This is a genomic window from Citrobacter sp. MGH100 (genome assembly GCF_001034465.1).
GTDB classification, from domain to species: Bacteria; Pseudomonadota; Gammaproteobacteria; order Enterobacterales; family Enterobacteriaceae; genus Citrobacter; species Citrobacter youngae.
In genome coordinates this window covers 2,327,053-2,384,723 of sequence record NZ_KQ089800.1, presented here as the reverse complement: position 1 = coordinate 2,384,723, position 57,671 = coordinate 2,327,053, and the positions used below count along the sequence as shown (strand labels likewise).

The window sequence follows — 57,671 nt, the reverse complement described above, 5'->3', positions numbered from 1 at the left end:
AGCTGCGCCAGCAGCGGGTGATCAGCGCCGCCGAGAAGTTCGTGGCCGATCAAAACTCGCTGCATCCGCTGAACCCTGTCTGGGATAACCGCTTTATGAGCCTGCTTGAGCAGGGGCGTTTGCAGGAGCTGGACGCGGTCAGTAACGAAGAGTTGTCCGCGATGGCGGGCAAATCAACGCACGAAGTAAAAACCTGGGTTGCCGCCTTCGCCGCCATTTCTGCCTTTGGCAACTGGCGCAGCGAAGGCCGTTATTACCGCCCGATCCCAGAGTGGATCGCCGGATTCGGCTCCCTGAGCGCCACCACACAGAACTGAAACAGAACTGAATATGCAGGAGAACATCATGACTTACCAACCGCAAACCGAAGCCGCTACCAGTCGTTTTCTGGAGGTGCAGGAAGCAGGCGAAACACTACGCGTGCATTTCAATGACTGTGGACAGGGCGAAGAGACCGTCGTGCTGCTGCACGGCTCCGGTCCTGGCGCGACGGGCTGGGCAAACTTCAGCCGCAATATTGATCCGCTGGTACAGGCCGGATACCGGGTGATCCTGCTGGATTGTCCTGGCTGGGGTAAAAGCGATGGGATCGTTAACCGCGGTTCGCGATCCGATCTCAACGCCCGCATCCTGAAAAGCGTAGTCGATCAACTGGATATTCAGAAAATCCACCTGCTGGGCAACTCGATGGGCGGCCACAGTTCCGTGGCGTTCACCCTGAGCTGGCCGGAGCGCGTGGGCAAGCTGGTGCTGATGGGCGGCGGGACGGGCGGCATGAGTCTGTTTACCCCGATGCCGACCGAAGGTATTAAGCGGCTGAATCAGCTGTACCGCGCGCCAACTATCGAGAACCTGAAGCTGATGATGGATATCTTTGTCTTCGATACCAGCGATCTCACGGAGGCGCTGTTTGAAGCGCGTCTGAACAATATGCTGTCGCGCCGCGATCACCTGGACAACTTTGTGAAAAGCCTCGAAGCCAACCCGAAACAGTTCCCGGACTTCGGCCCGCGCCTGGGGGAAATTAAAGCCCAAACTCTGATTGTCTGGGGACGCAATGACCGCTTCGTGCCGATGGATGCTGGTCTGCGCCTGCTCTCCGGGATTGCCGGTTCTGAGCTGCACATCTACCGCGACTGCGGACACTGGGCGCAGTGGGAACATGCGGATGCCTTTAATCAGCTGGTGCTGAATTTCCTCGCACGCCCTTAAGGAACGGACATGACCAATCTTAATCTTGAGCAGTTAGCCGCCGATTTACGTCTGGCGGAGGAAAAAGGGGAAGCTATCGCCCCGCTGCGTGAACTGATCGGCGTGGACAACGGCGAAGCGGCCTACGCCATTCAACGCATCAACGTGCAGTATGAAGTGGCGCGCGGGCGTCGCGTGGTCGGGCGCAAAGTAGGGCTGACACACCCGAAAGTGCAGCAGCAGCTTGGCGTCGATCAGCCGGACTTCGGTACGCTGTTTGCCGACATGTGCTACGGCGATAACGACACCATTGCGTTTGAGCGCGTGCTGCAACCGCGTATTGAAGCGGAAATCGCGCTGGTGCTGAACCGCGATCTGCCCAATGCCGACACTACTTTTGACGAGCTTTATAACGCCATCGAGTGGGTGTTGCCCGCGCTGGAAGTGGTCGGCAGCCGTATCCGCGACTGGTCAATCAAGTTTGTTGATACCGTGGCGGATAACGCCTCCTGCGGCGTGTATGTGGTCGGCGGCCCGGCACAGCGTCCGGCAGGATTAGATCTGAAAAACTGCGCGATGAAAATGACGCGCAATAACGAAGAAGTGTCCAGCGGGCGCGGCAGCGAATGCCTGGGACATCCGCTCAACGCCGCCGTCTGGCTGGCGCGCAAAATGGCCAGCCTCGGCGAGCCGCTACGTGCCGGAGATATCATTCTCACCGGAGCGTTAGGCCCGATGGTGGCGGTGAATGCGGGCGATCGTTTCGAGGCCCATATCGACGGTATTGGTTCAGTTGCCGCCACTTTTTCAGCGGCGGTTACAAGAGGAAGTCAGTCATGAGTAAGCGTAAAGTCGCCATTATCGGCTCCGGCAACATCGGTACCGATTTGATGATAAAAATTCTGCGTCACGGGAAGCATCTGGAAATGGCGGTGATGGTCGGTATCGATCCGCAATCCGACGGACTGGCGCGCGCCAGTCGTATGGGCGTCGCCACTACTCATGAAGGGGTGACGGGACTTATCTCCATGCCAGAGTTTGCCGATATCGACATCGTGTTTGACGCCACCAGTGCGAGCGCGCATGTGAAAAATGACGCCGCGCTGCGTGCTGCTAAACCGGGGATCCGCCTGATCGACCTGACGCCTGCGGCGATCGGTCCGTACTGCGTCCCGGTGGTGAATCTGGACGCTAACGTTGACCAACAGAACGTCAATATGGTGACCTGCGGCGGGCAAGCGACTATCCCGATGGTGGCGGCGGTTTCTCGCGTGGCAAAAGTCCATTACGCCGAAATTATCGCCTCGATCGCCAGTAAATCTGCGGGTCCAGGCACGCGCGCTAATATCGATGAGTTTACCGAAACCACCTCGAAGGCGATTGAAGTGGTTGGCGGCGCGGCAAAAGGTAAAGCGATTATCGTCCTTAACCCGGCCGAGCCGCCGCTGATGATGCGCGACACGGTGTATGTGCTGAGCGAAGCGGCCTCTGAGGTTGAAGTTGAAGCATCGATTAATGAGATGGCGGCGGCGGTGCAGGCGTACGTGCCGGGCTATCGTCTGAAACAGCGTGTCCAGTTTGAAGTCATCCCGCAGGATAAACCGGTCAATCTGCCGGGCATCGGTCAGTTCTCCGGGCTGAAAACCGCCGTCTATCTGGAAGTGGAAGGCGCGGCGCACTATCTGCCAGCCTACGCGGGCAATCTCGATATTATGACCTCCAGTGCGCTGGCGACCGCTGAGAAGATGGCGCAGTCACTCACTCGTCAGGCAGGAGAAGCAGCATGAACGGTAAAAAACTCTATATCTCTGACGTGACCCTGCGCGACGGCATGCACGCCATTCGTCATCAATATTCGCTGGAAAACGTGCGCCAGATTGCCAAAGCGCTGGACGACGCACGGGTCGATTCCATTGAGGTGGCGCACGGCGACGGTCTGCAGGGTTCCAGTTTTAACTACGGCTTTGGCGCGCACAGCGACCTGGAGTGGATTGAAGCGGCGGCGGACGTGGTCAAGCACGCTAAGATTGCCACGCTGCTGTTGCCGGGCATCGGCACGATTCATGACCTGAAAAATGCATATCAGGCTGGGGCGCGCGTCGTGCGCGTGGCGACCCACTGCACCGAAGCGGACGTGTCGGCCCAGCATATTCAGTATGCGCGTGAGCTTGGCATGGATACCGTCGGCTTTCTGATGATGAGCCATATGACCACGCCGGAGCACCTCGCGCAGCAGGCGAAGCTGATGGAAAACTACGGCGCGACCTGTATCTATGTGGTCGATTCAGGCGGGGCGATGAACATGTCTGATATCCGTGACCGCTTCCGCGCCCTGAAAGCGGTGCTGAAACCGGAGACGGAAACCGGGATGCACGCCCACCACAACCTGAGCCTCGGCGTGGCGAACTCGATTGCCGCGGTAGAGGAGGGCTGTGACCGTATCGATGCCAGCCTGGCCGGTATGGGCGCAGGCGCAGGCAACGCGCCGCTGGAGGTGTTTATCGCCGCGGCAGATAAGCTTGGCTGGCAGCACGGCACAGATCTGTATGCGCTGATGGACGCCGCCGACGATCTGGTGCGTCCGTTACAGGACCGTCCGGTGCGGGTCGATCGCGAAACGCTGGCGCTGGGCTATGCCGGAGTGTACTCAAGTTTCCTGCGCCACTGCGAAGTGGCGGCGGAGCGGTATGGCCTGAGCGCGGTAGATATTCTGGTTGAACTGGGCAAACGCCGGATGGTGGGCGGCCAGGAAGATATGATCGTCGACGTGGCGCTGGATCTGCGCAACAGAAAATAAAAATGATTACGCGGCTGGCAACGTATCAGCCGCGATTCACCTGCATCGTGACCTCAGAGGTACATCTTATGACTACCCGTACCCCCACATCCTCATCCCGCCTGACGTTGACCGTCGGGCTGTGTTTTTTAGTCGCCCTGATGGAAGGGCTGGATTTACAGGCCGCCGGGATCGCTGCCGTCGGTATCGCCCATGCGTTTGCATTAGATAAAATGCAGATGGGCTGGATCTTCAGCGCGGGCATTCTCGGACTGCTGCCCGGCGCGCTGGTGGGCGGCATGCTGGCCGATCGCTATGGCCGCAAACGCATTCTTATTGCCTCCGTGGCGCTGTTCGGTCTGTTCTCGCTGGCAACAGCGATATCCTGGGATTTCTCATCGCTGGTGTTTGCCCGCCTGATGACCGGTGTTGGGCTGGGCGCAGCGTTGCCGAATCTGATCGCGCTGACTTCTGAGGCGGCGGGCCCACGTTTTCGTGGTACGGCGGTGAGCCTGATGTATTGCGGTGTGCCGATTGGCGCGGCGCTGGCGGCAGCGCTCGGGTTTAGCGGTCTGGCCTCTGCCTGGCAAACGGTGTTCTGGGTCGGCGGGGTGATCCCGCTGCTGCTGGTACCGCTGTTGATGCGCTGGTTGCCGGAATCGCAGGTTTACGCCCAACAAACGCAGGTGGCTGCCGCGCCGCTGCGCGCGCTGTTTGCGCCAACCACCGCGACAGCCACGCTGCTGCTGTGGCTGTGCTATTTCTTCACCCTGCTGGTGGTGTATATGCTGATCAACTGGCTGCCGATGCTGCTGGTCGGGCAGGGCTTTCAGCCCTCGCAGGCGGCGGGCGTGATGTTTGCCCTGCAAATTGGCGCGGCCAGCGGCACCTTAATCCTCGGGGCGTTGATGGATAAACTGCGTCCGGTGGTGATGTCACTTTTGATCTACACCGGGATGCTGGCATCATTGCTGGCGCTGGGCACGGTATCGTCATTGAGCGGTATGCTGATGGCGGGATTTGTGGCGGGGATGTTTGCCACCGGGGGGCAAAGCGTGTTGTATGCGCTGGCACCGCTGTTTTACAGCACGCAGATCCGCGCCACCGGCGTGGGTACCGCTGTCGCCGTCGGGCGTCTGGGTGCGATGAGCGGTCCGCTGCTGGCAGGGAAAATGTTAGCGCTTGGCACCGGAACAGTGGGGGTGATGGCAGCTTCAGCGCCGGGTATTTTAGTGGCGGGCCTGGCGGTATTTATTCTGATGAACCGCAAATCGCAGATGCCGGTCCCGGCCAGCGGTGCTTAAGCGCTCATTCGGTGGTATGAGTGGGGGAGATACGGTTCCCACTTCCGGGTGAACGCCAGTCGGTGAGGACGTTGCCAGAGTTTACATAAAGCCTGGCAACGGAGGCGTTATGAGCTGGCGACCCTTTTTGTATCTGATTATTAATCCCCACCCGACATTAAGCGCCCGGCGCGGGCATCTGCGCCTGGTGCAGGGTTGACTTTGCATTCTGTTAACAAACGCGGTATAACAAACCTTCTTTGGATGTTTAGATGTCCATACGTTCAGAAGGTTATATGCAAACAACACAACAAAATGCGCCACTGAAGCGCACAATGAAAACGCGTCACCTGATTATGCTCTCCTTAGGTGGCGTGATTGGCACAGGGTTATTCTTCAATACCGGGTACATCATCTCCACCACCGGGGCGGCGGGAACGCTGCTGGCCTATCTGATTGGCGCGCTGGTAGTCTGGTTGGTTATGCAGTGTCTGGGCGAGCTGTCGGTCGCGATGCCGGAGACCGGGGCGTTTCACGTCTATGCTGCGCGTTATCTTGGCCCTGCAACGGGATATACCGTGGCCTGGCTCTACTGGCTGACCTGGACTGTGGCGCTGGGTTCGAGTTTTACCGCCGCCGGATTCTGTATGCAGTACTGGTTTCCGCAGGTACCAGTATGGGTCTGGTGTGTGGTGTTCTGCGCGATTATTTTTGGTCTAAACGTCATCTCCACGCGCTTTTTTGCCGAAGGGGAGTTCTGGTTCTCGCTGGTAAAAGTGGTCACTATCATCGCCTTTATCATCCTCGGCGGGGCGGCGATTTTTGGTTTTATCCCGATGCAGGATGGCTCGCCCGCGCCGGGACTGAGTAATATCACGGCGGAAGGCTGGTTCCCACACGGTGGCTTACCGATCCTGATGACGATGGTGGCGGTGAATTTTGCTTTTTCGGGAACTGAGCTTATCGGTATTGCCGCCGGAGAAACAGAAAACCCGCGCAAGGTTATTCCGGTGGCGATTCGTACTACCATCGCGCGACTGATTATTTTCTTTATCGGCACCGTGTTTGTGCTGGCGGCGCTGATCCCGATGCAGCAGGCGGGCGTGGAGAAAAGCCCGTTTGTGCTGGTGTTTGAGAAGGTGGGGATTCCATACGCCGCCGATATTTTTAACTTCGTGATCCTGACGGCTATTCTATCCGCGGCGAACTCCGGGCTGTATGCCTCCGGGCGCATGCTGTGGTCGCTGTCGAATGAACGCACGCTGCCAGCCTGTTTTTCCCGAGTGACGAAAAACGGCGTGCCGCTGACGGCGCTGTCGGTCAGTATGCTCGGCGGCGTGTTGGCGCTGTTTTCCAGCGTGGTGGCCCCGGACACGGTATTTGTCGCGCTGTCGGCAATCTCCGGGTTCGCGGTGGTGGCGGTGTGGCTGAGCATTTGCGCTTCGCACTTTGTCTTTCGCCGCCGTCATCTGCAGCAGGGTAAGGCATTGAGTGAATTGCATTATCTCGCGCCGTGGTATCCGCTGGTGCCGGTACTGGGATTTGTGCTGTGCCTGGTGGCTTGTGTCGGGCTGGCATTCGATCCAGCGCAGAGAATTGCGCTGTGGTGCGGGTTACCGTTTGTGGCAGTGTGTTATGGTGCTTATTTCCTTACCCAACCGCGTAAAGCCAAACAGGAGCCCGAACATGTCGCAGAATAATCCGTTAAGCGCCATCCTTGATAAACAGGATTTCCTGCTGCTCGATGGTGCGATGGCGACGGAGCTGGAAGCGCGTGGCTGTAACTTAGCCGACAGCCTGTGGTCAGCCAAAGTGCTGGTCGAAAATCCGGAGCTTATCCGCGAAGTCCATCTCGATTACTACCGGGCGGGGGCGCAGTGTGCGATTACCGCCAGCTACCAGGCGACACCGGCGGGGTTTGCCGCCCGTGGCCTGGATGAAGCGCAGTCGAAAGCGCTAATTGGTAAAAGCGTGGAGCTGGCGCGTAAAGCCCGTGAAGCGTATCTGGCCGAGAACCCGCAGGCGGGCACGCTGCTGGTAGCAGGGTCCGTCGGGCCTTACGGCGCGTATCTGGCGGATGGTTCTGAATACCGTGGTGATTACCAACGTAGCGCTGAAGAGTTTCAGGCGTTTCACCGCCCGCGCGTGGAAGCGTTACTGGATGCCGGGGCCGATCTGCTGGCCTGTGAAACCCTGCCAAATTTTGCCGAAATTAGCGCGCTGGCTGAGCTATTGACCGCATATCCGCGCGCGCGGGCGTGGTTCTCATTTACCCTGCGCGACAGCGAGCACCTGAGCGACGGTACGCCGTTGCGTGACGTGGTTGCGTTGCTGGCGGGTTATCCGCAGGTGGTGGCGCTAGGTATTAACTGCATTGCGCTGGAAAATACCACCGCTGCGTTGCAGCATTTACACGGTTTAACGGCGCTGCCGCTGGTGGTGTATCCGAACTCGGGCGAGCAGTATGATGCCGTGAGCAAAACCTGGCATCATCACGGTGAGCATTGTGCGCATCTGGCGGATTATCTGCCGCAGTGGCAGGCCGCTGGCGCACGGTTGATTGGCGGGTGCTGTCGCACCACGCCTGCGGATATTGCCGCGCTAAAAGCGCGAAGCTGAGAGTTTATCGGGCCTACAGTGAATGATGTGGCGATACGGCTGGATTGTTGATCAGATATAGGGTGCATTGATATAAAATTAAAGAAGGGACTCCAATGGAGTCCCTTTATTCAAAATGCAATAAACATACTTAGCAACACAGGAATACATAAAATCCACAGCACTGCTTCAATTTTAAATCCTAGTGTTAATTTGCAAGGCAATCCTCTTATTAAATTATAACCCTCTATGCTCATACCATAATTAGGGAAGGTGCGAACAAGTTCCTGATATGAGATCATCATATTCATCCGGAGCGCATCCCAGAGGGACATCATGAGCCATCAACTCACCTTCGCCGATAGTGAATTCAGCACTAAGCGCCGTCAGACCCGAAAAGAGATTTTCCTCTCCCGCATGGAGCAGATTCTGCCATGGCAGAATATGACCGCTGTCATCGAGCCGTTTTATCCCAAGGCGGGCAATGGCCGACGGCCCTATCCGCTGGAGACCATGCTGCGTATTCACTGCATGCAGCATTGGTACAACCTGAGCGACGGTGCCATGGAAGATGCCCTGTACGAAATCGCCTCCATGCGCCTGTTTGCCCGATTATCCCTGGATAGCGCCCTGCCGGATCGCACCACCATCATGAATTTCCGCCACCTGCTCGAGCAGCATCAACTGGCCCGTCAATTGTTCAAGACCATCAATCGCTGGCTGGCCGAAGCAGGCGTCATGATGACCCAAGGCACTTTGGTGGATGCCACCATCATTGAGGCACCCAGCTCTACCAAGAACAAAGAGCAGCAACGCGATCCGGAGATGCATCAGACCAAGAAAGGCAATCAGTGGCACTTTGGCATGAAGGCCCACATTGGTGTCGATGCCAAGAGTGGCCTGACCCACAGCCTGGTCACCACCGCGGCCAACGAGCATGACCTCAATCAGCTGGGTAATCTGCTTCATGGAGAGGAGCAATTTGTCTCAGCCGATGCCGGCTACCAAGGAGCGCCACAGCGCGAGGAGCTGGCCGAGGTGGATGTGGACTGGCTGATCGCCGAGCGTCCCGGCAAGGTAAAAACCTTGAAGCAGCATCCGCGCAAGAACAAAACGGCCATCAACATCGAATACATGAAAGCCAGCATCCGTGCCAAGGTGGAGCACCCGTTTCGCATCATCAAGCGGCAGTTCGGCTTCGTGAAAGCCAGATACAAGGGGCTGCTGAAAAACGATAACCAACTGGCGATGTTATTCACCCTGGCCAACCTGTTTCGGGTGGACCAAATGATACGTCAGTGGGAGAGATCTCAGTAAAAACCGGAAATAACGCCAGAAATGGTGGAAAAAATAGCCTAAATAGGCTGATTCGATGTGTTTGCGGGAAAAAAATCGGCCCAGATCCGCGAAATTTTAATCAGCGAGTCAGCTTGGGAAGAAATGACCTGCTTATTCGCACCTTCCCAAGGTAAGTGGGGCCAGAGCTTTATCAATTCGATCACGCGCTTTTTGCAATGTTTCAATCTGTTGCTGATCTTGCTTTTCAGGATCAATAACAATCAGAATTGAACCAGGTTGTTTTTTCATATCAGGGTTCAGTTTGTGATACAGCTCTCTCGTACCCTCGGGGGGGTTAACGAAAATATACGGCTCATATGTTGATGGTTTTGACTCATAGGGCAATACACAAAATCCCCCATCGACAGGCTCACGAGGCGGTTTATCCTCTTCACCCGGACAATATGGTCCAGGTGCCATCGTGAGCGGTTTTGGCGCGTTCTGCGGCGCTACAGAGACCACTCTGTTTGTGACTGGCTTAGGTGCGGAGAGAACTTCACTCTCATAGAAATAAGTGACATTTGAAATTGAGTTAATAAATCTGCATTTGCAAGGGCATGTGCCAACGCTATGTGCTGTTCCGGCAGCTTGAACACCATGTATAAAATAACCCGGTTGTCCTCCTACTATGTGGTAGAGTTTTTTATCTTTACCGCATATATAGCTATCGCCATGTCGTGCCGTTGGCTGTCCGTCGAGTATATGATTAGTACAGCCTGTTAAAATAGTACCGCCGCAGGTTGTTTTATCACCGACCCTTAAAAAATATGCAATTCCCATACAATTCTCATTTTAATAAACTTAAACTTTCCGGATTACAAAAAATCCAGTCATTTTTCCATGTTGCCATATAAACACAATCTTCGATTTTATTCGATTCTTTGAATTGCATATTATTATAAGCGATTAGACTTTGTTCTTTTAAATAGTCATTATGATAATTACATTGCGATTGAGTATGACTTAGAAAATCAGGGAATCTTTTCTTCCACATTTGATGAAATCTATCTGTAACTTTTTCAGGTATTTTTAGGATAGGCAATTTTTCATTTTCACTGAAACTGCTAAAGGTATATTTGACGGGGATTACAACTTGAGCTAAATGATAACCATGATATATAATATTGCATTGTTTATCAGCCCATAATCCTGCACTCAACAGCAGATAATAATCATCGCTATTTTTGATGGTTTTATTGTTTTTTACCATTTCCCCAATGTTAAAATCATTCAGTGCATATACGCTCCACTTTTCATTAAATTTTTTCTCTAGGTAAACAGAGTAAATTGATGCTTCCATCTTTGAATAAAAGATTAAAATCCCCTCGATACTTCGATCGTATTTCCTCCACAACGGTTCTAACATTTTTTCGTTTTTATGCGTTGTTTTGTTGTATATCCCGCTGACACGACCCAATACCCATAATTCGTGCTCGCTTATATATTGAGTGATTTGGTTTTCTTCCTGGTAAAAATACATTTTTGAATCTCTCTCATCCGTTGAAAGCGTGATGACATACTATTTTCTCTGTAAAAGTTGTGCGGCTGATCGCATAAGTAATAAAAAAGCCTGAATCCAATTAAGGATGATTCAGGCTTGGAATAATTAAGTTTATATGTATTTACTTAATAAATATTTTATAAGGATTTTTCCTTCTCTATAATCAAATTAATTTTATCTGGTCCGTTGTTTGATCGTAGCCCGGCACAAATTATGCCGCATCCGCCAGAACAAACATACCGTACGGGTGGATTTCGAGATAATACTGCTCGCCGACGTCCGGCTGTAAACGCGTAGCGTTGACCTGCAATAAGATTTCCTGCCCGTGCCATTCCACCGTGACTTCATACTGGGGGCCCATATAGGCCACGTGGCGGATCACGCAGCGCTGACTCTCTTCGCCGCGATCGCTGAGCGTGATCGCTTCCGGGCGCACGCCGACCATACCTTCGCCTTGTGTACCAAAGTGCAGCGGGCGTGGCAGGTGATAGCCATAGATATCAACGTATTGGTCACTGAAGGTGGCCGGGAACAGGTTGGCGTCGCCCATAAAACTTGCCATAAAGCGGGAGGCGGGCTGGCGATAGAGATCCTGCGGTGAACCGATCTGCATGATGTGCCCCTTGTTCATCACCAGCACGGTATCGGAAACCGCAAAGGCTTCGCTCTGATCGTGGGTAACGTACAGCGAGGTGATATCAAACTGCTTTTGCAGTTCGCGGATCTTGTCGCGCATGCTGCGACGCAGGTTGGCGTCGAGGTTACTCAACGGCTCATCAAACAGCAATACTTTCGGTTTGAGGATCAACGCGCGGGCCAGCGCTACGCGCTGTTGCTGACCGCCGGAGATCTGATCGACATAGCGCTCTTCGAAGCCTTCCAGATCGACCATCGCCAGTGCCTCTTTGACACGGGCTTTCACCTCAGCGCGGGATACGCCGAGCATCTTCAGGCCATAACCCACGTTCTCTCCCAGCGACATATGCGGGAACAGGGCATAGGACTGAAACACCATACAGATATCACGCTGCTGAATTGAGCGATGGGTGACGTCTTCGCCATCAATGAAAATCTGCCCTTCGCTCGGTTTTTCCAGCCCGGCGACCAGGCGCAAAATGGTGGTTTTACCACAACCGGATGGGCCGAGCAGCGTCACCATTTGCCCCTGCGGAATGGTGAGATTGATATTGTCGATAACCGTGTTGCTGCCAAATCGTTTGGTGACGTTGCGCAGTTCAACGAAATTTTTCTGAGTCATAGTGCGCTCCATTACGCCTGGTTTTTGGCTTTTGAACGGGAGGTTCGTGATTCACCGATCAGCCAGTCAAAGATGAAAATAATCGCCAGCATCACCACGATCAGAATGGAACCGTAGGCAATCGCCACACCGTATTCGCCATCTTCCACGCGGTTCAGGATGTAGGCCGTGGCCACGCGGGTATCCGGCGTGACGAGGAACACGATGGCGCTGACGGTGGTAATGGCGCGCACAAAGCTGTAAATCAGCGCCGAAAGGATCGCCGGGCGTAGCAGCGGCAGCAGGATATGCGTAATGGTACGCAGCGAACCGGCGCGCAGGCTGAGCGAGGCTTCATCCAGTGATTTATCGATCTGGCCGAGTCCCGCGATACCCGCGCGAATGCCGACCGGGACGTTACGCATTACCATCGAGATAATGACAATCGCCGCTGTACCAGTGAGGTAAACCGGGGCGCTGTTAAAGGCCAGAATGTACGATACGCCCGCGACGGTGCCTGGAACGGCAAAGCACAGCATAGTGGTGAACTCGATGGTCTTTTTGCCCTTAAACTGCTGGCGCACGACTACCCAGGCGATCAGCAGGCCGAAGATGGCGGTGATCGGCGCGGCAATACCGGCGTAGAGCAGGGTGTCGAGCAGTGAAGGCCATGCGCCGTCGCTCATCCCCTGACCGAACAGTTTGGTAAAGTTCGCCAGCGTCAGGGTGTAGTCCACGCCCCAGTTAACGGTGAAACTGCCGTAGAAAATGCTGCCGTACAACAGGGCATTAAAGGCAATCCACACCGCCAGCAGCGCGACCACGCTCCACACCAGCGTCACCGGCAGCGGCTGCACGTCGCCCCGGTAGGATTTACCGGAAACGGTGACGTATGAGCGTTTACCAATCCACATATATTGCACGCAGAACACCAGCAGCGAGAACAGCAGCAGGAATGCACCCAGCGTACTGGCGGCCTGGTAGTCGAGCTGCGAACCGGTGATGTAGAAGTAGATTTGCGTTGCCAGCACGTCGAAGTTACCGCCGAGCACCAGCGGGTTACTAAAGTCAGCCAGCGATTGCACAACCACAATCAAAAAGGCGTTGGCCAGCGCGGGTTTCAGCAGCGGGACAAACACGCCGTTAAAGGTCTGCCAGCGGCTGGCACGGAGGGTGTATGACGCTTCTTCCAGCGACGGATGAATGGTTTTGATTGCTCCGTCGAGGATCATAAACGCCATCGGCGTGAAGGCCAGTACCTGCGCCAGCCAGATGCCGGTAAAACCGTACAGCCAGTTGGTGTTGGTTAAGCCAAACCATTCGACCATAAATTCGGTGATATAGCCGGAGCGTCCCATCATCAGCGTGACGCCTAAACCTACGACAAACGGCGGGGTGACGATCGGCAAAATCGAGAAGATACGTCCGATTATGGCGCTGCGTTTGGCGATCCGGGTGGTGTAGATCGCCAGCACCAGGCCAAAGAAGGTGCAGCCGACGCCGACGGCAATCGACAGCATAATTGAGTTGAGGATCACCTGAATGATGTGCGCCTGCGACAGCACATTCATAAACGCCAGCGGGGCAAATTCCCCGGCGTCGTTGGTGAACATCGGAATAAAAATCGCGATACTCGGCCAGACGATAAAAATACCGATCAGGGCGACAATCGCGGTGAGCGAGCCGATGACGAAACGGTCGCCGCCCAGCCATTCCAGACGGGTGAGCGCCAGGGTCATGATCGCGCCAAGTGCGATAAATAGCACGATGGTGGCATAGCCTAAGCCACGCCCTTCAAGGGTCGCGCTGGTGACGATAAACGCCATACAGAAAAATGCCCAGCCCGCGTCAAGATAATGGCGGCCGCGCTGTTCGCGTTTAGCTTCATGGAACGGGCGAACCAGCAGCAGGCTTGGCAGCAGATACCACAGCCAACTGATATTCAACTGTGACCAGCCGTAGGCGGCGAGTATTTCCTCGCGCGTCGACTCCAGCAGACCGTAGTCCAGGCTCCAGCCTGGCAACAGGGCAAACGCCAGCCAGCCAAGCAAAACCCAAAGAAATATCGCATCCCGTTTTTTCACGGGATGGAGTGCAAGTGTGTGTGACATAGCGGTTCCGGTATTCCAGGCCGGATGCGGTATTTACGCCGCACCCGGAAAATGATCGCCGATGTAGGTTTATTTACCCATCTTCACTTCGCTGACCCACTTATTGATCAACGCTTTACGCACGTCGGTCGAGCCGTACTTATCCATGTCGTAATTGATAAGCTTCAGATCGTCGAGTTTCAGCGAGTTAGGCGACGTCTCGGCGGTGGTGTTGGTCAGGATCTGATAGGACTTGCCTTTCTTCCACGCCAGCTCCTGAGCATCTTTTGACAGTACCCAGTCAACGAACAGTTTGGCGTTGTCGAGGTTGCGCGCGCCTTTCAGAATGCTAACGCCGCCGATCTCATAGCCAGTACCTTCGCACGGTGAAATTAGCTCCAGCGGTGCGCCCTGTTCTTTTTCCAGCGAGTAGTCGTGCAGGAAGCCAATGCCAATCGCCGTTTCGCCACGGGCGGCGTTACGCGCCGGAGCAATGCCGGATTTGGTGTATTGGGAGACGTTGGCGTTGAGCTGTTTCAGGTAGTCAAAGGCCTGATCTTCACCCCACAGCTGGGCAAAAGTCGCCAGTGCGGTGTAGGCGGTACCGGAGCTTTGCGGGTCAGCAATCTGGATTTCGCCTTTGTATTCCGGTTTGGTCAGATCCTTCCAGCATTTTGGCACCGGCAGGTTTTTCTCTTTCAGGCGCTGGGTATTGACGCCAAAGCCCAGAATACCGACGTAAACCGCCGAGGAGAGATTGCCTTTCACCTTCGCGGGATCGCGGAATTTCTCCATGATCTGTTCGAGATTGGGGGATTTATACGGCTGCAGCAGGCCCATTTCCCCGGCCTGGGACTGCGGATCCAGCGTACCGCCGTACCAGACATCCGCCTGTGGATTTTTCTTCTCGGCATCGACTTTCGCCAGCGTACTGCCCGAGCCGTTGCGAATGAATGAGGTTTTCACATCATATTTTTCACCGAAGGCTTTGGTTTCGGTTTCGCACATCTCGTTAGTGGCGCTGCAATACACCACCAGACGGCCCTGCGCCTGGGCTGCATTGCTGAAGGCCGCCAGCGTCAGCGCGGAAGCAATCAGGGTAGAGGTAAGCGTCAGTTTCATTGTTTTATCCTTTGACTGAGAGAAGGGGTAATGCCCGCAATGAGCAGCGGCATCAGCAATAAACCCATAAAGACAGCGGCAACCGAGAGCAAACTGAACATTCCCGACCAGCCGTAGTGTTCTATGACCAGCGACAGCGGCCAACCCGCCAGCGCGGCCCCCAGATAGGCGAACAGCCCGAGAAAACCGGTAATTGAACCTGCCGCTGCTTTGTGTCCGCACTCCACCGCTGCGAGGCCAATCAGCATCTGCGGGCCAAACACAAAAAAGCCCACGGTAAAGAAACAGACAGCCAGTAGCGCGTAGTGGTGCACCGGCGCCAGCCATAGCGCGGCGACGGAGACCATCAGCCCCAGCGTGAACAGCAAAATCATCGGCGCACGCTGACCGCTGAACAGCAGATCCGATCCCCATCCGGCAAACAGCGCACCGAGCAAGCCGCCGACCTCAAACAGCATCACCGTGGCATTGGCGCTGAGCAAATTCACGCCGTGGCTTTCTGTCAGCCAGATATTGCCCCAGTCGTTGAGCGCAATGCGGATCAAATAGACCAGCACATACGACACGCCGAGGAGCCAGATCATCGGGTTTTTCAGCATGGTTATGCGCAACATTTGCCACAGCCCCATCGGCGGGCTTTGCTGCTCCTGGCGCAGCTCCAGCGGGTCATGCCGCCATTCCCCAACCGTCGGTAATCCCTCTTCCCGGGGCGTGCCTTTCAGTTGCAGGGTGAGCCAGATACCTAACGCCATGCTGATAATCCCCGGTGCCAGCATCGCTGCCTGCCAGCCCCACCAGTGGGCGGCAAAGGCGCTAATCAGTGGGATAATTGCCCCTCCGATGTTGATCGACATATTCCAGCAGCCCCACCAGAATCCGCGTTCATTGCGCGAGTACCAGTGGGTCAGCAGGCGGGCGCAGGGCGGCCAGCCCCAGCCCTGAAAAAATCCGTTCAGCGTCCAGACCGCCAGCAGTAGCGTCAGCGATTCACCAAAGGCGAACAGCACATTCAAAACACCGGTGGCGAAAAGGCCAATGCCCATAAATGCGCGTTGCCCGTGGCTGTCGTGCCACAGTCCGGCGGTAAATTTCGACAGACCATAGGTCAGGTAAAACAGCGACCCCAGCAGGCCGATATCGCCTTTATCCAGACCGAGGTCCGTTTGTAGCGCCGGGAGGACGTAGTTAACGCTCTTGCGCGTCAGATAAAACGCGGCGTAACCAATTACCATACACATCAGCAATCGGGGGCGTAGCGCCCGGTATTGTTGATCTGTTTCGCTGGCTGAGCGTGTATGCATGGCAGTCTCCGTTTGTGCTGACTATAGGAAAGTGAAAGCAAAAGGGGATGAGAGAAAGTCCGCAGTGACTAAGACTTTTTCCTGGTTAGCGGCTGATTTGTTGCAAATTTGTGGGCAGGTTAACAATTACCCGCGTGCCGCCATTTGATTCGAGCGTGAGTTCGCCGCCAAGGGCGCTGACCCGCTCGCGCATTCCCTGGATACCGAAACCGGGAATTTTTTCCGGCAGAATGCCCACGCCGTTGTCAGCGACGTCCAGAAACAAACGCTGTTCCTGCTGGCGCAGCGTAATCGACACTTCGCTGGCGTCGGCATGTTTACAGACGTTATTGAGTAACTCCTGCAACAGACGGTACAGCGTAAAGCGCACCGTTTCATTTTCAGGCGTATTTGCCAGTCGGTAATCAAACCGGCAGTGAATACCCCGTTCAGCAAAAGCAAATTCATTCACCAGATGATGTAGTGCATCTTTAAAAGACAGTTCATCGAGCGCGGGTGGGCGTAGCTGGCGCAGTAGCTGGCGGGTCGAGTGGTGGATACGCCGGGCAAGATCGTTGATCTGATTTGCCGCGTCGAGCGTTTGCTCAGGACCCTGCGAACGTTTAACCAGTTGAGACTGAATTTGAATGGCGGTGATGTTCTGACCAATTTCATCATGCAGTTCCCGCGCCAGGTTTTTGCGCGTGTTTTCTTCCGTGCGGATCAGTTGTTCAGTCAGCGCGCGGCGGGCCGCCAGTTCGCTTTCCAGACGCTGGCGATAATGGTGCAGGTTTTGCGCCAGATGCTGCTGGCGGCTGATGGCGATCCCCAGCCCTATACCCAGCAGCGCCTGGGTGGCGAGGAAAATCTCCAGCTCCACTAAGTTGCTGAACCCGACGCCGATTTGCCGGGCGATGGTGATCATCATACTGCCGAGCAATCCGGACAACACGCCGCCCTGCCAGCCAAATTTCCACGCCATCACCACGTTCGGTAGGAACACCACGATCAGCAGCAGGCGCTCGATCTCCGGCGACAACACCATCTGGGTGCCGATGCCAATAATAAAAAACAGGCTGCACCAGATGATAAGCGAGGTGCGCAGCGGGGGATTGGTGGTATCCAGCCCGAGCAAATGATAGCGGTGCTGCTGGCGCAGAAATTCATAGATCAGATAGACAAACGGCGTCAGCAGCACGCCGCCGGTAAACGACGCCAAACCTATTAACGTCGCCGGGCTTTGGATAAACGGTGAAAGCAGGGCGGTATTGAGCAATGAAGTGATCGTCACCGCGGCCAGCAGCAGCGTTAAGCGCTGCCAGTAAAGCGGGAAGCGGTGCCAGTATGACTGACCGATACTGGCCGGTATCAGGCTTATCAGCGGTGCGGCCAGCAGAAGATAACCGTTGAGTAACTGTTCGTTGTGCAGCCAGAACAGGATCAATACCGGCGGCAATACCAGCGCGGGCCAGTAGCGGCGAGACAGCAGGATCAATAGCGCGAGATACACGCCGTGCGGCAGAAATAATGCCGCCTGCTGACCATTGTGGGTCAGGTAAAAACCTAACGTCCACAGCATTAGCCAGCCCGAACCCCAGGCCAGCAGAATAAACAGAGAGATAACCCAGTGGCGAGCAGAGCGAGACATTAATGCCCCGTCAGTAACTGGTGGTCGAGGGCAAAATGCACCAGATCGATGGTGCTGTGGCATTGCAGCTTGCCCAGTACATTCGCGCGATGAACGTGCACCGTCTTGTGGCTGAGGTCGAGCTTGAAGGCGATCTCTTTTACGCTGTCGCCTTTGACCAACAGCTCAAACACTTCGCGCTCGCGTGGGGTCAGTACTTCCAGTACCTGTGCGGGCTGTTCGCCGCCGCGTAACGCCCGCAGTGCATCGGCGCACAGGTAATGCCCGCCCATACCGACCGATCGTACTGCCTGCACCAGTTCCTCTGGTCCGCAGCGTTTGGTCAGGTAGCCACTGGCCCCGGCATCCAGCGCGCTTTGTACAAACGTCGGCGCGTCATAAATACTGAGAATAATGGCGCGAAAGCCGGGTTTTTGCGCCCGCAGCCGTTTTAGCAGACTCAGACCATTTTCATCCGGCATGGCGATATCCATGACCGCAACATTGACGTCCTCGCGCAGTAATGCCGGCCAGGCCTCTGCCGCGCTGCTGTACTGGCCGATAACGGCGAGATCCTCTTCGAGACCGAGTAATTGCGCAAAGCCGGAACGCACCACCACATGGTCATCTACCAGCACAACATGAATCATGATATTGCTCTCTTGCCTGACAAGAATATCTATGATGCCTGCCAGCGCTGAGCTGGCAATCATCGTGGTGTAGTTATGTAACGAATGTAACAAAATCGCAATAATTTGCCGGGTGTTGTAGGCCGGATAAGGCGCTTGCGCCGCCATCCGGCAACAGTGCCTGATGGCGCTGCGCTTATCAGGCCTACGTTCTGTAATGAGCGAAATTGCTAACCATTGCCGCTTTTTTTCTAAAAACGCTTTGTTCTTAGCCAGAATTTTTAATTCCTTTATCAAATTGTGCCGCAACGAAATACTGCCTACATAACAAGACAGGGGAGCAGACAATCATGGCTATTTCATCGCGTAACGCACTTCTCGGTGCACTGGCATTCATCGCATTTCAGGCGCAGGCGGTGAACGTCACCGTCGCCTATCAGACCTCCGCTGAACCCGCCAAAGTGGCGCAGGCGGATAACACCTTTGCTAAAGAGAGCGGAGCCACCGTTGACTGGCGCAAATTCGACAGCGGCGCGAGCATCGTGCGGGCGCTGGCTTCCGGCGACGTGCAGATCGGTAATCTTGGCTCCAGCCCGCTGGCGGTCGCTGCCAGTCAGCAGGTGCCGATTGAGGTTTTCCTGCTGGCATCAAAACTTGGCAATTCTGAAGCGCTGGTGGTGAAGAAAAACATCAGTAAACCGCAAGATTTGATTGGCAAACGCATTGCGGTGCCGTTTATCTCCACCACCCATTACAGCCTGCTGGCGGCGTTGAAACACTGGGGGATTAAACCCGGTCAGGTGGAGATTGTGAACCTGCAACCACCGGCGATTATTGCTGCCTGGCAGCGCGGGGATATTGACGGCGCGTACGTCTGGGCGCCTGCGGTCAATGCGCTGGAAAAAGACGGCAAGGTGTTAACCGACTCATCGCAGGTTGGTGAGTGGGGCGCACCGACGCTGGACGTGTGGGTGGTACGCAAAGATTTTGCCGAGAAGCATCCTGAGGTGGTGAAAGCCTTTGCCAAAAGCGCGATTGATGCGCAGCAACCTTATATCGCTAATCCCGATGAGTGGCTGAAGCAGCCGGAGAATATCAGCAAATTGTCGCGTTTAAGCGGCGTGCCGGAAGCGGATGTGCCGGGACTGGTGAAAGGTAACACTTACCTGACGCCGCAACAGCAGACTGCCGAACTGACCGGACCGGTGAACAAAGCGATTATCGACACCGCGCAGTTCCTCAAAGAGCAGGGCAAAGTCCCCGCCGTCGCGACGGATTACAGCCAGTACGTTACCGATCGCTTCGTGCAATAAAAGGAGGCGCTGATGCTGCAAATCTCTCATCTTGCCGCCAGCTACGGTGGAAAACCGGTGCTGGATGATATCAACCTGACGCTTGATCGCGGCGAACTGCTGGTGGTGCTCGGGCCTTCCGGCTGCGGCAAAACCACGCTGCTAAATCTGATTGCCGGGTTCGTGCCGTATCAGCATGGCAGCATTACGCTGTCAGGTAAGAAGGTGGAAGGTCCGGGCGCGGAACGCGGGGTGGTATTCCAGAACGAAGGTCTGCTGCCCTGGCGTAACGTGCAGGACAACGTGGCTTTTGGTCTGCAGCTGGCGGGAGTGGATAAACCTCAGCGTCAGCGTATTGCCCTGGAGATGTTGCAGAAAGTCGGGCTGGAGGACGCGGGCAAACGTTTTATCTGGCAGCTTTCTGGCGGCCAGCGCCAGCGTGTTGGTATTGCCCGGGCGCTGGCGGCCAATCCACAGCTCCTGCTGCTCGATGAACCGTTTGGTGCGCTCGACGCGTTTACCCGCGAGCAGATGCAAACCCTGCTGCTGAAGCTGTGGCATGAGACGGGTAAACAGGTGCTGTTGATTACGCACGATATTGAAGAAGCGGTGTTTATGGCGACAGAGCTGGTATTGCTGTCGCCAGGCCCAGGCCGGGTACTGGAGCGTCTGCCGCTGAATTTCGCCCGTCGCTTTGTGGCTGGAGAGTCGAGTCGCAGCATTAAGTCCGATCCGCAGTTTATCGCCATGCGCGAGTACGTGTTAGGTCGAGTCTTTGAACAACGGGAGGCATTTTCATGAGCGTGGTGATTAATGATAAACCCCGTCGCCAGCGCGCGCTCAACTGGCGCTGGCCGTTCTCGCGGCAGATTACCTTAAGCCTTGGTACGTTGGCCGTCATTTTGGCGTTGTGGTGGACGGTGGCGGCGCTGCAGTTAATCAGTCCGCTGTTTTTACCGCCACCGGGACAGGTTTTACAAAAGCTGATCGTTATTGCCGGTCCGCAGGGATTTATGGATGCCACCCTGTGGCAGCATCTGGCGGCGAGTCTGACACGTATTGTTATCGCGCTGCTGGCGGCGGTGCTGCTGGGCGTTCCGGTTGGAATCGCTATGGGGCTGAGTCCGACGATGCGCGGCATTCTCGATCCGATCATTGAGCTGTATCGTCCGGTTCCGCCCCTGGCCTATCTACCGCTGATGGTCATTTGGTTTGGCATTGGCGAAACCTCCAAGATCTTGCTTATCTATCTGGCGATTTTCGCCCCTGTAGCGATGTCGGCGCTGGCGGGAGTGAAAAGTGCGCAGCAGGTGAGAGTGCGCGCCGCGCAGTCGCTGGGAGCCAGCCGTGCGCAGGTGCTGTGGTTTGTTATTTTACCCGGTGCATTGCCGGAAATACTCACCGGGCTGCGCATCGGGCTGGGTGTCGGCTGGTCAACGCTGGTGGCCGCAGAGCTGATTGCCGCCACGCGAGGTTTGGGTTTTATGGTCCAGTCCGCCGGTGAATTTCTGGCAACGGATGTGGTGCTGGCGGGGATCGCGGTAATTGCCGTTATCGCCTTTATTTTAGAACTGGGTCTGCGCGCGCTTCAACGTCGTCTGACGCCCTGGCATGGAGAAGTACAATGAGTGAACGTCTGAGCATTACCCCGCTGGGGCCGTATATTGGCGCACAAATCACCGGTGCAGATTTGGCGCGCCCGCTGAGCGATAACCAGTTTGAGCAGCTTTATCACGCCGTACTGCGTCACCAGGTGGTGTTTCTGCGTGAGCAGGTGATTACGCCGCAACAGCAGCGTGCGCTGGCGCTACGTTTTGGCGATCTGCATATTCATCCGGTCTACCCGCACGCCGAGGACGTGGAGGAGATTATCGTGCTGGATACTCACAACGATAATCCGCCAGATAACGATAACTGGCACACCGATGTCACCTTTATTGACACGCCGCCTGCCGGGGCGATTTTAGCGGCGAAAGAGCTGCCATCAACCGGGGGCGACACCCTGTGGACCAGCGGGATTGCCGCTTTTGAAGCGCTCTCTGAACCGTTTCGTCAGTTGCTGAGCGGCCTGCGGGCAGAGCATGATTTCCGCAAATCGTTCCAGGAGTACAAATACCGTAAGACGGAAGAAGAGCACCAGCGCTGGCTGGACGCGGTGGCCAAACATCCCCCGTTACTGCATCCGGTGGTGCGCACGCATCCGGTAAGCGGTAAACAGGCGCTGTTTGTGAACGAGGGATTTACCACGCGGATTGTGGATGTCACGGAGAAAGAGAGCGAAGCGCTACTCGGGTTCCTGTTTGCGCATGTCACTAAACCAGAGTTTCAGGTGCGCTGGCGCTGGCAGCCTGACGATGTGGCGATTTGGGATAACCGTGTGACGCAACATTACGCCAATGCGGATTATCTGCCGCAGCGGCGCATTATGCATCGGGCCACGATTTTAGGGGATAAGCCGTTCTATCGTGCGTCGTGAGTTCCTGACCGGTGCCGATTGTGGGCCGGATAAGCGTAGCGCCATCCGGCACCGCGCCGGATGGCGGCGTAAACGCCTTATCCGGTCTACGAACCTAAATGCGGTCCGATATACCGCTGGTAGCGATTTGCCTTCAGATACGTTAAATCCACCAGTACCAGACCATCCACGCAGTTGTTAAAGTCCGGGTCGCTGCCAAAGTCGATAAACTGTACGCCACCTGGCTCACACACTTCGGAATATTGCTTGTAGAGTGGTGGAATACCACAACCAAGGTTGCCGAGCAGCGACTTCAGCCGCGTCAGGTCTTCACTGTAATTTTCCCCGCCAAACTGCGCCAGTGCGTCGGGTAACGAGGCCGGGTACGGTCGGCGTGACTCCGCCAGCGGATGTGTTGCCGGAAACCACAGGCGATAAAAGGCAACCAGCAAATCGCGGGCCGAGGGCGGTAGCCCACCAGAAATAGAAACCGGGCCAAACAGGTAGCGATAGTGTGGATGGCGCGCCAGATACGCGCCGATACCGGACCACAGATAGTCCAGGCCGCGGCGTCCCCAGTAGCGTGGCTGAATAAAGCTGCGCCCCAGCTCAATGCCGTGCTGGAGGATATCGTCCATCCGTTCGTCGTAATGAAACAGGCTATAGCTGTAAATGCCGTCCAGCCCGCGCTTTTCCATCTGTAGGGCGGTCGGCATAAAGCGGTAGGCACCGACGATCTCCAAATCGTCTTCATCCCACAGGATCAGATGCAGGTAGTCATCGTCGTAACTGTCGATGTCGCGGCGTTTGCCGCTACCTTCGCCTACCGCGCGGAAGGCGATTTCCCGCAGACGGCCCAGCTCACGTAGCAACGGAACCTCTTCCTGACCATTACGCTGCCATAGATAGATAACCTTACCGTCTGCTGTACGCCCCAGGCACTCGGCCTGGTGTAGCTCGCGCTTGAGCAGGGCACGGGGTTCCGGGCGAGCGATCGCGCTTTCGGTTTTAAAGACGCCCGGCCGTCCTTTTCCCAGTAGCTGAACGTGTCGGTAGCACTTGTCTGTCATTTCTCGCGGCGTAGTTTGTGGGTTGCACCATGTCGTCCACGCAATTTGCTCGCCAATGGTCACCGGCAGGTTGCTGTTCCGGCGGCGAAACATCTGCTGCATTAACAACAGCATCGGCAGGTTTTGCGATACCAGTGCGCTGGCATAAAACAGCGTGCTATTGCGTGCCTCAATCCACGCAGGTAAGAGCGGTGCGCGGTATTTGGCGGCGAGCTTAATAAAGCCGGAGTGCCATTTTTTATCGTGAATGCCGCGCCGGGTTATGCGCGAAACTTCACCGGCCGGGAAGAAGATCAGCACACCGCCGTTTTGCAACTGTCGATCCATCAGCTGTAGCGCCGCTTTAGCGGTGCGGCCATTGATATTATCCACCGGAATAAACAGCGAACTGAGCGGTTCGAGATGAGTGAGCATGCGGTTGGTGACGACTTTAACATCGCGGCGAACGCGAGAAACGGCGTATAGCAGGGCCAGGCCGTCGAGTGTGCCGGTAGGGTGGTTGGCGATGATAACCAGCGGCCCTTGTTCGGGAATTTGTTCCAGACTACGGACCGGAATTTGACAGTGAATGTTGAGATGCTCCAGCACCTGTTCGACGGTATCTAACCCTTTCAGATGGCGGTGACGAGCGGCAAACTGTTGGAATTCCTCTTCATGTAACAGTTTTCTCAGCACTTTTTTTTGCCACGGGGCGGGCCTCGCCTCTGGCCACAGGTCGTCGATGACATTGTCGAGACTAAACATAGCGGCTCCTCCTCTGTCCTTTTGTGACAGTAGAAGGGCGATGTGTCGGTTAGATGGCGGTTTGGTGACGTTTTATGATAAAACGCCCCGCAGTGCGGGGCGTTGAAAGGAATTAACGCAGGATTTTTTTCTCAGCCAGATCGAGTGCGAAGTAGCTGAAAATCAGATCCGCGCCAGCGCGCTTGATCGAGCCTAAGCTTTCCAGCACCACTTTCTCTTCATCTATAGCACCCGCCAGCGCCGCGAATTTGATCATCGCGTATTCACCGCTGACTTGATAAGCGCCAATCGGCAGCTCGGTGCGCTCGCGGATATCGCGCAGAATATCGAGGTATGCGCCAGCCGGTTTGACCATCAGGCAGTCTGCGCCCTGGGCTTCATCCAGCAGCGATTCGCGGATCGCTTCCCGACGGTTCATCGGGTTCATCTGATAGGTTTTACGATCGCCTTTCAGCGCAGTGCCTGCGGCTTCACGGAACGGGCCGTAGAAAGAAGAAGCAAATTTGGTGGAGTAGGACATGATCGCCGTATCGGTGAAGCCCGCGGCGTCCAGCGCCTGGCGAATCGCCTGCACCTGGCCGTCCATCGCGGCGGAAGGCGCGATGAAGTCAGCACCCGCTGCGGCAGCAGCCACCGCCTGCTTGCCAAGATTGGCCAGGGTTAAATCGTTATCCACGCCGTGCTCGCATAATACGCCGCAGTGACCGTGCGAGGTGTATTCACAGAAGCAGGTATCGGACATGACAATCATTTCCGGCACGGTCTGCTTACAGATACGCGACATGCGCGCCACCAGACCGTCTTCTTTCCATGCATCGCTGCCGGTATCATCGGTGTGGTGAGAAATACCGAAGGTCATGACTGAGCGGATGCCTGCATTAGCAATGCGTTCAATTTCGCGTGCCAGATGCTTCTCTGGAATGCGCATCACGCCAGGCATGGCCTCGATGGCTTTGTAATCGTCGAGTTCTTCTTCAACAAAGATCGGCAACACCAGGTCATTTAAGCTCAGTGTTGTCTCTTCAAACATAGCGCGCAGCGCAGGTGATTTGCGCAGGCGGCGAGGGCGTTGGATTAGGTCTGTCATGGTATGCCTGATGTTTGTGAAATCGAAGGCTGTAGTATACCCGAACCTGAGGGCGGGTGGTTTACGAAAGTTGGCTTTATATTTGGATTTCCCGTGGCGAAAGGCTGAATCATTAGAGCAATTTATTTATATTCATTATTTTGTTTGTTTTTGTTTTTATTATTTTAAATGTTGATGGATTTATTTGTTTAGCACGTAACATAACTCTCGCCTATTTATTTTTTTATTTGTTTGAGTATTGGGGGGATTATTTGATAATTATATGTGTTAGATGTTGTGTGTTTTATATCCTGTTGAAAGTATTTGTATTTTTGTTTTATTGTTAAGACCTGGTTAATTCATGATGTTGTCCGATTTCGGACAGTGAGCAAAGAATAATTGAACCTTTCCGTTGTGAAACAGCATAATCGGCCCTGCGAAACATAAAATGTTTTCTTTGCATTGATAATTGATGGATCAACTATATTACGTCCCTGAGGAGGGATGACAAATGCACATCTGGAAAAAGAAACTTGTAGTCTCACAATTAGCATTAGCCTGCACTTTGGCAATCACTTCTCAGGCGAATGCTTCAACCGATATTTCTGGAACCACGTACACAACGTTCACCCATTATAATGACGCATCTTATGCCGATGGTGTTTACTACGATGGGTATGTCGGTTGGAACAATTACGAAGCTGATAGTATTTATAACGGTGATATTTATCCAGTAATCAATAACGCTACTGTTAACGGCGTTATTTCTACTTATTATCTGGATGATGGACTATCTACTAACAGCAATAACAACAGCCTGACGATTAAAAATAGTACCATTCACGGTATGGTGACTTCCGAGTGTATGACCACGAATTGTACTAACCGTACGGGTACCGACTATTACTATGATCGTTTGGCGATGAACGTCATCAACTCAACTATCGATGACAACTACGAACATTATACCTACAACGGTACCTATAACGATGCGGCTGATACGCACGTTGTCGACGTTTATAACCTGGGTACGGCTATCACGCTGGATCAAGAAGTTGATCTGTCTATCTCCAACAACTCTCACGTTGCGGGTATTACGCTGACTCAGGGTTATGAGTGGGAAGACATTGACGATAACACCGTCAGCACTGGTGTAAACAGCGGCGAAGTATTTAATAATACTATTGCTGTTAGCGATTCTACCCTGACCTCTGGTTCATGGTCTGATGAAGGCACTTCCGGCTGGTTTGGTAATACCAGCAATGCAAGCGATTACAGCGGTTCTTATACTGCTGATGATGTTGCATTGGCTGTTATTGCACATCCAGATGCCGATAACGCGATGCAGACGACTGCCACGTTTAATAATTCCACGCTGATGGGCGACGTGGTGTTCTCCAGCAACTTCGATGAGAACTTCTTCCTGGACGGTGCTGACACTTATCGTGATACCGATGCCGATCTGGATACCAACGGTTGGGATGGTACTGACCGTCTGGATCTGACCCTGAACAACGGCAGTAAGTGGGTGGGTGCGGCAATGTCCGTACATCAGGTTGATGCTGATGGCGACGGTGTTTACGACAGCTATGCAGCAGGCACAGAAGCTACCGCGACGCTGATTGATATTGCAGCCAATAGTCTGTGGCCTGATTCAACCTACGGTATCGATAGCGACACAACTTCTTATGACGAAAATGGCCATGTGGTTGGCAACGCTGTCTACCAGAGTGGCCTGTTCAACGTCACGCTGAACGGCGCTTCACAGTGGGATACCACCAAAACCTCTCTGATTGACACCCTGAGCATTAACAGCGGTTCCGTCGTGAATGTGGGTGATTCTACCCTGATTTCTGACACCATCTCTCTGACCGGTGCTTCTGCCCTGAACATCAACGAAGATGGCCATGTTGCGACCGATACCCTGTCGATTGACAACAGTACCGTCACAATTGCTGACGACGTATCTGCTGGCTGGAGCGTGGGTAATACTGATGGGGGAGTGAGTGGGGCAGCGCTCTATGCAAATACCATCAACGTTACTAACAACGGTGTTCTGGATGTGGGCAACAGTACCGGTAACGCACTGCAGGTTGATACGCTAAATCTGACCAGCTACACCGATGCTTACAACCATGTTAATGCGGGCGTTTTCGACATCAACAGCACTAACTATGTGTTGAATGCTGACCTGACCAACGATCGTACTAACGACAAAACTCAGGCTAACTACGGTTATGGCGTAATCGCAATGAACTCTGATGGTCATCTGACTATCAACGGTAACGGCGATTCCGACACCTCCTACGATCAATCTGAAGTTGATAACTATGGTGACCACGTAGCGGCAGCAACCGGTAACTATAAAGTGCGTATCGATAACGCGACTGGCGCTGGTTCTGTTGCTGATTACAAAGGTAACGAGCTGATCTACGTTAACGACACCAACAGCACTGCAACCTTCTCTGCAGCTAACAAAGCTGACCTCGGCGCTTACACCTATCAGGCGCAGCAGCAGGGTAACACCGTTGTTCTGCAGCAGATGGAGCTGACCGACTACGCAAATATGGCTCTGAGCATCCCGTCTGCTAACACCAATATCTGGAACCTGGAACAAGACACCGTTGGTACTCGTCTGACTAACGCACGTCATGGTCTGGTTGATAACGGTGGCGCATGGGTAAGCTACTTCGGTGGTAGCTTCGATGCGGATAACGGCACCATCAACTACGATCAGGATGTTAACGGCATCATGGTCGGTGTTGATTCCAAAATTGATGGTAACAACGCCAAGTGGATTGTCGGTGCAGCAGCAGGCTTCGCGAAAGGTGATATGAGCGATCGTACCGGTCAGGTGGATCAGGACAGCCAGACTGCCTATATCTACTCTTCTGCTCACTTTGCCAACAACATCTTTGTTGACGGTAACTTAAGCTACTCCCACTTCAATAACGATCTGTCTGCTAACATGAGCAACGGTCAGTATGTTGACGGCAGCACCTCTGCTGATGCCTGGGGCTTTGGCTTGAAACTGGGTTATGACCTGAAACTGAGTGACGCAGGGTACGTAACGCCTTACGGTAGCGTATCCGGTCTGTTCCAGTCTGGTGATGACTATAAGCTGAGTAACGACATGAAAGTTGATGGTCAGTCTTATGACAGCATGCGTTATGAACTGGGTGTAGATGCAGGTTATACCTTCGCCTACAGCGACGACCAGGCGCTGACCCCGTACTTCAAACTGGCCTACGTTTACGACGATTCTAATAACGATGCTGACGTAAACGGTGACTCTATCGACAACGGCGTAGAAGGTTCTGCGGTACGTGTTGGACTGGGTACTCAGTTCAGCTTTACCAAAAATTTCAGTGCGTACACCGATGCTAACTACCTCGGCGGAGGTGATGTCGATCAAGACTGGTCTGCAAATGTAGGTGTTAAATATACCTGGTAAGAGCCTTTTTGCAGAGAAAATAAGGTAACTTACTCGTAATAATGCCCGTCACGGATTTGACGGGCATTTACTGCAAGGAGTGCGCACATGCTATCTACAAATAAACCGCTGGTGGAATTTGGGATGTTGGATAAATGTTTGTCTAAGTATGGCGAACATTTCGAATGTGATAGTAAAAAACAAATTATATATTCCCATGATATAGATGGTGATGACACTTTTATCATTTTAAGTGGTGTTGTTTCCCTGCGTAGAGGGGAAAACGTGCTGGTCGGGATTGCACAGGCGCCTTTTATTATGGGCCTTTCTGATGGCGTGATGAAAACAGATGTACAATACAGATTAATGACCGAAAGTAATTGTACGGGATATCATCTTCCTGCCTCACAAACAATTAATATCATTGAACAATACCAGCTTTGGCGGGAAGCTTTTTGCTGGCTGGCATGGCAAAACGCCATGCTCGAATTGCGCGATCTGCAGTTGATCGGTAACAACTCCTACGATCAGATTCGCGCCACGTTGATCTCCATGACGAAATGGGACGAGGTTCTGCGTTCGCGTATCGGCGTCATGAACTATATTCACCAACGTACACGAATTTCACGCTCAGTTGTCGCTGAGGTTCTCGCAGCATTGCGTAAAGGTGGATATATTGAAATGAATAAAGGCAAACTGGTGAGTATTAACCGTTTGCCTTTTGAGTATTGAATCAGGAGGCGGGGATCACTTGCGGTTTGTTGCCGCTCAGTTCGCTCACCAGATTGTTGATCCCGTCGCTCATATTGGTAAAGCGGGTCAGCGGGGAGCGGGTTACCACGACAAAGGCCCCGACGTTTTGCTGTGGGATCATCGCCATATAAGTAATGAAGCCACCGCCGCCACCGGTTTTTTGAATAATTCCTGGACGCCCATTCTTCGGCGCCATATAGACCCAGCCCAAACCTAGCGCATCGGCTCTGCCCGGAACATCCATCCCTATCACTTTGGTTAACTGCGTACGCTGATAAATCAGCGTCTGCATCCGGTCGGCCTGCTGGCTACGATGATAAAAATCAGAGGAGAGATACTGTTGCATCCAGCGCATCATATCGCCGGGCGTAGAATAGACGCCACCGCTGCCCATGGCCGCCAGCGTATTGTTACACGGGCTGGCGCCTTTTTCCGCGACCATCAGGCGTGCGCACTGATCGGGGGACGGGGTAAAGGTGGTGTCTTTCATCCCGAGCGGTCGGGTGATTTTCTCTTCAAACAACTGCGGATAAGGTTTGCCGGACGCGGTTCCCAGCGCATCGGCCAGCAGGTCAAACGCCAGGTTCGAATAGGAAGCCTGCGAGCCAGGTGCGGCTTTTAGCGTTGCGGTAGAGAGATAGCTCCAGCGCTGTTCGCGAGTCGGCCAGACAAAGACCGGGCGTTTTGCCGCGCCGCCAGGCTGCTCGCGTGGCAGTGCGCTGGTGTGCGTCGCCAGATTTACCAGCGTGATAGGCGTTCCCTGATATGTCGGAACGCGTGCGCCTGGTGGGGCATATTTACTCAATGGATCGTTGAGTTTTACTGTGCCCTGATCGAGTAATTTCACTAACATTTCGCTGGTCATTAATTTGGTCAACGACGCGATGCGAATAACGGAATCCAACTGCGGGTGAACATTATTGCCGGGGCGCGTTTCACCAAAGCTACGAAACACGCGCTGATTACCATCAATCACCACAAGCGCCATCCCCGTAGCGCCGCTGCCGTAGAAAATATGATCGGCATACCGGTCGACAATGTCAGAGGCAAAGACGGGATCGGTTATAGGCTGTGCCGCCTGGACAGATGTCAATGACGCCGCACACAGCGCGGCAGAAAAAAGCAGACTACGTTTCAACGGTGGTGTCCATGAGTTAGAGGAAATAAAAGATGACGTTCGTATGCGTATTTATACTACTCGTTGGCATATTGCAAAGCGCTTATCAGCCAATGATAGTGGGAAAAACGTAACGATGAGTAAACGTGGGCTTTTCCCGGAGAGTGGATGTTCGCTTTTGTGATCTCACGCTGTAATAATCTGAACATGCCGGAACGCTGTCGGCGTGAAAACCGCAGAAACAATTCTACAAAACCAGATAGCGAACTAAGTGCGCCGGTTCTGGTCACAATTGTCGGTTTCAGCTTGTGTTTATTGGGCGTAAGCCGTCTTGCCGCGGTAAACCACCGTGGCAAATGCACAGCAGTCGTCATAACGATAAGAAGTTAGCAGGAGAGCACTATGTTTAAGTCTTTTTTCCCAAAGCCGGGGCCGTTCTTTATTTCGGCATTTATTTGGGCACTGGTCGCTGTTGTATTTTGGCAGGCTGGCGGGGGAGCCTGGGTTGCACAGATTACCGGCGCATCGGGGGATGTACCGATTAGCGCGGCGCGATTCTGGTCACTGGATTATCTGATTTTTTATGCGTACTACATTCTGTGCGTTGGCGTGTTTGCGCTGTTCTGGTTTATCTACAGTCCGCACCGCTGGCAGTACTGGTCGATACTCGGTACCTCGCTGATTATCTTCGTCACCTGGTTTCTGGTTGAAGTCGGCGTCGCCGTCAACGCGTGGTATGCCCCGTTCTACGACCTGATTCAAACCGCCCTCAGCACACCGCATAAGGTGAAAATTGAGCAGTTCTATCAGGAAGTGGGGATCTTTCTCGGGATTGCGCTGATAGCCGTCGTCATTGGCGTGATGAACAACTTCTTCGTCAGTCATTACGTCTTCCGCTGGCGTACCGCGATGAACGAACATTATATGGCGCACTGGCAGCATCTGCGTCATATCGAAGGTGCGGCGCAGCGTGTGCAGGAAGACACCATGCGTTTCGCTTCCACGCTGGAAGACATGGGCGTGAGTTTTATTAACGCGATTATGACGCTGATTGCCTTCTTGCCGGTACTGGTTACGCTTTCTGCGCATGTCCCGGATCTGCCGATTGTTGGACATATTCCTTACGGTCTGGTGATTGCTGCGATTGTCTGGTCGTTGATGGGGACCGGGCTGCTGGCCGTGGTGGGGATCAAACTGCCTGGGCTGGAGTTCAAAAATCAGCGGGTGGAAGCGGCGTACCGTAAAGAGCTGGTGTACGGTGAAGATGATGGTAATCGCGCGACGCCGCCGACGGTTCGCGAGCTGTTCCACGCGGTGCGTCAAAACTACTTTCGCCTCTATTTTCACTATATGTACTTCAATATCGCCCGTATCCTTTACCTGCAGGTTGATAACGTTTTCGGCTTGTTCCTGCTGTTTCCATCGATTGTTGCCGGTACGATTACGCTCGGTCTGATGACGCAAATCACCAACGTGTTTGGTCAGGTACGCGGCTCGTTCCAGTATTTGATTAATTCGTGGACAACGCTGGTTGAGCTGATGTCTATCTATAAGCGTCTGCGCAGCTTCGAACGTGAACTGGATGGTCAGGAAATTCAGGCTGTTACCCATACGCTTAGCTAACAAAAGGAGATGTTATGCCGACGGTTTCCCGTCTTTACCCCTGGTCTGGTCTGGCGGCGTTGGTGCTGGTGGGGTGTAGTAGCCAACCCGCGCAGCCATTAAAGAAAGGGGAGAAAGCTGTCGATGTGGCGAGCGTGGTGCGGCAAAAAATGCCTGCCAGTGTGAAAGACCGGGACGCGTGGGCGCAGGACCTGGCGAAAACGTTTGAAAGCCAGAAGCTGGCGCCGACGGTTGAAAATATCTGTTCGGTGCTGGCCGTGGCGCAGCAGGAGTCCAACTATCAGGCCGATCCGGTTGTCCCGAATTTAAGCAAAATAGCCTGGAAAGAGATTGACCGTCGCGCCGAGCGTATGCATATCCCGGTGTTTTTGGTTCATACCGCACTGAAGATTAACTCGCCAAATGGGAAAAGCTACAGCGAGCGTCTGGATTCAGTGAAGACGGAAAAGCAGCTTAGCGCCATTTTTGATGATTTCATCAATATGGTGCCAATGGGACAGACGTTGTTTGGTTCGCTCAACCCGGTGCATACCGGGGGGCCGATGCAGGTCAGCATTGCGTTTGCCGAACAGCATACTTCCGGGTATCCGTGGAAAATGGAAGGAACGGTACGTCAGGAAGTCTTTACCCTGCGCGGCGGACTCTGGTTCGGCACGTATCACTTGCTGAATTACCCGGCGAACTATAGCGCGCCTGTCTTCCGTTTCGCGGATTTTAATGCCGGATGGTATGCCAGCCGTAATGCGGCGTTTCAGAATGCCGTCAGCAAAGCCAGTGGTGTGAAGCTGGCGCTGGATGGGGATTTGATTCTCTACAACAGCAAAGAACCGGGTAAAACGGAGTTGGCGGTACGCAAGCTTGCCGGGAAGCTGGGGATGAGTGAGAGCGATATCCATCGTCAGTTGCAAAAAGGCGACAGCCTGGCCTTCGAGGAGACTGCGCTGTACGAGAAGATGTATAAGCTGGCGGAAGCGAAGGCTGGAAAAACGTTACCACGGGAAATGCTGCCAGGTATTCAACTGGAAAGCCCGAAGATTACGCGTAATTTGACCACGGCATGGTTTGCTAAACGCGTGGACGATCGTCGGGCGAAGTGTATGGGTCAGTCATCGTTGTGATGACGATGGCGCCAGCGCACCACCGCCGCGATGACGCCAAGGATAAGGCAGCCTGTGAGGAAGGGAATCAGTCCAAACAGGGTGCCGACGCCTAAGCCAATTTCAACGCGTGGGCGTCCGGTCTCTTGCATCTGTAGCTGCATCAGTTCTTCATAGATACCGGGCGCATGGGCTAACAGATTTAAAACCTGAGCCCCGGCCCAGAAGCAAAACAGCACAAAAACGGCATACGCAATGTTTCCGGGCAGAGAGGAGGTATCTCGATGCTTGCCCTTAAACAGGGATTTTGAGAGCGTAAAATCAGCCATAGGGACCTCCAGAGATATCCTGCGTTGTCGATGCCATACCAGTAACTGACAGTGAGTCTGACAGGTGAGCGGGATTGTCAATATCAGAATGATGGTAATTTCAGATAGAGATTATTCCTGGATTTTGGTTTTTTGTTGAACGTCACAAATATGTAACCTTAAGTTAAATTGATTCACATTTAAGAATTTCCGCACAGGACACAGACGCCCGCAGGGAAATGTGCGAGGATGCTGTTCAACGCTGAACTTCCACCGGAGCTGTTATGAACCTGCCTGTAAAAATTCGCCGCGACTGGCATTATTACGCGTTTGCCATTGGGCTGATCTTTATTCTGAATGGCGTGGTGGGATTATTGGGTTTTGAAGCGAAAGGATGGCAAACCTATGCGGTGGGGCTGGTTACGTGGGTGATTAGCTTTTGGCTAGCGGGACTTATTATTCGCCGCCGCGCCGATGAGGATGAAGATGTCAAGGATGCCCAATAGTTATCGGGCATCCTGTCTGCTTTTACATGCTGGTTTTCAGCGCGCTATCGGCAGCGTGGCGCTCCAGCGCCAGCTCGATCAGACGTGTGATCAGATCGGTATAGCTTAAGCCGCTGGCCTGCCACAGTTTGGGATACATACTGATGTTGGTAAAGCCCGGCAGCGTGTTGATCTCGTTGATCACCACGTCATTCTCTGCGGTCAGGAACACATCCACCCGCGCCATCCCGGCGCAACCCAGCGTCTGGTAAGCCTGAATAGCGATCTCACGGATCTTGTCGTTAATTTCTGGGGCAATCGCCGCCGGAACCACGACTTTGGCCCCGTTATCGTCAATATATTTGGTATCGTACGCGTAAAAATCACTGTTCAGCACGATCTCGCCACAGGTACTGGCCTGCGGATGATCGTTGCCCAGCACCGCGCATTCTATTTCGCGACCTTTGATCCCTTGCTCGACCACAACTTTATGATCGAATTCAAATGCCAGCGCGATGGCCTGGTTGTACTGTGCTTCACTGGTCACTTTACTGACGCCAACGGACGACCCCTGGTTGGCCGGTTTTACAAACAGCGGCAGGCCCAGGCGGGACTCGACCTCGGCAAAGCTGATGCTGTTGCGATTGGCGCGAGTTAGCGTAATAAATGGCGCGATGTTTAATCCGGCATCGCGCAGCAGACGTTTGGTGACGTCTTTATCCATGCAGGCTGCAGAGCCCAACACATCTGAACCGACGAACGGTAAATTCGCCACGCGCAGCATGCCTTGCAGTGAACCATCTTCACCCAGCGTGCCGTGCACAATTGGGAAAATAACATCGACCGTTGGCAGCGGCTGACCATTTTGCGCATCGATCAACTGATGTTCTTGTTTACCCGGCACCTGCGCCAGACTGGTCGCGGAGGGACGCAGTGCAATATGCGCCGGATCGTTTGAATTGAGCAGATAGTTACTGGCATCGCTCACGTGCCACTGCCCTTGTTTATCAATACCTAACAGCACAACGTCAAAGCGAGTCTTGTCGATGGCATCGACAATATTTTTTGCCGATTGCAATGACACTTCATGTTCCGCTGATTTACCACCAAATACGATTCCTACCCGCAACTTTGCCATCTTAAAAACCCATTCCTTGAATGCAAAGCACATACATTACCACGACAAAACGCAGGATTCCTCGGCTTCTGGCAGATTGTTTTGGTGGATTCCCCGGGAATGAATACGCACAAACCCACAGGGCATGTTAGAAGCATAATTCCCTGTATATAATGTGGATTTGATGTGATGAATGTCACAAATATGATGAGCGGGGAGATAAAATACTAAACTGTGAAACATCGCACCTCTGGACCCTCGTTTGAAGGCGTAATTTGTTAAGCTGCTCGCAGTTTTCAGCTACTTACCGTTATGAGTCCTTATGGAATCCTGGAGAGTTAACCTTATTTCCGTGTGGTTCGGTTGCTTTTTCACCGGACTGGCGATCAGCCAAATCCTGCCTTTTCTACCGCTCTATATCTCCCAACTGGGAGTAACCTCGCACGAAGCGCTCTCAATGTGGTCCGGGTTAACGTTTAGCGTCACGTTTCTTATTTCTGCCATTGTTTCACCGATGTGGGGCAGTTTAGCTGACCGTAAAGGGCGTAAGCTGATGCTGTTACGGGCCTCACTGGGTATGGCAATTGCCATTTTGCTGCAGGCATTTGCCACTAACGTCTGGCAGCTTTTTCTGCTGCGCGGGGTGATGGGGTTAACGTCGGGATACATTCCTAATGCGATGGCATTGGTGGCGTCGCAAGTCCCGCGCGAACGCAGTGGTTGGGCGTTGAGCACGCTCTCAACGGCGCAAATTAGTGGAGTGATTGGCGGGCCGCTGATGGGCGGTTTTATTGCCGACCATGTTGGTTTACGTGCGGTATTTTGTATTACCGCCGCGCTGTTGGTGGTGAGTTTTTTGGTCACACTGTTCTTAATTAAAGAGGGTGTCCGACCAGTGATTAAAAAAAGCGAGCGTTTAAGCGGGAAAGCTGTTTTTGCTTCGTTACCGTATCCCGCGCTGGTCATTAGCCTGTTTTTTACCACCATGGTGATTCAACTGTGTAACGGCTCAATTGGCCCCATTCTGGCGCTGTTTATCAAATCGATGGTGCCAGATAGCTCAAATATTGCCTTTCTCAGCGGCCTGATTGCCTCAGTACCGGGCATTTCTGCTCTGATTTCCGCGCCTCGACTTGGTAAATTAGGCGACCGTATTGGTACTGAGCGGATTTTAATGGCGACGTTAATATTCGCGGTAGTGCTGTTTTTCGCTATGTCGTGGGTTACCACGCCGTTGCAGTTGGGAGTTCTACGTTTTCTGCTTGGCTTTGCCGACGGTGCAATGCTGCCTGCGGTGCAAACGCTATTAGTGAAATACTCCAGCGAGCAGATTACCGGGCGCATCTTTGGGTATAACCAGTCGTTTATGTATCTTGGCAACGTCGCTGGACCCTTGATGGGGGCAACCGTATCGGCCATGGCGGGTTTCCGCTGGGTCTTTATCGCTACCGCGAGCATTGTGCTTATTAATATCTGGCAACTGGCTATCGCGTTGCGACGCCGGCGTCTCGCTCGCTGAATGGCGGATTAACAACGCGGGTTGCCAGCGTTGTTAATCCATAATTGAAGATTATATATCTGGGTGACTATTAATCTCCTTACCCTTTTATATTGAATTATTCTGCAGAAAGCGTTATTCCCCCTTATTTTGTGTTGTGATTGTTTTCGCAAAACGTTTTATTTCTGCAATAAATACAACTTTCATCCTCTAGGAAGTTGTGAGTCTTAGTGATACGTGGCCTTTATTTGGTTAAGGGAATACGAAAATGAAAAATCTCATCACTGAGTTGTTACTTAAGCTCGCCCAAAAAGAAGAAGAGTCGCAAGACCTGGCCGCGCAAGTCGCAACGTTAGAGCGGGTCATCATGGAAATGCTGCGCAACATGGCAACAAATGAGCAGCAAACACTGATTCGTCAAATAGAAGACGCGCTAGCAGGGGTAAGTCAAATGCCTGCATTTCTGACGACCATGCACAGTGCTGGCGAGAACGTACCTAAAACGTGTTGAGATATCTGCAGATACTTATCCACGAATTATCATAAAAGTGTCACATCAAATACTTATAGTCGCTTTGTTTTAATTTTACCGTATTTGTACATGGAGAAAATAAAGTGAAACAAAGCGCACTCGCTATTGCCCTGTTACCCTTGCTGTTTACCCCGGTTATTCATGCAGAAACATCTACCGTAGCGGCTATGGATAATCGTGCCGCACAGGGAGATATCACCACACCGGGTGGCGCGCGTCGATTAACGACTGATCAAACGGCAGCACTACGAGATTCTTTGAACGATAAACCGGCCAAAAATATTATTTTATTGATCGGTGATGGTATGGGGGACTCGGAAATTACCGCTGCGCGAAATTATGCAGAAGGCGCCGGTGGTTTTTTTAAAGGTATTGATGCGTTACCCCTGACCGGACAATACACGCACTACGCGTTGGATAAAAAAACGGGTAAACCTGACTATGTGACCGATTCCGCAGCCTCTGCGACGGCATGGACGACCGGTGTTAAAACATATAACGGTGCGCTGGGCGTTGATATTCACGAAAAAGATCACGCCACTATTCTGGAAATGGCTAAAGCTGCCGGTCTGGCGACAGGCAACGTATCCACTGCTGAATTGCAGGATGCCACCCCCGCCGCGCTGGTTGCGCATGTGACGTCGCGTAAATGTTACGGACCGAGCGTCACCGCTGAGAAATGCCCGACGAATGCGCTGGAAAAAGGCGGTAAAGGGTCAATCACCGAACAATTATTGAATGCCCGCGCTGACGTTACGCTGGGCGGCGGGGCAAAAACCTTTGCTGAGACCGCAGTTGCGGGCGAGTGGCAGGGGAAAACGCTGCGTGAACAGGCTCAGGCCCGTGGTTATCAGATGGTCAGTGATACCGCGACGCTGGCAGCCATTACCGAAGCGAATCAGGATAAACCGCTGTTAGGTTTGTTCTCTGACGGCAACATGCCGGTACGCTGGGAAGGGCCAAAAGCGTCTTACCACGGTAACCTTGATAAGCCAGTCGTGACCTGTACGCCAAATCCAAAACGTAACGACACGGTGCCAACGCTTGCCCAGATGACGGATAAAGCGATTGAGCTATTAAGTAAGAATGAAAAAGGCTTTTTCCTGCAGGTAGAAGGCGCGTCCATCGATAAGCAGGATCACGCCGCAAACCCGTGCGGTCAGATTGGTGAAACGGTCGATCTGGATGAAGCTGTACAGCGCGCGCTGGCCTTCGCGAAAAAAGACGGCAACACGCTGGTTGTCGTGACCGCTGACCACGCGCATGCCAGCCAGATTGTTGCGCCAGACACCAAAGCCCCTGGCCTGACTCAGGCGCTGAATACCAAAGATGGTGCGGTGATGGTTATCAGCTATGGCAACTCGGAAGAGGAATCTCAGGAGCATACCGGCAGCCAGCTGCGCATTGCTGCCTATGGCCCGCATGCGGCGAATGTGGTAGGCCTGACCGATCAGACTGACCTGTTTTACACCATGAAAGCGGCGTTAGGTCTGAAGTAACCTGCTATTTGGTCACTTAATTTTAATAATGAGGTGGCTATTTCTGCGTCAGCAACCAGACTTACTACACGTCATCCTTCAGGCCGCCAGCATCGAGGTTGCTTGAAAGGTGACGTGTAGAGTGAATACTCACAACAGGATGGTGCTATGAAAATAACATTGCTCGTTACCCTATTATTTGGCCTGGTTTTCTTAACTACCGTCGGCGCTGCCGAGAAGACGTTAACCCCGCAACAACAGCGTATGACCACCTGCAACCAGCAGGCGACGGCGCAGACCTTAAAAGGGGATGCCCGGAAGACATATATGAGTGATTGCCTGAAAAACAGTAAGTCTGCGCCTGATGAAAAGAGTCTGACGCCGCAGCAGCAGAAAATGCGTGAATGCAACGTTCAGGCAACAGAGCAGTCGCTGAAAGGCGACGATCGTAAAAAATTTATGAGCGCTTGCCTGAAAAAAGCTGCGTAATACATACGGGTGAGCGGATAAAATCGCTCACCCGAAATATCATACTTCCGCCGCCAGACCCCTTTCTATAATTTGGGAAATTTGTTTCAGAATATTCCCAAATACGATGAATGATGAAAACTTTTATCAAAAGAAGGCCGTACCGAATGAAGCATTTATATCGCTTCATCAAAACGACCACCAACGTTCCGGTCTGCGATTTGCCCGACGGATAAGACTGCCTCGCGCAGTCGGGCTGGGGGGAATGTTTTTCCCCATTGCGTCGGTATTAGTCTCGCAACCCATAACCGGAGGTTGGTGGCTGTTACTGGTGGGATGGGCGTTTGTCTGGCCGCACCTGGCGTGGCAGTTGGCGAGCAAAGCGGAAGATCCGCTGTACAGTGAATTTACGAATATTAAAACCGATGCGATCCTCGCTGGCATGTGGGTGGGGATCATGGGGGCAAACCTGCTGCCATCCACGGCGCTACTGATGATTATCTGCATTAACCTGATGGGCGCAGGTGGGGTGCGATTATTCATCGCTGGCGTCGTGTTGATGGTGGTTTCATGTCTGGTGACGCTACAGTTAACGGATATTCAGGTCGTGTTTAGCAGTACGCAACTGAGCGTGCTGTTGTCGCTGCCGGTACTGGTGATTTACCCGCTGCTGTTTGCCTGGGTTAGCTACCAGACGGTGATCAAATTGGCGGAGCATAAACGCCGTCTGCAGGTAATGAGTACGCGGGATGGAATGACCGGCGTTTATAATCGGCGCCATTGGGAGCTACTGCTGCGCAATGAATTTGATAATTGCCGTCGTCAGCAACGTGATGCCACGCTGCTTATTATCGATATCGACCATTTTAAGAGCATCAATGATACCTGGGGTCATGATGTTGGGGATCAGGCGATTGTTGCGCTGACGCGTCAGTTGCAAATGACGCTGCGCGGCAGTGATGTGATTGGGCGTTTTGGTGGTGATGAGTTTGCGGTAATTATGTGCGGAACACCTGCAGCCAGCGCCATCGCAGCGATGTCGCGCGTCCATGAACGACTTAGCCAGTTACGCTTGTCCTGTGCTCCGCAAGTAGCCCTGCGGATTAGCGTCGGTGTTGCTCCGCTGACTTCTGAAACAGAGCACTATCGGGAGTGGTTGAAGTCAGCGGATATGGCGCTTTACAAAGCAAAGAATGCCGGACGTAACCGTACTGAAGCGGCGGCCTGACGTCCGACTTGCACTCAGGATTTGCTGAGTTTCTCTGATTGTTCCATGCACTTAACCATCGCTTCGATGACAGATGAACGGAAGCCGCGTTCTTCGAGGACGCGCACTGCCTCAATGGTGGTTCCGCCAGGCGAGCACACCATATCTTTTAGTTCTCCAGGATGTTTACCCGTTTCCAGTACCATCTTCGCCGAGCCCATGACCGCCTGTGCCGCGAATTTATATGCTTGCGCGCGTGGCATGCCGCCCTGAACGGCGGCATCCGCCATGGCTTCGATAAACATAAACACATAGGCCGGGGCTGAACCACTGACGCCAACAACCGGGTGAATCATCGATTCTGCGATGACTTCGGCTTCGCCAAAGCAGCGAAAAATATTCAACACGTCAGCAGTATCTTCCGGTGTTACCAGCGCATTTGGGGTGACGGACGTCATTCCTGCATTGACCAGTGAGGGCGTGTTAGGCATTGCGCGGATAATTTTACGGTCATGACCCAGTGCGCGGGCGAGTTGATCGAGGGTGACGCCCGCCGCAATGGATACCACCAGGGAATCTTTGTTCAGGCTGGAAGTAATTTCGCTCAGCACCTTAATCATGATGCCTGGCTTCACGGCACCAAAGACAATATCTGCAATCTGCGCGACTTCTTGTGCAGATTGCGCCGCATTTATGCCGTACTGATCGTGCAGTGCTGCGACTTTATCGGGAGAGGGGGTATAGACCCAGATTTGTCCGGGGAGTACCTGGCCGCTGGCGATCAGGCCGCCAAGAATCGCTTTACCCATATTTCCGCAGCCGATAAAACCAATTTTCTTGTCCATCTTGTCACTCCCTATGCGTGATATTCATTGTTTTATACCCGTCATCCTTCAAGTAACTTGAATTATTTAGGGTAAATCTGGGAAAGCTAAGCTTAGCGCGGAATGAAGGCGTTCAGAAGAAGAAACAGCGCTTTGCCTGAAAGTAAAAGCACGAGACAATGTGCAATTGCACATGTGTCTGGAGGTGTTATGACGATTTGGGTGGATGCGGATGCGTGTCCGAATGTGATTAAAGAAATTTTATATCGGGCCTCCGAGCGGATGCAGATGCCGCTCATTTTGGTCGCCAATCAGAGTTTGCGCGTTCCGCCTTCGCGTTTTATCCGCACCTTACGTGTTCCGGCCGGGTTTGATGTCGCCGATAACGAAATTGTGCGCCAGTGCAGCGCTGGAGACCTGGTTGTCACGGCGGATATCCCGCTGGCCTCTGAAGTCATTGAAAAAGGCGCTGCGGCGCTCAACCCGCGCGGTGAGCGCTATACCGAGGCAACGATCCGTGAACGTCTGACGATGCGTGATTTTATGGATACGCTGCGTGCCAGCGGGATCCAGACCGGGGGACCTGACAGCCTTTCGCCGCGTGACAGGCAACATTTTGCGGCTGAACTGGACAAGTGGTGGCTGGAAGTTCAACGTAGAAAATAATAATTGTAATTTATTTTTTACACTTTCTTCGTTGTGAATTCTTGTTATAGTAGGGTTTAATCAATTTTATCGCCTTATTGGAATATATTCTTTACACTTTGGCGATGTACTAGTTTGATGGTATGATTATAACTTTAACAGCATCAGATCCCGCTTACCTGCGGTTCTCTGGGGAACTTCTGTGATGACACAACCGCTTTATCTTGTTGGCCCCCGGGGGTGTGGTAAGACGACAACCGGTATGGCGCTGGCGAAAGCCATCGACTTTCAGTTTGTTGATACCGATCGCTGGTTGCAATCACATCTGCAGATGACGGTGGCTGAAATTGTTGAAAGAGAAGGATGGGAAGGTTTTCGCGCCCAGGAAACGACCGCCCTGCAGGCCGTTACGGCCCCCTCAACAGTCGTAGCGACCGGCGGCGGTATTATTCTTACTGAATATAATCGTCACTACATGCGTAGTCACGGCATGGTCATCTATTTAAACGCACCAGTATCGGTACTGGTAAACCGCCTGGAAGAGGCACCTGAGGAAGGATTGCGCCCGACGTTAACTGGCAAGCCATTAACCGAAGAAGTGCAGGAAGTGCTTGAGCAGCGCGATGCGCTGTATCGTGAAGCGGCGCATTATATTGTTGATGCGACGAATGAACCTTCGCAGGTTGTGGCTGATATTCTTGTGATACTGTCGCAAGCCCGGTCACGGCTACAGGGCGGAGCTTATTGTTAAGGGCTTCCCGATATAGACCGACCTTTCCACTCCATCCCGGGCGTGCAGACATATTATCTGTCCTCTGCCGGAGCGTGCCTGTATCACAATTTTCGAACCTCCTGCTATACCGCGGAAAGTGAAAATTAAGCGATAACAATATAGTACTGGAATGATTAGGAATCTTTACACTATGCATCGCCGATCTACTGCTACGCTTTTGAGCATTTGTAGCGCAGGTCAGTACCCGGCATTTGTCCGGGAATTCACGGCAAAGTAAGAAGACGGTGGAGCAACAAATGAGTACGTCGTTGGCTATCCTCACGATTGGTGTTGTGCCGATGTGTGAGGTGTTACCGCTCCTGACGGAATATATCGATGAACAACACATTACTCACCACAGTCTGCTGGGGCAGATGCAGCGAGAAGATGTGATGGCTGAGTATGGAGCTTCACCCGGTGATGAGCTGTTATTAACGCTGCTTAGTGACCATCAGCTTGCACATGTCTCGCGCCTGAAGGTAGAACGCTCGCTACAAAGTATCGTGGAGGTGCTGGATAATCAGGGCTTTGACGTGATCTTGCTGATGAGTACCGCTTCAATCACCCGTCTGACCGCCCGCAATAGCATCTTGTTGGAACCCATACGCATTATTCCCCCGTTAGTGGCTTCGATTGTCGAAGGGCATCAGGTTGGGGTCATTGTACCTGTTGCTGAATTGCTCAAAGCCCAGGCACAAAAGTGGCAGGTGTTACAAACGCCGCCAGTGTATGCCGTAGCGAATCCAGTAGAAGGTTCTGAACAACAGCTGATTGATGCCGGGAAATATCTCCTTGAGCAAGGCGCTGATGTTCTCATGCTGGACTGCCTGGGTTTTCATCAACGCCATCGTGATTTACTGCAAAAGTCGCTGGATGTCCCGGTTCTGCTGTCCAATGTGTTGATTGCCCGACTGGCTTCGGAATTGCTGGCGTAATTTTGCGTGACAGGTGGAACGTCAGCCCCCTATATTGGTTCCTAACTTAATCACGAGATAGGGCCAGTTGTATGCTTCAAAGTAATGAATACTTTTCCGGCAAAGTAAAATCGATCGGTTTTACCAGCAGCAGTACTGGCCGCGCCAGTGTAGGCGTGATGGCTGAAGGTGAATATACCTTTGGTACTGCGGCGCCTGAAGAGATGACGGTGGTTAGTGGCGCACTGAACGTGCTGCTGCCGGGGGAAACCGAGTGGAAAGTATATGCCGCAGGAGACGTGTTTAACGTACCGGGCAACAGCGAGTTTCATCTGCAGGTAGCAGAGCCAACATCCTATCTTTGCCGCTATTTGTAAGCGCAAAAATGACGAATGGCGATATTGTGTCGCCATTCGCTAAACAGGGCTAACGTTGCGCTTCGCCGCCTAATCCTTCCACCAGACTTTTAATCAGCGCCGCCAGTTCACCTGTCATCAGGATAAAATCGGCATCAAAACGCTGAGCATAATCTTCACGGTCGATATCTTCGTTCTGATCGCGCAGCTCGTCGCTGAACTTCAGACGCTTAATGGAGCCGTCGTCACACATAACGAACTGAATACGCTGCTGCCAGTCGAGGGCCAGTTTGGTGACCAGTTTGCCTGCTTCGATGTGTACGGCAATTTCATCGCAAACCAGATCCTGTTTCTTCGCGCGGATCACGCCGCCGTCTTCCAGCATCGCTTTCAGTTCGGCTTCGTCCAGTAACTGGAATCCCTGTGCCGTTGTGCCGGAGCGAACCCATTCGGTTAGCGTTAGCTCAATAGGGTTTTCCATCGTCAACGGGACAACCGGCAGTGAACCGAGGCTTTTACGCAGCAGTGCCAGCGTATCTTCCGCTTTCTTCGCGCTTGCACAGTCGACAATGATCAGATCGTTGACGGTGTCGATCCACATCATTGTCTGGCTGAAGCGGCTAAAGGCGCGCGGCAGCAATGAGTGCAACACTTCATCTTTCAGCGAGTCTTTTTCGGTCTTTTTGAGCTTGCGACCCTGCTCAGCTTCCAGTTTGATTATTTTTGCTTCCAGCGCCTGTTTGATAACCGGCGACGGCAGAATTTTTTCTTCTTTGCGGGCGCAGATAATAATTTGGCCATTGGCGGTATGCGTTAATGCATCGCTGTGCGATCCCATCGGCGGAACCCAGCCCATTTTTGCCATATCCTGGCTACCGCAAGGGGTGAACGTCATTGATGCCAGCTGTTTTTCCATCTCTTCGGCACGCAAAGAAACATCGCGGCTAAGACGGTAAACCATTAAATTTTTGAACCACAGCATGATAATTTCCACGGCCTTGTCGTTAAATCCAGCGGGCATGATAGCGAATTGTCGCTATGCTTGCATTGTTAATCGGGAAGAGGAGCAAACTGTGCGTATAGGTATCGATTTGGGCGGTACAAAAACGGAAGTTATCGCGCTTGGCGATGCAGGCGAACAGCTTTTTCGCCATCGCCTGCCTACGCCGCGTGATGATTATCGGCAAACGATAGAAACCATCGCCGCGCTGGTGGAGATGGCGGAAAAAGCCACCGGGCAGATGGGAACCGTGGGGATGGGCATTCCAGGTTCAATATCGCCCTATACCGGGGTGGTGAAAAATGCCAACTCGACCTGGCTCAATGGACAACCCTTTGACAAAGACCTGAGTACCCGACTGAACCGCGAAGTCCGCCTGGCAAACGATGCTAACTGCCTGGCGGTGTCTGAAGCGGTCGATGGCGCGGCGGCGGGGGCGCAAACCGTGTTTGCGGTGATAATTGGTACCGGCTGTGGTTCCGGCGTGGCGCTAAATGGCCGGGTGCATACCGGTGGGAATGGCACGGCGGGCGAGTGGGGGCATAATCCGCTGCCGTGGATGGACGAAGATGAGCTGCGCTATCGGCAGGAAGTACCCTGTTATTGCGGCAAGCAAGGCTGCATTGAAACCTTTATCTCAGGGACCGGTTTTGCCACTGATTATCATCGCCTGAGCGGAAATCCGCTAAAAGGCAGTGAAATTATCCGTCTGGTTAACGAACAGGATGCGCTGGCGGAACAGGCGCTGAGCCGATATGAATTACGCCTGGCGAAATCATTAGCGCATGTGGTAAATATTCTCGATCCGGATGTCATTGTACTGGGCGGGGGAATGAGCAATGTCGACAGGCTGTATCAACACGTCCCGACGTTGATGAAGCAGTTTGTTTTTGGCGGTGAGTGTGAAACGCCTCTGCGCAAGGCGTTTCACGGTGACTCCAGTGGCGTGCGCGGCGCGGCCTGGCTGTGGCCGCAGGCATAAACGTTTATGTCGCGGGTGCAACCTGTTGTTGCACGCCGCGCTTCAGGCGACCATAGATCAGCAGTGATGACATCGCGGTAAAAGACAGTAGAGCCGCAGGGATCGTGACGTAGTTGTAGGCAAAACCCAACGTCAACATTAAGCCGCCGAAGTAAGCGCCAATTGCGCTACCCAGATTAAAGGCCATTTGCCCACCGGCCGCCCCCAGCAGTTCACCGCCCTTCGCGTTTTGTAGCAGTAATATTTGTAGCGGTGCTGATAGCGCAAACAGACCCGCGCAGCAAATAAAGGCGAACGTCAGCGAGGCGGTTTTGATGCCGCCGAATGCAAACAGCAGCAGCAGGGCCAGTACAATCACAAAATCAGTTACTACCGCAATGCGTAGCGGCGTGTAGCGACCAGACAGTCGACCGCTCAGCAGGTTGCCCAACACCATCCCCAGCCCAACCAGCATCATGATGAAAGTCATCAGCGTTTCGGAGAAACCAGAGATGTACATCATGTAGGGTTTTACGTAGCTGAACCAGGCAAAAACACCGGCGTTCCCAAACATGGTGGCGGAGAAAATGAGCCACGGTGCGGGACTTTTCAGAAAGTGAAATTGCTCGCGTAGCCTGCCTTTTGCTTCGTCGCGGAGGTTGGGTACCCAAAACATAACCGACAGAATAACGGCGATGTTAAACACGGCAATCAGCAGAAACGTGTAGCGCCAGCTAAACGTCTGACTCAGCCAGGTGCCAATGGGAATGCCAATCAGATTGGCGACGGTCATGCCGGAAATCATACCCGCCACGGCGGCGGTAACTTTACCAGGGCGCGCCAGCTTTGACAGGATAATCGCGCCGACGCCAAAAAATGCCCCGTGTGGAAACCCGGAGACCAGCCGGCCTACCGCCAGCATAAAATAGCTGGAAGAGAGGGTGAAGATGGCGTTACCGACGACACAGAGTGTGACCAGAAACAGCAGAATATGCTTAAGCGAAAAACGATTGGAAAACACGGCAATAATGGGTGCGCCGATGACAACGCCAAAGGCGTAAAACGAAATCATATGGCCAGCATCGGGGATGGATATGCCCACGTCACGCGCCAGTTCGGTTAAGACGCCCATAATGCCAAACTCGGCCATGCCCAGCCCAAACGTCCCGAGGGCTAAAGAGAAAATGACTTTTTTCATACTACCTGCCAACAATAAAGACGCAGGATGTGCGCCACAGCGCTGAATGCTCGCCGTCAATAAAGGGATAGCTTGCGGATAAGCGAAGTGGAATGCCATTCCATATCCGCCCCTGAGTATGCAATATTGTGCTACATAGCGTGCCGGATGGCGTTAGCGCTTATCCGGCCTGTGAAACCACACCCACAGGGTGATTACTCCACCGCAAACATCTTGTCGAGTTTGCTGTAACCTAATCCATTGATTTTTTTAACCTTGATTTGCACGGGAATACGTTCTTTCATCGCTTCAACGTGGCTTATCACGCCAATGGTTTTGCCAGTGGCGTTCAGGGCATCCAGCGCGTCGAGGGCGGTATCCAGCGTTTCACTGTCCAGCGTGCCGAAACCTTCGTCGAGGAACAGGGAGTCAATACGTGTTTTGTGACTGACCAGGTCGGACAACGCCAGCGCCAGCGCCAGGCTCACGAGGAAGCTCTCGCCGCCGGAGAGCGTGCGGGTATCACGCACGGCATCGGCTTGCCAGGTATCCACCACTTCAAGTTCCAGCGCCTCACTGGCCTTGCGTTGCAACAGATAGCGACCGTGCAGGCGGGTTAACTGGTTGTTGGCCAACCAGACCAGGTTATCCAGCGTCAGTCCCTGGGCAAATTTGCGGAATTTATCACCTTCTTTCGAGCCGATCAGCGCATTCAGGTAACCCCAGTCTTCAACCAGCAGTGAGGCCTTTTCAATCTCTTGCATCAGGGTCTGCTGCTGCTGGCGGTTTTCGGCATCCTGCCTGAGCTGCTGGCGAATTTCGCCCTGGCGCGTGGTGTTATCCCGCAGTTGTTGCGTGAGCTGCGCCAGTGCATCGTGCAGATGCTGCGCCGTCAGCGTGAGATCCACTTCTGTTGGTTGCTGCTGTTGATGAGCCGCCAGTGCCTGCTGGGCCTGATTAACCAGCGTTTGCGCCTGCTGTCGCTGGCCTTCCAGTGATTGCTTCAACTGCTCCAGGCGATTAAAGGTCTCTTCGTCCAGCAGGGCGGCAATAAAGGCGTCGCGATCGGCAAAGATGCTGGCCTGCAATGCGGCATCAAACTGCGCCTGGATTTCCGCGGCGCGCTGAACGTCCTGCGCCTCCTGCTGTTGCAAGGTTTGCCACTGTCCCTGTAAAGAGAGGCAATCGTCGTGCACCTGCCGCCAGTTTTCCAGCGACAAATCCTCAATGTTTTCAGAAAGCGCCTCGGTTTCAGGCAGCGTTTCCAGCAATGGCGCAAGCTGTGCCATTTTCGCCTGGAGCTCGGTCAGTTCATTTTGGCGACGCTGCCACATCTGCGCTTCGCCCACACGTGCGTTAAGCCAGGCGGTGATATCGTCATCGGCAGGAAGCGACAGACCGTAGCGGGCTAATTCAGCGAGAAGCGTAGTCTGCCGCTGTTCAATATGCAGTTGAAGCTGGGTTATCTGTTCGGAATGTGCAGTAATTTGTGCCTGCAGGGCATGACGCAGGCTCAACTGGTGAAGCTGTTGTTCGTGTTCTTCCTGGGCTGCAAGCCAGGGGGCGATATCATCCTGCGGTTGCAACGTTATGTTCAGACTGGTAGTCAGCGTCTGCCACTCTTTAGTAAGTGCTTGCTCCTCCTGAGAAAGCGTCTGTACCTCGCGTTCATCGCGCTGTAGCTGTTGGGTTATCGCGTCGAGCTGCCCGCGTAGCGTTGACCCCTCATCGGCCAGCGTTTTGACCTCTTTTTCTAATGCCTCACGCCGCGCCTGATTGACGCTGAGTTCGAGGGTCTGATAGTGCTCAATGGCCGGATGTGTCGTGGAGCCACAAAGCGGACAAGGCTGTCCGGACTGCAGTAAAGCACGCTGGCTTTCCAGATCTTTAATCCGTGCTTCCTGTTCGCAGAGCGTTTTCACATCGGTCAGATGCTGATTTTTATCTTTATAGCGCTGACGTTTTTCTGCCAGGGCCGCGTTGCGTTGTGCTTGCTCCTGCTGGCGCTGCTGAATTGTGGTGCGTAGCTGTACCAGTTGTTTTTGTTTCGGCGCAATTTGTCCATGCAGATTGCTCAGTTGCTGGCGTAATGGACGCAACTGTGAGTGCTGCGCCAGCGCTACCGTGACCTCTTGCGCGCTAAGGGCCAACGAGGGAAGCGGCAGTGCATCCAGCTTGCGCACGTCGCTGTCGCGTAGTTTTTGCCACTGACGTAGCTGCTCGTTAGCGTCAGATTGCTGTGCCAATAGCGCTTTCCATCCTGCCAGTTCGCTGCTCCATAAGCGGAAACGGTCATGTTCGTTCAGCCAGTCGGTTAGCGCCTGCTGTTCGGTGAGCAGGGTCGCCGACTGTTTTTGTGCCTGCTGACGGATGCGCCCGCGCAGCGCTAAGCTGCTTTGTAAGCGAGCATTCACTTCCTGAATATTCTGTCGTGTTCGGCGGAGCGTGGCGGATTGTTCCTGAATTCGCTCCCAGTATGGACGCAATGCTCTGGCGGGATGTGCCAGGCTGAGTGTCGCCAACTGCGGTTGTGCTTTATCTTGCGCCTCTTTTGCGGTCTGTAATGCTTGCTGGTGGCGGCTTACTTCTGCCTGCAGCTCATTTTGTCGGATGAGCCAATTAAGATGCTGTTGCTGGATTTGCTGACGGGTAAGATGCTGTTTTTCTTCGTCAGTAAGTACCTGCAAACTTTCTGTCAGGGACTGTACCTGCTCTGGTGCTAACAGCGCCACGCCGCTGGCCTGGGCCTGCAGTTTTTCCAGCTCCGTACGCGCTGCTTTGTGCTTTTCAAACACCATGGCGGAGATTTGGCCGTAAATCTCTGTGCCGGTCAGCTCTTCCAGCAGTTCGGCGCGCTCTTTCGGTTTGGCATTGAGAAATGCGGCAAACTGGCCCTGAGACAGCAGCATCGAGCGGGTAAAACGGCCGTAATCCAGCCCGGTAAGCTCGGCGGTCATTTCCAGCTTGTCTTTAACTTTATCGGCGAGAATTTTGCCATCGGCGCAACGAGCCAGTTCGACACGCGGAACCTGCAGGTTACCTTCTGGTTGATTGCGCGCGCGGTTCTGGCTCCAGAATGCGCGATAGGCTTCGCCTCTGACTTCGAATTCAACTTCGGCCAGACATTCCGCCGTATCGCGAGTCATCAGGTCGTTTTGCGACTGCGATACGGTATTGAGTCGTGGTGTTTCGTGGTACAGCGCGAGGCAAATGGCGTCCAGCAGGGTGGTCTTCCCGGCACCGGTTGGACCGGTGATGGCGAACAGCCCGTTGCTGGCAAAAGGCTCTGCCGTGAAATCAACTTTCCATTCCCCTTTCAGAGAGTTGAGGTTTTTCAGACGCAGGCTGAGAATTTTCATGCTTCGGTCTCCCCGGCGAGCGTGTGTAAGGTTGTGCTAAACAGCTGATTCAGGCGCTCACGCTGTGGATCGTCGAGTTCTTCCAGTGCCAGACGGCGGTCAAACACCTCCGTCACGCTTAATTCACTCAACGTTTCACGTCGTTCATTGGCCATGATGCGCTCGCGTTGTTCACGACTACGACGCACCAATAAAACCTCTACCGGTAAATCTTCGGTCAGAGTCTGGATTTTGCGCTGCATATCATGCAGATAGTCATCGGTCGCGATTTCTATATCTAACCACACCGGCGGTTCCTGTTGCGTGCCACGCCATTGTTCCAGTTGTGCGCTAATCGTCGCTAAATCGCCTTTCAATACGGCAAGTTGTTGGGTTACTGGTACGATGAGGTTTTCAACGGCGCTCAGCTTACCGTTTTCAAAGCTCACCAGGTGGACGCATTTGCTTTTGCCGCACTCGTCAAAACTCAGTGTAATCGGGGAGCCGCAATAGCGAATATGTTCCGTACCGCCGATGACCTGTGCCCGGTGAATATGTCCCAGCGCGATGTAATCCGCCGGTGGGAAATTTTGTGCCGGAAAAGCATCCAGCGTCCCAATATAAATATCGCGTACGGCGTCACTTTTACTGGCGCCGACGGTGGTCAGATGCCCTGTCGCAATAATTGGCAGATTCTGGTCGCCGCGCAGCGCGCAGGCGTCCTGATACTGCTGCTGGTAATAGTCGGTGATTGCACCTAATAAATGCTGCTGTTTTTCTTGCCCGGTCAACCCAGCCTGGCTGGTAATGATGTCGCGCGGACGTAAAAAAGGAACCGGACAGAGGATCGCACCCGGCGTGCCGTCGCGTTGAGGTAGCACTTGCGGCGCGTGGCCGGCGCTGGCAACGACCGTGGTGTTGAGGAACGCCAGAATATCGCGGGATTCATTGAGTGTGGCAACGGAGTCATGGTTTCCTGCCAGCACGACCAGATGACAGCCTGTTTGCTGTAGATTGACAACAAAACGGTTATACAACTCGCGGGCGTAGCTTGGCGGTGAACCGGTATCAAAAATATCACCTGCCACAATAATGGCATCCACCTGATGGGATTGTGCCGTTTCCAGCAGCCAGTCGAGAAAGGCCTGGTGTTCAGCGGCGCGGCTCTTGCTGTAGAAATTTTGGCCCAGATGCCAGTCAGACGTGTGGAGGATGCGCATAAGAGTTCCATGACAAAAAAACGATGGCGGAGATTATAACCTTGCAAGGACGGTAATATCTTGTTTCCGGGCTGTCATAATTCGCCTGGCTGCGTTAAACCTGGACTATCTTTTCATAAATCTGTCATAAAAGTGACGCATAATGCCACGGTATTGATGGCAAACGATTTAATTATAAACAGGGCAAATCATGGCGAGACGTATTCTGGTCGTAGAAGATGAAGCTCCAATTCGTGAAATGGTCTGCTTCGTGCTCGAGCAAAACGGTTTTCAACCCGTAGAAGCCGAAGACTATGACAGTGCTGTGAACCAACTTAATGAACCCTGGCCGGATCTCGTCCTGCTTGACTGGATGCTTCCCGGCGGCTCGGGTCTACAGTTTATTAAACACCTCAAACGGGAAGCGATGACGCGGGATATCCCCGTGATGATGCTGACGGCGCGCGGTGAAGAAGAAGACCGTGTGCGGGGTCTGGAAACCGGCGCGGATGACTATATTACTAAGCCGTTCTCTCCGAAGGAGCTGGTGGCGCGTATTAAAGCCGTTTTACGACGTATTTCCCCCATGGCGGTGGAAGAAGTTATCGAGATGCAAGGGCTGAGTCTTGACCCTACCTCGCACCGTGTGATGACCGGCGAGGATCCACTGGATATGGGACCCACCGAATTCAAATTGCTCCATTTCTTTATGACCCATCCTGAGCGTGTCTACAGCCGCGAGCAATTACTCAATCATGTGTGGGGGACCAACGTATATGTAGAGGACCGGACGGTCGATGTGCATATTCGCCGGTTGCGTAAAGCGCTGGAGCATAGCGGACACGATCGTATGGTGCAGACGGTACGCGGGACGGGATATCGCTTTTCGACCCGCTTCTGACTGCAAGTAATAAGGGCCTGAGGGATTAGGCTGTAAATGGAGTAAGACGTTTGCTTGAACGATTGTCATGGAAAAGGCTGGTGCTGGAGCTGATCCTCTGCTGCATACCGGCTTTTATCCTTAGCGCTTTTTTTGGTTATCTACCCTGGTTTTTACTGGCGTCGGTAACGGGCCTGCTTATCTGGCATTTCTGGAATTTATTACGTTTGTCCTGGTGGCTATGGGTCGACAGAAGTATGACGCCCCCGCCGGGGCGCGGCAGTTGGGAGCCGTTGTTATATGGGCTGCATCAAATGCAGCTGCGCAACAAAAAGCGCCGTCGAGAACTGGGTAACCTGATCAAACGTTTTCGCAGCGGGGCGGAATCACTGCCCGACGCGGTGGTGTTGACCACCGAAGAAGGCGGTATCTTCTGGTGTAACGGACTGGCTCAGCAGGTTCTGGGACTGCGCTGGCCGGACGATAGCGGGCAAAATATCCTTAATCTGCTGCGCTACCCGGAATTCACACAATATCTGAAAACGCGCGACTTTAGCCGGCCTATCAATCTGGTGCTCAATACCGGACGGCATCTGGAAATTCGCGTGATGCCCTATACCGATAAGCAACTGCTGATGGTGGCGCGCGACGTTACGCAGATGCATCAACTGGAAGGTTCCCGACGTAACTTTTTCGCCAACGCCAGCCATGAGCTGCGCACGCCGCTGACGGTGCTGCAAGGCTATCTGGAAATGATGCAGGAGCATCCGTTGGAAGGGACAACGCGCGAAAAAGCGCTGCATACCATGCGTGAACAAACGTACCGTATGGAAGGGTTAGTGAAGCAACTGCTAACGCTGTCAAAAATTGAGGCTGCGCCGACGCTGCAACTGAATGAGAAGGTCGACGTGCCCATGATGCTGCGCGTGGTTGAGCACGAAGCGCAAACGCTGAGCCAGCATAAACATACGTTTACTTTTGATGTTGATAACAGCCTGAACGTGCGGGGTAACGAGGAGCAGTTGCGTAGCGCTATCTCGAATCTCGTCTATAACGCGGTGAACCACACCCCTGCGGGAACGCACATTACCGTACGCTGGCAGCATGTGGCCTCGGGGGCGGAATTTTGTGTGGAAGACAACGGTCCAGGTATTGCCGCCGAGCATATTCCACGCCTGACCGAGCGTTTTTATCGCGTAGATAAAGCGCGATCGCGGCAAACGGGCGGTAGCGGGTTGGGCCTTGCCATCGTGAAACATGCGCTGCATCATCACGACAGCCGTTTGAATATCGAAAGCGAACCAGGCAAAGGGACGCGATTTAGTTTCGTGATCCCGGAACGTTTGATTGCCAAAAGTAACGGTTAAAGCACATTCGTAAGATTATCTTTCCAAAAGCCAGCACAAGCTGGCTTTTTCTATGCGGTCAATATATGACTCCTGAATTTTACGACGTTTGATTGTTTTTTGTTCGAACTATTACCCATACCTTTTTCCATGAAATGGTGTTTTGTGCTAACCCCATTTTTCATATCGCTATATTGTTCTGGTTTTTGGATCCCACCTTGCTTTAAAACGTTATAAGCGTTTAAATTGCGCTCCAGGTGCTGTCATACCGACTGCATTTACGCGGTAAATCGAAAAACTATTCTTCGCCGCGCCAGGTCGGGAGTGTTTCCCGCTGGAATTGAGCAAAAATGCCGCTGTATTGTCCCCCAGGGAAAGGCAAAAATTTACTATTTTCAACACCACATCCACAGGCAGTAAGACTTTATGACCCATCAGTTAAAATCGCGCGATATTATCGCTTTGGGATTTATGACATTTGCACTGTTCGTTGGTGCAGGAAACATCATCTTCCCCCCAATGGTTGGTTTGCAGGCAGGTGAACACGTCTGGACTGCGGCTTTTGGCTTTTTGATTACCGCCGTTGGCCTGCCGGTACTTACCGTTGTCGCGCTGGCGAAAGTCGGTGGTGGTGTGGACCGACTGAGCACACCTATCGGTAAAGTTGCTGGTCTGCTACTGGCTACCGTCTGCTATCTGGCCGTGGGGCCATTATTCGCCACGCCGCGTACCGCAACGGTTTCGTTCGAAGTTGGGATTGCACCGCTGACCGGTGATTCTGCGCTGCCGCTGTTCATCTACAGCGTGGTGTACTTCGCGATTGTGATTCTGGTGTCACTGTATCCCGGCAAACTGCTGGATACCGTGGGCAACTTCCTTGCTCCATTGAAAATTCTGGCACTGGTTGTGCTTTCCGTGGCGGCGATTGTCTGGCCAGCGGGCCCGATCAGTAATGCGATGGAAGCCTACCAAACTGCGGCATTTTCTAATGGTTTCGTGAACGGGTATCTGACCATGGATACGCTGGGCGCGATGGTGTTTGGTATTGTTATCGTTAACGCCGCTCGTTCGCGTGGTGTTACCGAAGCGCGTTTGTTGACCCGTTACACCGTCTGGGCTGGGCTGATGGCGGGCGTGGGTTTAACGCTGCTGTACCTTGCGTTGTTCCGTCTGGGTTCAGACAGTGCGACGTTGGTCGATCAATCTGCTAACGGTGCGGCAATTCTGCATGCGTATGTTCAGCACACCTTCGGTGGTGCAGGCAGCTTCCTGCTGGCGGCGTTGATTTTCATCGCTTGCCTGGTGACTGCGGTTGGCCTGACCTGTGCGTGCGCAGAGTTCTTTGCCCAGTATGTTCCACTGTCTTATCGTACGCTGGTATTTATCCTCGGCGGCTTCTCGATGGTGGTTTCTAACCTGGGTCTGAGCCATCTGATTCAGATCTCTATTCCGGTGCTGACGGCTATCTATCCGCCATGTATCGCACTGGTTGTATTAAGCTTTACCCGCTCATGGTGGCATAATTCTTCCCGCGTCATTGCACCTGCGATGTTTATCAGCCTGATTTTTGGTATCCTTGATGGCATTAAAGCTTCTGCAATTGGCGATGTCTTACCAGCCTGGACCCAGCGTTTACCGCTGGCGGAGCAGGGGCTGGCGTGGTTGATGCCAACAGTCGTGATGGTGGTCCTGGCCGTTATCTGGGATCGCGCAGCGGGTCGACAAGTGACCTCCAGCGCACACTAATATCACTGACAATAAGTTTTAACCACGGGGCTATTAATATGGCCCCGTGGTTTTTTTATTGTGTTAACAGGTTAGGAATCGATGGAAAGTAATAACAAGCTAAAGCGTGGGCTGAGCACCCGGCACATTCGCTTTATGGCATTAGGTTCAGCAATTGGTACCGGGCTGTTCTATGGTTCAGCCGATGCCATCAAAATGGCGGGGCCGAGCGTGTTGCTGGCCTATATTATCGGCGGCGTGGCGGCGTATATTATTATGCGTGCGCTGGGCGAAATGTCTGTTCATAACCCGGCTGCCAGCTCTTTCTCGCGCTATGCGCAGGAAAACCTCGGACCGTTGGCTGGTTACATTACCGGCTGGACCTACTGTTTTGAAATCCTGATTGTCGCCATTGCCGACGTGACAGCCTTCGGTATTTACATGGGCGTCTGGTTCCCGGCCGTACCGCACTGGATTTGGGTACTCAGCGTAGTGCTGATTATCTGCGCCATTAACCTGATGAGCGTGAAGGTGTTTGGCGAACTGGAGTTCTGGTTCTCATTCTTCAAAGTCGCCACCATCATCATCATGATTGTCGCCGGTTTCGGTATCATCATTTGGGGGATTGGCAACGGCGGGCAACCGACCGGTATCCATAATCTGTGGAGCAACGGCGGTTTCTTCAGCAACGGCTGGCTCGGCATGGTGATGTCGCTGCAAATGGTGATGTTCGCTTACGGCGGGATTGAGATTATCGGGATTACCGCAGGCGAAGCCAAAGACCCGGAAAAATCTATTCCGCGCGCTATCAATTCCGTACCAATGCGTATCCTGGTGTTTTATGTGGGGACGTTGTTCGTCATTATGTCTATCTACCCGTGGAACCAGGTCGGTACCGACGGTAGCCCGTTCGTTATGACGTTCCAGCATATGGGCATTACCTTTGCAGCCGGGATCCTCAACTTTGTCGTCCTGACTGCGTCGCTGTCGGCCATCAACTCTGACGTCTTCGGTGTGGGGCGTATGCTGCACGGTATGGCAGAGCAGGGCAGTGCCCCGAAAATGTTCGCCAAAACGTCGCGTCGTGGCGTGCCGTGGGTAACAGTGATGGTGATGACCATCGCGCTGTTGTTTGCGGTGTATCTTAACTACATCATGCCGGAAAACGTCTTCCTGGTGATCGCTTCGCTAGCAACGTTCGCCACGGTTTGGGTGTGGATTATGATCCTGCTGTCGCAGATCGCCTTCCGTCGTCGTCTGCCGCCGGAAGAGGTCAAAGCGCTGAAGTTTAAAGTACCGGGTGGGGTAACGACGACCGTTGTTGGCCTGATTTTCCTGGTCTTTATCATCGCTCTGATTGGCTATCATCCGGATACCCGCATTTCGCTGTACGTCGGTTTTGCGTGGATTCTCCTGCTGCTTGCAGGCTGGGTATTCAAACGCCGTCGCGAGCGCCAACTGGCTGAAGTGCAGTAATTTTTTTACTGGGTGGTAATGTTGGTTCGTAGTTAAATTTGGCAATTGCTCTTTATTTAAAAAACGAAGTTGAATAATCAACTTCGTTTTTTATTTGTATAAACATGGTGAATGTTTAGTGTTTAATAATGAAAGATAATAATCATTTTCTTTGTTTGCCATCAAACTATTATGAGCGTTTTTTGAAAGTTTGATGAGGGTTTTTATGTTATTTTTCTGCTGCTTTATGGTTTTTATATTCCTTCTTGTAAAGTATAACTATTATTTATTATTAATGAAATTAAATGAGGAACTTTATGGGTATAAATGATATTCCAGCAGACTGCTCTACAAAGAGTAGAACTCATAATAACCCGGGAGTTAGGGGTAATAGTATATGTGAGGTTTCTGTCTTTAACTCTAAAACTAACAAATTAGTTGGAGTGGCAAATAGTGGACAAACACCCACAAATATTAGTGGTTTAATATCACAAGGACCACGGCCATTACCACAGGCCGCTATAAAGAAGGCCAGTATAGAGATTTGTGTGCCGAAACCTTCACCAGGAGCGGTACGCGCGCAGGCGTCGGTGCAGACCCCTCCGCCGGTGCCGCCCCGTACAGATGTGCACAAGCAGGCGTCGGTGCAGACCCCTCCGCCGGT

50 protein-coding genes (1 of these 50 running past the window's edge) are annotated in these 57,671 nt (G+C 53.2%); 32 read left to right on the top strand and 18 right to left on the bottom strand.

What is annotated here, in order from left to right; all coding sequences use genetic code 11:
• From mhpB to SK32_RS11175, 9 genes are all read left to right on the top strand, one after another.
• A protein-coding gene (mhpB, locus tag SK32_RS11220) for a 2,3-dihydroxyphenylpropionate/2,3-dihydroxicinnamic acid 1,2-dioxygenase (RefSeq protein ID WP_048212489.1) crosses the window boundary here: on the top strand, positions 1-317 show its 3' portion. Its footprint begins 628 nt before the window's first position; only the last 317 of its 945 coding nucleotides appear in the window; its start codon lies beyond the left edge, outside the window; its stop codon occupies positions 315-317.
• Positions 318-345: 28 nt separating this feature from the next.
• Positions 346-1,212 (top strand): 2-hydroxy-6-oxonona-2,4-dienedioate hydrolase, encoded by an 867-nt coding sequence (mhpC, locus tag SK32_RS11215; protein WP_048212488.1) that lies wholly within the window; start codon positions 346-348, stop codon positions 1,210-1,212.
• Between the two features lie 9 nt (positions 1,213-1,221).
• A complete protein-coding gene (gene mhpD, locus SK32_RS11210; protein WP_048212487.1) occupies positions 1,222-2,031 on the top strand; it encodes a 2-keto-4-pentenoate hydratase in 810 nt (269 codons plus the stop codon).
• Positions 2,028-2,978, top strand: coding sequence for an acetaldehyde dehydrogenase (mhpF, locus tag SK32_RS11205; protein ID WP_048212486.1), 951 nt, complete (start codon positions 2,028-2,030; stop codon positions 2,976-2,978). Before mhpD ends, mhpF begins: the two co-directional genes overlap by 4 nt.
• On the top strand, positions 2,975-3,988 hold the full coding sequence (gene mhpE / locus SK32_RS11200; RefSeq protein ID WP_048212485.1) for a 4-hydroxy-2-oxovalerate aldolase: 1,014 nt from the start codon (positions 2,975-2,977) through the stop codon (positions 3,986-3,988). Before mhpF ends, mhpE begins: the two co-directional genes overlap by 4 nt.
• Before the next feature lie 68 nt (positions 3,989-4,056).
• Entirely contained in the window at positions 4,057-5,271 is a 1,215-nt protein-coding gene (mhpT, locus tag SK32_RS11195) for a 3-(3-hydroxy-phenyl)propionate transporter MhpT (protein WP_048212622.1), read from the top strand.
• A 275-nt stretch (positions 5,272-5,546) separates the two neighbouring features.
• The gene (mmuP, locus tag SK32_RS11190; protein ID WP_048212484.1) at positions 5,547-6,950 is read left to right on the top strand and encodes an S-methylmethionine permease; all 1,404 of its coding nucleotides are present in this window, start codon (positions 5,547-5,549) and stop codon (positions 6,948-6,950) included.
• Positions 6,937-7,869: a homocysteine S-methyltransferase gene (gene mmuM / locus SK32_RS11185; RefSeq protein WP_048212483.1), complete on the top strand. Its 933-nt coding sequence runs from the start codon at positions 6,937-6,939 to the stop codon at positions 7,867-7,869. Before mmuP ends, mmuM begins: the two co-directional genes overlap by 14 nt.
• Positions 7,870-8,184: 315 nt before the next feature.
• On the top strand, positions 8,185-9,165 hold the full coding sequence (locus SK32_RS11175; protein WP_000019441.1) for an IS5-like element ISKpn26 family transposase: 981 nt from the start codon (positions 8,185-8,187) through the stop codon (positions 9,163-9,165).
• Between the two features lie 132 nt (positions 9,166-9,297).
• Here SK32_RS11175 and SK32_RS11170 read toward each other — a convergent pair whose 3' ends face one another.
• From SK32_RS11170 to SK32_RS11135, 8 genes are all read right to left on the bottom strand, one after another.
• The gene (locus tag SK32_RS11170) at positions 9,298-9,966 is read right to left on the bottom strand and encodes a PAAR domain-containing protein (protein WP_231591571.1); all 669 of its coding nucleotides are present in this window, start codon (positions 9,964-9,966) and stop codon (positions 9,298-9,300) included.
• A 7-nt stretch (positions 9,967-9,973) separates the two neighbouring features.
• Positions 9,974-10,666 carry a hypothetical protein gene (locus SK32_RS11165; protein ID WP_048212481.1) on the bottom strand — a complete coding sequence of 231 codons (693 nt, stop codon included), beginning with the start codon at positions 10,664-10,666 and terminating at the stop codon, positions 9,974-9,976.
• Between the two features lie 232 nt (positions 10,667-10,898).
• The gene (fbpC, locus tag SK32_RS11160) at positions 10,899-11,945 is read right to left on the bottom strand and encodes a ferric ABC transporter ATP-binding protein (protein ID WP_048212480.1); all 1,047 of its coding nucleotides are present in this window, start codon (positions 11,943-11,945) and stop codon (positions 10,899-10,901) included.
• 11 nt (positions 11,946-11,956) lie between these two features.
• Positions 11,957-14,035, bottom strand: coding sequence for an ABC transporter permease (locus SK32_RS11155; RefSeq protein ID WP_048212479.1), 2,079 nt, complete (start codon positions 14,033-14,035; stop codon positions 11,957-11,959).
• A gap of 69 nt (positions 14,036-14,104) precedes the next feature.
• Complete coding sequence (locus tag SK32_RS11150) at positions 14,105-15,136, bottom strand: ABC transporter substrate-binding protein (RefSeq protein ID WP_003021397.1); 1,032 nt, start codon at positions 15,134-15,136, stop codon at positions 14,105-14,107.
• Entirely contained in the window at positions 15,133-16,437 is a 1,305-nt protein-coding gene (gene uhpC / locus SK32_RS11145) for an MFS transporter family glucose-6-phosphate receptor UhpC (protein WP_048212478.1), read from the bottom strand. Before uhpC ends, SK32_RS11150 begins: the two co-directional genes overlap by 4 nt.
• Before the next feature lie 85 nt (positions 16,438-16,522).
• The gene (locus tag SK32_RS11140; RefSeq protein WP_048212477.1) at positions 16,523-18,064 is read right to left on the bottom strand and encodes an MASE1 domain-containing sensor histidine kinase; all 1,542 of its coding nucleotides are present in this window, start codon (positions 18,062-18,064) and stop codon (positions 16,523-16,525) included.
• Complete coding sequence (locus tag SK32_RS11135; RefSeq protein ID WP_005125019.1) at positions 18,064-18,693, bottom strand: response regulator transcription factor; 630 nt, start codon at positions 18,691-18,693, stop codon at positions 18,064-18,066. The genes SK32_RS11140 and SK32_RS11135 overlap by 1 nt, the downstream gene beginning before the upstream one ends.
• Before the next feature lie 329 nt (positions 18,694-19,022).
• Between SK32_RS11135 and tauA the strand changes: the two genes are divergently transcribed.
• From tauA to tauD, 4 genes are read left to right on the top strand one after another with little or no spacing between them, the layout of a single operon-like run.
• Positions 19,023-19,985 carry a taurine ABC transporter substrate-binding protein gene (tauA, locus tag SK32_RS11130; RefSeq protein ID WP_003838610.1) on the top strand — a complete coding sequence of 321 codons (963 nt, stop codon included), beginning with the start codon at positions 19,023-19,025 and terminating at the stop codon, positions 19,983-19,985.
• A gap of 12 nt (positions 19,986-19,997) precedes the next feature.
• The gene (tauB, locus tag SK32_RS11125; protein WP_048212476.1) at positions 19,998-20,765 is read left to right on the top strand and encodes a taurine ABC transporter ATP-binding subunit; all 768 of its coding nucleotides are present in this window, start codon (positions 19,998-20,000) and stop codon (positions 20,763-20,765) included.
• Positions 20,762-21,592: a taurine ABC transporter permease TauC gene (gene tauC / locus SK32_RS11120; RefSeq protein WP_048212475.1), complete on the top strand. Its 831-nt coding sequence runs from the start codon at positions 20,762-20,764 to the stop codon at positions 21,590-21,592. Before tauB ends, tauC begins: the two co-directional genes overlap by 4 nt.
• Positions 21,589-22,440 carry a taurine dioxygenase gene (tauD, locus tag SK32_RS11115; protein WP_048212474.1) on the top strand — a complete coding sequence of 284 codons (852 nt, stop codon included), beginning with the start codon at positions 21,589-21,591 and terminating at the stop codon, positions 22,438-22,440. Before tauC ends, tauD begins: the two co-directional genes overlap by 4 nt.
• An 86-nt stretch (positions 22,441-22,526) precedes the next feature.
• Here the strand turns inward: tauD and SK32_RS11110 are convergent, their stop codons facing one another.
• Together SK32_RS11110 and hemB are read right to left on the bottom strand one after the other, a co-directional pair.
• Positions 22,527-24,233, bottom strand: coding sequence for a bifunctional ornithine lipid synthase OlsF (locus SK32_RS11110; protein ID WP_048212473.1), 1,707 nt, complete (start codon positions 24,231-24,233; stop codon positions 22,527-22,529).
• 112 nt (positions 24,234-24,345) lie between these two features.
• The gene (gene hemB, locus SK32_RS11105) at positions 24,346-25,320 is read right to left on the bottom strand and encodes a porphobilinogen synthase (protein WP_048212472.1); all 975 of its coding nucleotides are present in this window, start codon (positions 25,318-25,320) and stop codon (positions 24,346-24,348) included.
• 490 nt (positions 25,321-25,810) lie between these two features.
• Between hemB and ehaB the strand changes: the two genes are divergently transcribed.
• Positions 25,811-28,753 carry an autotransporter adhesin EhaB gene (gene ehaB, locus SK32_RS11100; protein ID WP_048212471.1) on the top strand — a complete coding sequence of 981 codons (2,943 nt, stop codon included), beginning with the start codon at positions 25,811-25,813 and terminating at the stop codon, positions 28,751-28,753.
• Positions 28,754-28,840: 87 nt separating this feature from the next.
• The gene (gene iprA / locus SK32_RS11095) at positions 28,841-29,464 is read left to right on the top strand and encodes a hydrogen peroxide resistance inhibitor IprA (RefSeq protein ID WP_048212470.1); all 624 of its coding nucleotides are present in this window, start codon (positions 28,841-28,843) and stop codon (positions 29,462-29,464) included.
• A 1-nt stretch (position 29,465) separates the two neighbouring features.
• On the opposite strand, the gene ampH is transcribed toward iprA, so the two are convergent.
• Positions 29,466-30,623 carry a D-alanyl-D-alanine-carboxypeptidase/endopeptidase AmpH gene (ampH, locus tag SK32_RS11090; RefSeq protein ID WP_048212469.1) on the bottom strand — a complete coding sequence of 386 codons (1,158 nt, stop codon included), beginning with the start codon at positions 30,621-30,623 and terminating at the stop codon, positions 29,466-29,468.
• Between the two features lie 381 nt (positions 30,624-31,004).
• On the opposite strand from ampH, the gene sbmA reads away from it, so the two are divergent.
• Positions 31,005-32,225 (top strand): peptide antibiotic transporter SbmA, encoded by a 1,221-nt coding sequence (sbmA, locus tag SK32_RS11085; protein WP_040232769.1) that lies wholly within the window; start codon positions 31,005-31,007, stop codon positions 32,223-32,225.
• 14 nt (positions 32,226-32,239) lie between these two features.
• On the top strand, positions 32,240-33,343 hold the full coding sequence (locus SK32_RS11080; RefSeq protein ID WP_048212468.1) for a DUF1615 domain-containing protein: 1,104 nt from the start codon (positions 32,240-32,242) through the stop codon (positions 33,341-33,343).
• On the opposite strand, the gene SK32_RS11075 is transcribed toward SK32_RS11080, so the two are convergent.
• Entirely contained in the window at positions 33,328-33,651 is a 324-nt protein-coding gene (locus SK32_RS11075; protein ID WP_048212467.1) for a YaiY family protein, read from the bottom strand. The two genes, SK32_RS11080 and SK32_RS11075, sit on opposite strands and share 16 nt — an antisense overlap.
• Positions 33,652-33,914: 263 nt before the next feature.
• Between SK32_RS11075 and SK32_RS11070 the strand changes: the two genes are divergently transcribed.
• Complete coding sequence (locus SK32_RS11070; RefSeq protein WP_005120949.1) at positions 33,915-34,136, top strand: DUF2754 domain-containing protein; 222 nt, start codon at positions 33,915-33,917, stop codon at positions 34,134-34,136.
• Between the two features lie 22 nt (positions 34,137-34,158).
• Here SK32_RS11070 and ddlA read toward each other — a convergent pair whose 3' ends face one another.
• Entirely contained in the window at positions 34,159-35,253 is a 1,095-nt protein-coding gene (ddlA, locus tag SK32_RS11065; protein WP_048212466.1) for a D-alanine--D-alanine ligase, read from the bottom strand.
• 301 nt (positions 35,254-35,554) lie between these two features.
• Here ddlA and SK32_RS11060 point away from each other — a divergent pair, with 301 nt between their 5' ends.
• From SK32_RS11060 to adrA, 5 genes are all read left to right on the top strand, one after another.
• Complete coding sequence (locus tag SK32_RS11060) at positions 35,555-36,751, top strand: multidrug efflux MFS transporter (protein WP_048212465.1); 1,197 nt, start codon at positions 35,555-35,557, stop codon at positions 36,749-36,751.
• 247 nt (positions 36,752-36,998) lie between these two features.
• Positions 36,999-37,241 (top strand): sigma-S stabilization anti-adapter protein IraP, encoded by a 243-nt coding sequence (locus tag SK32_RS11055; RefSeq protein ID WP_048212464.1) that lies wholly within the window; start codon positions 36,999-37,001, stop codon positions 37,239-37,241.
• Positions 37,242-37,345: 104 nt separating this feature from the next.
• The gene (phoA, locus tag SK32_RS11050; protein ID WP_048212463.1) at positions 37,346-38,761 is read left to right on the top strand and encodes an alkaline phosphatase; all 1,416 of its coding nucleotides are present in this window, start codon (positions 37,346-37,348) and stop codon (positions 38,759-38,761) included.
• Between the two features lie 147 nt (positions 38,762-38,908).
• Positions 38,909-39,229 carry a phosphate starvation-inducible protein PsiF gene (gene psiF / locus SK32_RS11045; RefSeq protein WP_048212462.1) on the top strand — a complete coding sequence of 107 codons (321 nt, stop codon included), beginning with the start codon at positions 38,909-38,911 and terminating at the stop codon, positions 39,227-39,229.
• A 91-nt stretch (positions 39,230-39,320) separates the two neighbouring features.
• Positions 39,321-40,436: a diguanylate cyclase AdrA gene (gene adrA, locus SK32_RS11040; RefSeq protein ID WP_086523602.1), complete on the top strand. Its 1,116-nt coding sequence runs from the start codon at positions 39,321-39,323 to the stop codon at positions 40,434-40,436.
• Positions 40,437-40,450: 14 nt separating this feature from the next.
• Here the strand turns inward: adrA and proC are convergent, their stop codons facing one another.
• The gene (gene proC / locus SK32_RS11035; RefSeq protein WP_048212460.1) at positions 40,451-41,260 is read right to left on the bottom strand and encodes a pyrroline-5-carboxylate reductase; all 810 of its coding nucleotides are present in this window, start codon (positions 41,258-41,260) and stop codon (positions 40,451-40,453) included.
• A gap of 189 nt (positions 41,261-41,449) precedes the next feature.
• Here proC and SK32_RS11030 point away from each other — a divergent pair, with 189 nt between their 5' ends.
• The 4 genes from SK32_RS11030 (at position 41,450) to ppnP (ending at position 43,947) form a co-directional block, all read left to right on the top strand.
• The gene (locus SK32_RS11030; RefSeq protein ID WP_048212459.1) at positions 41,450-41,905 is read left to right on the top strand and encodes a YaiI/YqxD family protein; all 456 of its coding nucleotides are present in this window, start codon (positions 41,450-41,452) and stop codon (positions 41,903-41,905) included.
• A 184-nt stretch (positions 41,906-42,089) separates the two neighbouring features.
• A complete protein-coding gene (gene aroL, locus SK32_RS11025) occupies positions 42,090-42,635 on the top strand; it encodes a shikimate kinase AroL (RefSeq protein WP_048212458.1) in 546 nt (181 codons plus the stop codon).
• A 278-nt stretch (positions 42,636-42,913) separates the two neighbouring features.
• A complete protein-coding gene (locus tag SK32_RS11020) occupies positions 42,914-43,591 on the top strand; it encodes an AroM family protein (protein ID WP_048212457.1) in 678 nt (225 codons plus the stop codon).
• Positions 43,592-43,662: 71 nt separating this feature from the next.
• Positions 43,663-43,947: a pyrimidine/purine nucleoside phosphorylase gene (gene ppnP / locus SK32_RS11015; RefSeq protein ID WP_003021477.1), complete on the top strand. Its 285-nt coding sequence runs from the start codon at positions 43,663-43,665 to the stop codon at positions 43,945-43,947.
• A gap of 49 nt (positions 43,948-43,996) precedes the next feature.
• On the opposite strand, the gene rdgC is transcribed toward ppnP, so the two are convergent.
• Complete coding sequence (gene rdgC, locus SK32_RS11010) at positions 43,997-44,908, bottom strand: recombination-associated protein RdgC (RefSeq protein WP_048212456.1); 912 nt, start codon at positions 44,906-44,908, stop codon at positions 43,997-43,999.
• A 91-nt stretch (positions 44,909-44,999) separates the two neighbouring features.
• Here rdgC and mak point away from each other — a divergent pair, with 91 nt between their 5' ends.
• Positions 45,000-45,908, top strand: coding sequence for a fructokinase (gene mak, locus SK32_RS11005; RefSeq protein WP_048212455.1), 909 nt, complete (start codon positions 45,000-45,002; stop codon positions 45,906-45,908).
• 4 nt (positions 45,909-45,912) lie between these two features.
• Here mak and araJ read toward each other — a convergent pair whose 3' ends face one another.
• From araJ to sbcD, 3 genes are all read right to left on the bottom strand, one after another.
• Positions 45,913-47,085 carry an MFS transporter AraJ gene (gene araJ / locus SK32_RS11000; RefSeq protein ID WP_048212620.1) on the bottom strand — a complete coding sequence of 391 codons (1,173 nt, stop codon included), beginning with the start codon at positions 47,083-47,085 and terminating at the stop codon, positions 45,913-45,915.
• Between the two features lie 194 nt (positions 47,086-47,279).
• Positions 47,280-50,423, bottom strand: coding sequence for an exonuclease subunit SbcC (gene sbcC / locus SK32_RS10995; protein WP_048212454.1), 3,144 nt, complete (start codon positions 50,421-50,423; stop codon positions 47,280-47,282).
• Positions 50,420-51,622, bottom strand: a complete 1,203-nt coding sequence (gene sbcD, locus SK32_RS10990) for an exonuclease subunit SbcD (RefSeq protein WP_048212453.1) — start codon at positions 51,620-51,622, stop codon at positions 50,420-50,422. Before sbcD ends, sbcC begins: the two co-directional genes overlap by 4 nt.
• 190 nt (positions 51,623-51,812) lie before the next feature.
• Between sbcD and phoB the strand changes: the two genes are divergently transcribed.
• From phoB to proY, 4 genes are all read left to right on the top strand, one after another.
• Positions 51,813-52,502, top strand: coding sequence for a phosphate response regulator transcription factor PhoB (gene phoB / locus SK32_RS10985; protein ID WP_003021496.1), 690 nt, complete (start codon positions 51,813-51,815; stop codon positions 52,500-52,502).
• Between the two features lie 50 nt (positions 52,503-52,552).
• Positions 52,553-53,848, top strand: a complete 1,296-nt coding sequence (gene phoR / locus SK32_RS10980; protein ID WP_048212452.1) for a phosphate regulon sensor histidine kinase PhoR — start codon at positions 52,553-52,555, stop codon at positions 53,846-53,848.
• Between the two features lie 405 nt (positions 53,849-54,253).
• Positions 54,254-55,573, top strand: coding sequence for a branched-chain amino acid transporter carrier protein BrnQ (brnQ, locus tag SK32_RS10975; protein WP_048212451.1), 1,320 nt, complete (start codon positions 54,254-54,256; stop codon positions 55,571-55,573).
• 81 nt (positions 55,574-55,654) lie between these two features.
• Positions 55,655-57,028, top strand: a complete 1,374-nt coding sequence (proY, locus tag SK32_RS10970; protein ID WP_048212450.1) for a proline-specific permease ProY — start codon at positions 55,655-55,657, stop codon at positions 57,026-57,028.
• The last annotated feature ends 643 nt before the right edge of the window (positions 57,029-57,671 follow it).

Coding starts and splice junctions, on each gene's coding strand:
- sbcD (WP_048212453.1), bottom strand. CDS start 51,622: ATGCGCATCCTCCACACGTCTGACTGGCATCTGGGCCAAAATTTCTAC.
- tauA (WP_003838610.1), top strand. CDS start 19,023: ATGGCTATTTCATCGCGTAACGCACTTCTCGGTGCACTGGCATTCATC.
- proY (WP_048212450.1), top strand. CDS start 55,655: ATGGAAAGTAATAACAAGCTAAAGCGTGGGCTGAGCACCCGGCACATT.
- SK32_RS11075 (WP_048212467.1), bottom strand. CDS start 33,651: ATGGCTGATTTTACGCTCTCAAAATCCCTGTTTAAGGGCAAGCATCGA.
- SK32_RS11070 (WP_005120949.1), top strand. CDS start 33,915: ATGAACCTGCCTGTAAAAATTCGCCGCGACTGGCATTATTACGCGTTT.
- SK32_RS11020 (WP_048212457.1), top strand. CDS start 42,914: ATGAGTACGTCGTTGGCTATCCTCACGATTGGTGTTGTGCCGATGTGT.
- SK32_RS11055 (WP_048212464.1), top strand. CDS start 36,999: ATGAAAAATCTCATCACTGAGTTGTTACTTAAGCTCGCCCAAAAAGAA.
- araJ (WP_048212620.1), bottom strand. CDS start 47,085: ATGAAAAAAGTCATTTTCTCTTTAGCCCTCGGGACGTTTGGGCTGGGC.
- ehaB (WP_048212471.1), top strand. CDS start 25,811: ATGCACATCTGGAAAAAGAAACTTGTAGTCTCACAATTAGCATTAGCC.
- tauB (WP_048212476.1), top strand. CDS start 19,998: ATGCTGCAAATCTCTCATCTTGCCGCCAGCTACGGTGGAAAACCGGTG.
- SK32_RS11030 (WP_048212459.1), top strand. CDS start 41,450: ATGACGATTTGGGTGGATGCGGATGCGTGTCCGAATGTGATTAAAGAA.
- SK32_RS11165 (WP_048212481.1), bottom strand. CDS start 10,666: ATGTATTTTTACCAGGAAGAAAACCAAATCACTCAATATATAAGCGAG.
- mmuM (WP_048212483.1), top strand. CDS start 6,937: ATGTCGCAGAATAATCCGTTAAGCGCCATCCTTGATAAACAGGATTTC.
- sbmA (WP_040232769.1), top strand. CDS start 31,005: ATGTTTAAGTCTTTTTTCCCAAAGCCGGGGCCGTTCTTTATTTCGGCA.
- SK32_RS11155 (WP_048212479.1), bottom strand. CDS start 14,035: ATGTCACACACACTTGCACTCCATCCCGTGAAAAAACGGGATGCGATA.
- mhpF (WP_048212486.1), top strand. CDS start 2,028: ATGAGTAAGCGTAAAGTCGCCATTATCGGCTCCGGCAACATCGGTACC.
- SK32_RS11175 (WP_000019441.1), top strand. CDS start 8,185: ATGAGCCATCAACTCACCTTCGCCGATAGTGAATTCAGCACTAAGCGC.
- psiF (WP_048212462.1), top strand. CDS start 38,909: ATGAAAATAACATTGCTCGTTACCCTATTATTTGGCCTGGTTTTCTTA.
- ppnP (WP_003021477.1), top strand. CDS start 43,663: ATGCTTCAAAGTAATGAATACTTTTCCGGCAAAGTAAAATCGATCGGT.
- mhpE (WP_048212485.1), top strand. CDS start 2,975: ATGAACGGTAAAAAACTCTATATCTCTGACGTGACCCTGCGCGACGGC.
- mhpT (WP_048212622.1), top strand. CDS start 4,057: ATGACTACCCGTACCCCCACATCCTCATCCCGCCTGACGTTGACCGTC.
- brnQ (WP_048212451.1), top strand. CDS start 54,254: ATGACCCATCAGTTAAAATCGCGCGATATTATCGCTTTGGGATTTATG.
- fbpC (WP_048212480.1), bottom strand. CDS start 11,945: ATGACTCAGAAAAATTTCGTTGAACTGCGCAACGTCACCAAACGATTT.
- tauC (WP_048212475.1), top strand. CDS start 20,762: ATGAGCGTGGTGATTAATGATAAACCCCGTCGCCAGCGCGCGCTCAAC.
- rdgC (WP_048212456.1), bottom strand. CDS start 44,908: ATGCTGTGGTTCAAAAATTTAATGGTTTACCGTCTTAGCCGCGATGTT.
- tauD (WP_048212474.1), top strand. CDS start 21,589: ATGAGTGAACGTCTGAGCATTACCCCGCTGGGGCCGTATATTGGCGCA.
- SK32_RS11080 (WP_048212468.1), top strand. CDS start 32,240: ATGCCGACGGTTTCCCGTCTTTACCCCTGGTCTGGTCTGGCGGCGTTG.
- ddlA (WP_048212466.1), bottom strand. CDS start 35,253: ATGGCAAAGTTGCGGGTAGGAATCGTATTTGGTGGTAAATCAGCGGAA.
- mhpD (WP_048212487.1), top strand. CDS start 1,222: ATGACCAATCTTAATCTTGAGCAGTTAGCCGCCGATTTACGTCTGGCG.
- uhpC (WP_048212478.1), bottom strand. CDS start 16,437: ATGCATACACGCTCAGCCAGCGAAACAGATCAACAATACCGGGCGCTA.
- hemB (WP_048212472.1), bottom strand. CDS start 25,320: ATGACAGACCTAATCCAACGCCCTCGCCGCCTGCGCAAATCACCTGCG.
- mmuP (WP_048212484.1), top strand. CDS start 5,547: ATGCAAACAACACAACAAAATGCGCCACTGAAGCGCACAATGAAAACG.
- SK32_RS11135 (WP_005125019.1), bottom strand. CDS start 18,693: ATGATTCATGTTGTGCTGGTAGATGACCATGTGGTGGTGCGTTCCGGC.
- mhpC (WP_048212488.1), top strand. CDS start 346: ATGACTTACCAACCGCAAACCGAAGCCGCTACCAGTCGTTTTCTGGAG.
- proC (WP_048212460.1), bottom strand. CDS start 41,260: ATGGACAAGAAAATTGGTTTTATCGGCTGCGGAAATATGGGTAAAGCG.
- aroL (WP_048212458.1), top strand. CDS start 42,090: ATGACACAACCGCTTTATCTTGTTGGCCCCCGGGGGTGTGGTAAGACG.
- iprA (WP_048212470.1), top strand. CDS start 28,841: ATGCTATCTACAAATAAACCGCTGGTGGAATTTGGGATGTTGGATAAA.
- SK32_RS11150 (WP_003021397.1), bottom strand. CDS start 15,136: ATGAAACTGACGCTTACCTCTACCCTGATTGCTTCCGCGCTGACGCTG.
- SK32_RS11060 (WP_048212465.1), top strand. CDS start 35,555: ATGGAATCCTGGAGAGTTAACCTTATTTCCGTGTGGTTCGGTTGCTTT.
- SK32_RS11170 (WP_231591571.1), bottom strand. CDS start 9,966: ATGGGAATTGCATATTTTTTAAGGGTCGGTGATAAAACAACCTGCGGC.
- phoB (WP_003021496.1), top strand. CDS start 51,813: ATGGCGAGACGTATTCTGGTCGTAGAAGATGAAGCTCCAATTCGTGAA.
- SK32_RS11110 (WP_048212473.1), bottom strand. CDS start 24,233: ATGTTTAGTCTCGACAATGTCATCGACGACCTGTGGCCAGAGGCGAGG.
- SK32_RS11140 (WP_048212477.1), bottom strand. CDS start 18,064: ATGTCTCGCTCTGCTCGCCACTGGGTTATCTCTCTGTTTATTCTGCTG.
- sbcC (WP_048212454.1), bottom strand. CDS start 50,423: ATGAAAATTCTCAGCCTGCGTCTGAAAAACCTCAACTCTCTGAAAGGG.